Source organism: uncultured Limimaricola sp., from assembly GCF_964022235.1.
GTDB lineage: Bacteria > Pseudomonadota > Alphaproteobacteria > Rhodobacterales > Rhodobacteraceae > Limimaricola.
On sequence record NZ_CAXHZL010000014.1, the window covers coordinates 55,418 to 102,056 of the forward strand.

Consider the following 46,639-nt stretch of genomic DNA (forward strand, 5'->3'; position numbering starts at 1 on the left):
ATTCGGTGACCAGCAGCGCCTTTTCGGGCCTGTTACGGTCGATCCAGTCGATGATGCCGCTGGTCGAGCCGGTGAAGTCGGCCTCGGCGGTCACCTCGGTCGTGCATTCGGGATGCGCGATGATCTTCACTTCCGGGTCGGCGGCGCGGTAAGCGCGCATCTCTTCGGCGGTGTATTGCTCGTGCACGATGCAGCTGCCCTCCCACCAGACGATCCGCTTGGTGGAGTCCTTGGCCACGTTGCGCGCGAGGTGCTGGTCGGGGGTCATGATGACCGTGTCGCTCTCCATCGCCTCGACGATGGCCAGCGCGTTGGCCGAGGTGCAGCAGATGTCGGAGGCGGCCTTCACCTCTGCCGTGGTGTTGACATAGCTGACGACAGGCGCGCCGGGATATTTGGCGCGCATCTCGGCGATGCCCGCAGCGTCGATGCTCTCGGCCAGCGAACAGCCCGCGTTCATGTCCGGCATCAGCACGGTTTTGGCGGGGTTCAGGATCTTCGAGGTCTCGGCCATGAAGTGCACGCCGCACTGCACGATCACCTGCGCTTCGACCTTGGTGGCTTCGATGGCGAGCTGCAGGCTGTCGCCCACCACGTCGGCGATGCCGTGATAGATCTCGGGCGTCATGTAGTTGTGCGCGAGGATCACGGCATCTCGCTCGCGCTTGAGCTTGTTGATCGCCTCGACATAGGGGGCATAGGTCGCCCAGTCGACGGGGCTCAGCACCTTGTCCATGCGCGCATAGAGATCGGCCGTGCGTTCGGCGGCCTCCACCGACGGTGCGAGGTCGTAATGCCGCGCGAGTTCCTCGCGCATGATGCCAGTCTCGAACATGTGCCTCACCTTGCGTCAGCCGGTTGGGGGTGCCTCATACAGGGGTGGGAGAAGAAGTTCCAGATCGCGCGTTCAGGACCAAAGGCCAAAGCCCACGGCCCAGAGCGTCAGCAGGGTGCCGGTGACCAGTGCGTAGGCGCCGTTCCACTTGAGCCCGACGTGCAGCGCGCTCTTGCCCGCGAAGTTGCCGGTGAGCAGCGTTGTGGCCGTAAAGGGCGACGTGATGCCCGACAGCGCCCAGCCCGCGGTGATCGCGATGAACAGCGCCACGGGGCTGACGCCCATCGTCTCGGGCGCGGGCAAGAGCGGGAACAGCAGCGTCACCGCGAGGATCGGGTTCATGCCGAGCTGGCCGGTCACGGGGATGAACCACACCAGCAGCCCGAGAATCAGCGGGCCGGGCAACGCCTCGATCAGCGGCGCGAACTCCGCCACATGAGGCGCGAGCACTCCCGCGCCCGCGGTGCCGATATAGCCCGCCATCATCAGCAAGGTCAGCTCCGGGCGATAGCGCGGCAGCTCGCGCGCCGTGTAGCGCCCCGCGCGCCGGACGGCACCGCGCGCGCCCTCCTGCAACACCACCCAGCCCAGCGCCAGAAGCGGCACCACGAGAAGCACCGCCCCGACCACGCGCACCTCGAAGGCGACGTGCAGGAGCCAGACCGGCACACCCAGAAGCGCCAGCAACAGCACCAGCGGCAGCACGGCGCCCGGCCCGCCTTCGGGGCTGTGGCGGACCGGCGTGCGGGTGAGCTTCGGCTTGAATATCTGGTCCATGGCCCAGCCGGTGCCCGCGACGATCAGCCCGGTGACCAGCGCCGGCAGCACGGTCGCCTTGTAGGGCGCGGCGGGCAGCAAGGCTCCGGTGATCGCCACCGAAAACGACAGGGGCGACCAAGGCAGCACCGACACGAAGCCGCGCTGGATCGCCAGCAGCATCCGCCGGGTGCGGTGAAAGCGGATTTCGGGGTCCTTCTCTCGCGCCGAGCTTGCGACGGACAGGCTGCCTAGGAGCGCGATCGAGCCGTAGTTCAGCAGCACCGAGAACGCCTGACCGCCCAGCGTCAGCGCGAGGTAGCGCCGACCGGGAGGTTGGGCCGCGAGATAGCGGCCACAGGCGCGGATCGCGGGCGAAGTTTCGGCCGCCGAGCGCAGCGTGGCGAGAGCGACGAAGAACCCGCCGATGAAGGCCGCCGAGCCGAGCCCCGCCTGCACCCGTGCGGCCCAGTCGCCGCCCTGCATCCAAAGCGCCGCCGTCACGATGAGCGCCACCACGACGAAACCCAGCCTGCGGCCGCGCAACCGCCAAGCCAAAAGCGCCACCACCAGCGGTACGATCCATGCCGCCCCGAGGCCCGCACCGGTCGAAGGCGCCCAGTCCTTGAGCGTGACGAGCGCCGTCATCACGACCAGCGCCGCGCCAAAAAGCGGCTCGGGGCGTGCGGTGGCCGGGGGCGTGGGGGCACCGTCATCGAGGCTATTGCCCGATGAGGTCGTCTCCGCGAGGCCCACATCCGTGGCATCCCTGTCGGTGGCGATGGGTGCGACGCGGTGAAGGGGCAGTTCAGAAGCCATGATGCAGTGTCCGGGATATGCGGCGCGACCATGCCCGCGCGCGCAGGCAGCCGCAAGGCGAGCCGGACATGCTTCCGCAGCTGCCGACAGGGGCTCCGCGTGCCGCCATGGGGACAAACAACCCCGTTTCCGCCGGGTCAGAGGAACGCAGGGTCTTGCCTGACGCGCCGCGCTGGGACAACCTGCCGTCACAACGCATCGGCCTGCCGTCACTTCGTGTGCCGAGAATGGCCGGGCAGTCAGGGAGAACGACATGAAGATGAAGACATGGCTCGCCGCAGGCGTCGCCACCCTCGCTCTTGCGGGCGCCGCTCAGGCGCAGAACCTCGTCTATTGCTCGGAAGGCAGCCCCGAGGGCTTCGACCCCGCGCTCTACACCTCCGGCACCACCTTCGACGCCTCGTCGCACACGGTCTACAACCACCTCACCGAATTCAAGACCGGCACCACCGAAGTGATCCCCGGCCTCGCCGAGAGCTGGGAGGTCTCCGAGGACGGCACCGAGATCACCTTCAACCTGCGCCAAGGCGTGAAATTCCACTCGAACGATCAGTTCACGCCGACGCGCGACTTCAACGCCGATGACGTGATTTTCTCCTTCGAGCGTCAGGGCGACGAGAACCACCCCTTCAACAAGGCCTCCGGCGGCACTTGGGAATACTATCAGGGCATGTCGATGCCCGACCTCGTCGAGAGCATCGAGAAGGTCGACGACTATACCGTCAAGTTCAAGCTGACCCGCGCCGAGGCGCCCTTCATCGCCAACATGGCGATGGACTTCGCCTCGATCCTTTCGGCCGAATACGCCGAAAGCGTCAAGGACAGCCCCGAGATGCTGAACCAGCAGCCCATCGGCACCGGCCCCTTCTCCTTCGTGGCCTATCAGAAGGACGCGGTGATCCGCTTTGCCCGCTTCGACGACTATTGGGGTGAGCCCGCCAAGGTCGAGAACCTGATCTTCGCGATCACGCCCGACGCCTCCGTGCGCTACCAGAAGCTGCAGGCGGGCGAATGCCACGTCATGCCCTATCCGAACCCCGCCGACATCGCCGCGATGAAGGAGGCCGAGGGCATCGAGGTGATGGAGCAGGAGGGCCTCAACGTCGGCTACCTTGCCTACAACACCCAGCAGGCGCCCTTCGACCAGCCCGAGGTCCGCAAGGCCCTCAACATGGCGATCGACAAGCAGGCGATCCTCGACGTGGTGTTCCAGGGCTCAGGCTCGGTTGCCAAGAACCCGATCCCGCCGACCATGTGGTCCTACAACGACGCGGTCGAGGATGATGCCCATGATCCCGAGGCCGCCAAGGCAATGCTCGAAGAGGCCGGTGTCACCGACCTGTCGATGAAAATCTGGGCGATGCCGGTGCAGCGCCCCTACAACCCGAACGCGCGGCGCATGGCCGAACTGATTCAGGAGGACATGTCCGAGATCGGCGTCGACGTGGAAATCGTCTCCTACGAGTGGGGCGAGTATCTCGAGCGCTCCAAGGAAGTGGACCGCGACGGCGCGGTGCTGCTCGGCTGGACCGGCGACAACGGCGATCCGGACAACTTCCTCGCCGTGCTGCTCGGCTGTGACGGTGTGGGCGGTTCGAACCGCGCGCAGTGGTGCAACGAGGAGTTCGAGGCGCTGATCCAGGAGGCCAAGACCAAGTCCACGCAAGAAGAGCGCGCAGCGCTCTACGAGCAGGCGCAGGTCGTGTTCAAGGAGCAGGCGCCTTGGGCTACCATCGCCCACTCGGTCGTCGCCATGCCAATGCGCGAAGAGGTCGAGGGCTACGTGGTGCACCCGCTAGGCGGCCATATCTTCCACGATGTGAGCATCGCGGAGTAATCCGTTTGCGCTGAACGCCCGGGGGTCCGGGGCCGTCATGGCCCCGGACCCTTCGCATATCAGGGGCTTGCCGCTTGACCGCCCCGTCAGCCGGGGCGCAGGCTGGACCGGACCCCGCGTCAAGGGTCACAAGAACTCGACAGCTTCGTGATCCACGTGCTACGTGGCCCGCTGCAAGAGGGCGTTCCCACATGGGAGGGACGCGCCCCATCGACCACGATCACCAGATCGACGCCTAGATGCACCAGCAACAGGAGACCCGAACCGGCATGGTCATCCTCTCATTCACCAGCTCCGCCGCGCCCGCGCGCCGGGGCCACTGCAAGGCGGGCCGCTAGATGCTGCGCTACATGCTGTCGCGCTTCGCGACCTTTCTGCCGACCTTCATCGGCGTGACCCTCATCTCCTTCGCCTTCATCCGTGTGCTTCCGGGCGATCCGATCATCGTCATGGCGGGCGAACGCGGCATGACGCAGGAGCGTTATGACGAGCTGGTGATCCAGTTCGGCTTCGACCGACCGGTCCTCGCGCAGTACTGGGACTATCTCACTGGCGTGCTGCAGGGCGATCTCGGCACCAGCTATGTCACCAAGCGGCCCGTGTGGGACGAGTTCTTCGCTCTGTTCCCGGCGACGCTGGAGCTGTCGATCTGCGCGATGATCTTCGCAGTGGCGCTGGGCCTGCCGGCGGGCGTCATCGCCGCGATGAACCGAGGCAAGTTCTATGACCGCGCGCTGATGTCCACGGCCCTCGTCGGCTACTCGATGCCGATCTTCTGGTGGGCCTTGCTACTGATCATCGTGTTCTCGGGCAACCTCGGCTGGACCCCGGTCTCGGGCCGGATCGACCTTCTGTATTACTTCCCCGACACCACCGGTTTCATGCTGATCGACAGCGTGATGTCGGGCCAGAGCGGCGCCTTCACCTCCGCCGTGCGCCACCTGATCCTGCCGACCATCGTGCTGGGCACCATCCCGCTCGCGGTGATCGCGCGCCAGACCCGCTCGGCCATGCTCGAGGTGCTGGGAGAGGATTATATCCGCACGGCCCGCGCCAAGGGCCTGCCGCCGGGTCGGATCAACGGCATCCACGCGCTCAGGAACGCGCTGATCCCGGTGATCACCGTGATCGGCCTCTCGGTCGGCACGCTGCTCGCGGGCGCGATCCTCACCGAGACGATCTTTTCATGGCCGGGCATCGGCAAATGGATGGTCGATAGCATCTTCCGCCGCGACTATCCGGTCGTGCAGGGTGGGCTGCTGCTCATCGCCGTGATGGTGATGGTGGTGAACCTGACCGTCGATCTTCTCTACGGCCTCATCAACCCCAAGATCAGGAAGCGCTGATGGACCAGGCACTCTCAAAGGAAGTCGAGACGCAGGTCGAGCAGCGCCCGGGGCGGCTGCGCGAGTTCTGGTTCTATTTCCGCGAAAACCGGGGCGCCGTGTTCGGCTTCTGGATCTTCGTCGTCTTCGTCATCGTCGCGGCCACGGCGCCGTGGATCGCGCCGCATGATCCGACGCACCAGTACCGCGCCTTCACGCTGATCCCCCCCGTCTGGCAGGAGGGCGGCGACTGGCGCTTCGTGCTGGGCACCGATCCTCTGGGCCGCGACATGCTCTCGCGGCTTCTGAACGGCGCGCGCTACTCCTTCTTCGTCGGCATCGTCGTGGTCGTGGTCGCGGCCTCGGGCGGCATCCTGCTGGGCCTGCTGGCGGGCTTTTCGCCCAAATGGCTCGACGCGCTGATCATGCGTCTGATGGACATCATCCTCGCCTTCCCGTCGCTCTTGCTGGCGCTGGTTCTGGTGGCGATTTTGGGCCCGTCCCTCACCAACGCGATGATCGCCATCGCGATCGTGCTGCAGCCGCATTACGTGCGCCTCACCCGCGCCAGCGTGATCGGCGAGCTGGGCAAGGACTATGTCACCTCGGCCCGCGTCGCGGGTGCCGGGCTATGGCGTCTGATGTTCGTCACCGTACTGCCGAACTGCCTCGCGCCAATCATCGTGCAGGCGGCGCTGTCGTTTTCGACCGCGATCCTCGACGCCGCGGCCTTGGGCTTTCTCGGCATGGGCGCACAGCCGCCGACGCCCGAGTGGGGCACCATGCTCGCCGAGGCGCGCGAGTTCATCCTGCGCGCATGGTGGGTGGTCACCCTGCCCGGCCTCGCGATCCTCGTCACCGTGCTTGCCATCAACCTGATGGGCGACGGCCTGCGCGACGCGCTCGACCCGAAACTGAAGCGGAGCTGATCTCATGAGCCTTTTGAGACTGCGCAACCTCTCGGTCGAATTCGCGACCACCGGCGGCCGCTTTCGCGCCGTGGATCAGGTCGACCTCGACGTTGACAAGGGCGACGTCCTTGCCATCGTCGGCGAAAGCGGATCGGGAAAATCGGTGTCGATGCTGGCGCTGATGGGGCTACTGCCCTGGACCGCCAAGGTCACGGCGGACGAGATGATCTTCGATGGGCACGACCTGTCGAAGTTGTCGGCCCGTGCGCGCCGCCGCATAGTCGGCAAGGATCTGGCGATGATCTTTCAGGAACCGATGTCCTCGCTGAACCCCTGCTTCACCGTGGGCTACCAGATCCGCGAGGCGCTGCGCATCCATCTCGGCATGGACCGCAAGGCGGCGCAGGCCCGCGCGGTGGAGCTGTTCGAACTGGTCGGCATTCCTGCCCCCGAGCAGCGGTTGAAAGCCTTTCCGCACCAGATGTCGGGCGGCATGAACCAGCGGGTGATGATCGCCATGGCGATCTCCTGCAACCCCAAGCTGCTGATCGCCGACGAGCCGACCACCGCGCTCGATGTGACGATCCAGGCGCAGATCCTCGACCTGTTGGTCCGGCTGCGCGACGAGACCGGCATGGGCCTCGTGCTGATCACCCACGACATGGGCGTGGTGGCCGAAACGGCGCAAAGGGTGTCGGTGCATTACGCGGGCCAGAAGGTCGAGGAGCAGCCGGTGCGCCCGCTGTTCCGCGCGCCGCATCACCCCTATACCTCGGCGCTTCTGGCCGCCCTGCCAGAGCGCGCCACCGACAAGCGGCTGCCGACCATCCCCGGCGTCGTGCCCGGCCAATTCGACCGGCCAGAGGGGTGCCTCTTCTCGCCGCGCTGCGCCTTTGCCGACGATCGCTGCCGCAAGGTGCCGCCCCTACCGCGCGGGCCCGAGCTTGGCCTCGCGCGCTGCCACTACCCGCTCAACACCGACGAAAGGCTTGCCTCGTGAGTGCCGTGACAACCGACGCCCCGACCCCAGCCGCCCCCGTCGTCACCGCACGCGGGCTGACGCGCCACTACGAAGTCGGCGGCGGCATGTTCTCGAAACCCAAGGTGGTGCGCGCGCTGTCGGATCTCGATTTCGAGCTGACGCCGGGCCGTACCTTGGCAGTGGTGGGCGAGTCTGGCTGCGGCAAGTCGACCCTCGCCCGCGTCGTGACGCTGATCGAGGAGCCGACGCGCGGCGATTTGTCGATCTCGGGCACCAACGCCACGCCCGACGCTTGGAAAAGCCTGCGCTCCAAGGTGCAGATCGTGTTTCAGGACCCCTACGGCTCGCTCAACCCGCGCCAGCGGATCGGCCAGATCCTGGTCGAGCCGCTGCTCATCAATCGCCCCCAGATGCCAAAGGAGGAGCGCGAGGCCAAGGCGCGCGAGATGCTGCGGCTGGTGGGGCTGCGACCTGAGCATTTCGACCGCTACCCGCACATGTTCTCGGGCGGCCAGCGCCAGCGCATCGCCATCGGCCGGGCCTTGATGCTGGAGCCGGAGGTCTTGGTGCTCGACGAGCCGGTTTCGGCGCTCGACGTGTCGATCCAGTCTTCGGTGCTGAACCTGCTCATCGACCTGCAGGAGCGGATGCAGCTGGCCTATCTGTTCATCAGCCACGACCTGTCGGTGGTGCGCCACGTCGCCGACGAGGTGACGGTGATGTATCTGGGCCGGGCGGTCGAGACGGGGCCGAAGGACATGATCTTCGACAACCCGCAGCACCCCTATACCAAGGCGCTGCTGTCGGCGACGCCGCGCGCCGATCCCGAGGCCGCCAAGGAGCGCATCAAGCTCGAGGGCGAGTTGCCTTCGCCCCTTGCCGTCCCGCCCGGCTGCGCCTTCGCGCCGCGCTGCTGGAAGGCGCAGGACAAGTGTCGCAAGGCGCGGCCCCTGCTCGACGGGGCGACGCAGAAATCGGCCTGCTTCTTCCCCGAAGGCGAAGGCAAGCCCTCGGCGGAAGCGCCAGCGAGTTGAGATGTGGATGAGGGGGCCGGGAGGCCCCCTTGTTACATCCGCAGAAGCGCCGGAACGCCTGCCGCGCCGGTGCCCACCGACAACGAGCCGGCGATCGGGTTCGCAGTAGGCCCCAGCCCTGCTCAAGACCGACATCATTGACCCACCCGCATCGCCATGCGACACGTTTTTCGCAGTTCAATCGACCTTTTGTGACCCTTTTCTCCGGGTGCCGCAAAGAAATGGGAGGGATCATGTTCGAACGAATGTCTCGCAAGGGCCGGATCATGAACCGGCGCGCCGCGCCACGACCTCGCAGGTCCGGCGTCATGGGGGGCCTGCGATGAGCGGCGCCGGAGAACGGTCGCTTGATGCGCAGGCGCAGGCGCAGGCCGAGAAGCGCACCGCCGAAATGTGGGCCGAGGATACCGCCAGCAAGGCGATGGGGATGGAACTGCTCGAAGTTGCGCCGGGCCATGCCATCATGACGATGCGGGTGCGCGAGGACATGGTGAACGGCCATGGCACGCTGCACGGCGGCCTGACCTTCGCCTTCGCCGACAGCGTTTTTGCCTTCGCCGCCAACAGCTATGACTATCAGGCCGTCGGCGTGCAGTGCGACATCGTCTACCATGCGCCGGGGCGTTTAGGAGACGTTCTGATCGGCACCGGCGCAGAGGTGACACGCGTCGGGCGCTCGGGGCTTTACGATGTGGCGGTGCGGCGCGAGGACGGGGTGCTGATCGCCAGCTTTCGCGGCACCTCGCGGATCGTGCCGCCCCGTGCCGAATGATGTGAAATCAAAGGTGGCATGGACGTGAAGTATCCCAACCAGCGCCGCCGTATCACCCTCGCATCGCGCCGAACAAGACCGATGCACGGACCGGATCGTGGCGCTGCAGACCACGCCTGTCAGCCGAGGGGGCCTCTGCGCAACCGCGCACGCACGGGCTGAATTGTGCCTATGACGCAAGGGCAGTACACCGCTCCTCGCGCACAACCCGGAGCCGACATGTCGCCTGACCTACTTGCCCGAGCCCTCGCCGCCAACCCGGTCAGCGCGGGAGCCTTCATCGTCACGCTCTATGGCGACGTGGTGGCCCCGCGCGGTGGCGAGATATGGATGGGCAACATCATCACCGCCTGCGCCGCCGTGGGGCTGAGCGAAAGCCGAGTGCGTACCGCAGTGTCGCGGCTGGTGGCATCCGAGCGGATCGAAGGCGTGAAAGACGGGCGCAAGAGTTATTACCGGCTTACCCCTGCTGCCGAAAAGGAATTCCAGCGCGCCGCTCGGCTGATCTACCGCCGTCCGCGCGCAGAGCCGCTGAAGGGCTGGCATCTCGTGGCGCTGCCGCAGGGGCCGGGGCGCGAGGCGCTGGTGGCACGGCTCACGAGGCTGCGCTTTGGCATGGCCGAGCCCTATCTGGCGATCCTTCCCGACCGGGGCGACCCCCTGCCCCCCCTTGGTGCGCCGCACTTTCACGCGACGACCGAGGACGACCTGACCGAGATGGCCCGGGCCGCCTGGCCGCTCGATGCGCTGGCCGAACGGATGCACCACTTCATGGAGGGCTTCGCGCCGCTGGAGGGCATTACCTGCAGCCCCGAGGAGGCACTTGGGCTGCGGCTGCTGCTCGTCCATGTCTACCGCGACATCGCGCTGTCGGACCCCGGCCTGCCTTTGGGGCTTTTGCCAGACGACTGGCAAAGCCCGGCGGTGCGCGCGCTATTCGCACGGCTCTATCTACAGCTCACCCCCGCCGCCGACGCCGCCGTGACGCGCGATTTCGTCGACCGCGACGGCCCGCTCCGGGCCGATCCGACCCGTATCGCGCGGCGCATCGCGGATCTCTCCTACGACTGAAAAACCCCGCGAGGCCTGCCAGTCGCGGCGGCCGCGAAAGCATCACAGCCTAATGCACTCGTGACTTGAGTTGTGCCTAATGTCGTGTCACAAGATGTGCAGGGCCTTGGGATTCCCGTGCGGGATCGGCCCGCGTCAGCCGCAGGAGATCTGGGATGTATGCACAGCTCGTTGAGACCGGGGCCGCCGAGACCTCGGAGAAGGACCGGGAGTTTCAGGCGAAGATCGACCGCGGCGTGCGGATCGAGGCCAACGACTGGATGCCCGAGGGCTACCGCAAGACCCTGATCCGCCAGATCAGCCAGCACGCGCATTCCGAGATCGTGGGTCAGCTGCCCGAGGGCAACTGGATCACCCGCGCGCCGTCGCTGCAAAGAAAGGCGATCCTGCTCGCCAAGGTGCAGGACGAGGCAGGGCACGGGCTTTATCTCTACTGTGCCGCCGAAACGCTGGGCATCAGCCGCGACGAGATGACCGCGCAGCTCTTGTCGGGCAAGGCCAAGTATTCCTCTATCTTCAACTATCCCACCCTGACATGGGCCGATATCGGCGCGGTGGGCTGGCTCGTCGACGGGGCCGCGATCATGAACCAGGTACCGCTGCAGCGCTGCTCCTATGGCCCCTACAGCCGGGCGATGATCCGCGTCTGCAAGGAAGAGAGCTTTCACCAGCGGCAGGGCTTCGACGTGATGCGTCAGCTTTGCCAAGGCACCGAGGACCAGAAAGCGATGGCGCAGGACGCGCTGAACCGTTGGTGGTGGCCCTCGTTGATGATGTTCGGCCCCTCCGACAAGGACTCGGTCCATTCCGAGCAGTCGATGAAATGGGGCATCAAGCAGAACACCAATGACGAGCTTCGCCAGAAGTTCGTCGACCAGACCGTGCCGCAGGCCGAATGGCTGGGCCTCACCGTGCCCGACCCGGACCTCGCGTGGAACGAGCAGAAGGGCGGCTACGATTTCGGCGAGCCGGACTGGTCCGAGTTTTACGAGGTGCTCAAGGGCAACGGCCCGTGCAACCGCGACCGGCTGGCGGCGCGCAATAAGGCTTGGGACGACGGCGCTTGGTATCGCGACGGGCTGACCGCCCATGCCGAGAAACAGCAGACCATCGCGGCGGAGTGAGCGACATGAGCAAGGAATGGCCCCTATGGGAAATCTTCATCCGCGGCCAGCACGGTCTGTCGCACCGGCATGTCGGCTCGCTGCACGCGCCCGACGCCGAGATGGCGCTCAAAAACGCGCGTGACGTCTATACCCGGCGCAACGAGGGCATGAGCATCTGGGTGGTGGAATCCGCCAAGATCACCGCTTTCGACCCCGACACCGCCGAGCAGAACTTCGCCGCGCCGAAGTCCAAGGTCTACCGCCACCCGAGCTTCTTCGAGATCCCCGACGACGTGGGGGCGATGTGATGGATCCGCTCGTCACCTTCTGCCTGCGGATGGGCGACACGACGCTGATCCTCGGCCAGCAGACCGCGGCGTGGTGCGGCCACGCGCCGGTGCTCGAAGAGGACATCGCCTTTGCCAATATGGGTCTCGACCTGATCGGCCAGACCCAGCTTTGGTACGAGATCGCCGCCCAAGCCGAGGGCAAGGGTCGCACCACCGACGACCTCGCCTTCTTCCGCACCGAGCGGCAGTTCCTGAATGCGCAGCTGGTCGAGCGGCCCGACGAGGACTTTGCCCACGCACTGATGCGGCAATACCTGTTCGACGCGTGGCACCTGCCGATGCAGGAGGCGCTGTGCGAGAGCGGCCATCAAGCGATCCGCGAGCTGGCGCAGAAATCGGTCAAGGAGGTGCGCTATCACATCGACCGTTCGCGCGATCTGATCGTGCGGCTGGGCGACGGCTCGGACGAAAGCCGTGCCAAAATGCAGGGCGCGCTCGACGCGCTCTGGCCCTATGCCGCCGACTTGATGGCGACCGATGAGGTCGAGGCGGCGCTCGCCGATCAGGGCGTGCTGCCGGGCCTCGACCGCGTGAAGACGGCCTTCGACGCCGAGACTGCCGCCACGATGGCACGCGCGACGCTCAACCTCCCCGACAACGGCCACGCCCGCACCGGCGGACGGAGCGGCATCCACACCGAGGCGATGGGTTATCTCCTCGCCGAGATGCAATCCATTCCCCGTGCCTTTCCCGACGCCCGCTGGTGACCGCGATGCGCCCCGATCCCGATACGGTGCGCGATTGGCTGGGCGAGGTGCCTGACCCCGAGATCCCGGCGATCTCGGTCGTCGATCTCGGCATCGTCCGCGACGTAGGCTGGGAGAAAGACACGCTCGTCGTCAACGTCACGCCCACCTATGCGGGCTGCCCTGCGACACTGGTGATCGCGCTCGACATCGAGACGGCGCTGCGCGCGCGTGGGCTGGAAAAGGTCGACGTGCGCCGCCGCATGTCGCCCGCATGGTCGACCGACTGGATCAGCGCCGAGGGCCGCCGGAAGCTGCTCGATTACGGCATCGCGCCGCCGCAGCTCAACGCTGCCAACTGCGCGGGCATGCTGTCGGCCCAAAGCGCCGCCTGCCCGCAATGCGGCTCGGAGAACACCGAGATGCTGGCGGGCCGCGGCTCCACCCCCTGCAAGGCGCAGTTCCGCTGCCGCGACTGCCGCGAGCCCTTCGATTACTTTAAGGCGATCTGATGCAAGAGTTTCATCCGCTGACCGTCACCGGCATCGACCACGACACCCGCGACGCGGTGGTCGTGTCGCTTGCCCCGACCAAGGGCGATTGCGAGGCTTTCCACTTTCGCCCGGGCCAATACCTTACCTTTCGCCGCGATTTCGACGGTGAAGAGCTACGCCGCTCCTATTCGATCTGTGCCACTCCCGAGGAGGGGCTGCGCGTGGGCATCAAGAAGGTCGATGGCGGGGCGTTCTCCAGCTTTGCCAAGCACGAGCTAAAGGTCGGCGACACGCTCGACGCGCTGCCGCCGCAGGGCCGGTTTCATGCCCCCGAGGAGGCGGGCGAGAAGCACTATCTTGGTTTCGCCGCTGGCTCCGGCATCACCCCAGTGCTGTCAATCGCCAAGAGTATCCTTTCGGGCTCGGACGGGGCGCGCTTCACGCTGGTCTATGGCAACCGGCAGTTGTCGTCCGTGATGTTCAAATCTGAGTTGGGCGATCTCAAGGACCGCTACCTCGACCGGCTGAATGTCATACATGTCTTCTCGGGCGAGGCGCAGGAGATCGAGCTGTTCTCGGGACGGATCGACGCCGACAAGTGCCGCGCGCTGTTCGGCCCATGGGTCAGCCCCAAGGCCGAGATGGCCTTCATCTGCGGCCCCGAGGCCATGATGAAGGACGTGGCGGTCGCGCTCGAAGAGGCGGGGATGCGGAAGGAAAAGATCAAGTTCGAGCTGTTCGGCGCCGCCCAGCCGGGACGCGCGAAGATGCGCGAGACAGCCCGAGCCGCGCGCGAGAGCGGAGAGATGGTCCGTGCCACCGTGATCCTCGACGGCGTGTCGCGCAGCTTCCAGATGCCGCGCGCCGGCCAGTCGGTCTTGGAGGCCGCGCGCGAGCACGACATCGACGCGCCCTACTCCTGCAAGGCCGGGGTCTGCTCGACCTGCATCGGCCGGGTGAAATCAGGCGAGGTCGAAATGATGCAGAACTACGCGCTCGAAGACAACGAGGTGGCGGACGGCTTGGTGCTGACCTGCCAGTGCCTGCCGCTGTCGGACGAGATCGTCATCGAATACGAAGGACACTGAGACATGCTGGACGCCATCCCCACCGAACCGCGCCGCCTTGAAAGCTTTGTTGCGGGCCGCTGGCAGGCCGGAACCGGTGAGGGCCAGATCGTCACCGACGCCGCGACCGATGACCCGGTCGCGCGCGTCGACGCCACCGGCATTGATATGGGTGAAATGCTGCGGCATGGCCGCGAGGTCGGCGGCCCCGCCCTGCGCGAGATGACCACGCATCAGCGCGCGATGATGATGAAGCGGATCGGGCTGGCGCTGATGGAGCGCAAGGAGGAGCTCTACGCGATCTCCACCGCCACCGGCGCGACCCGATCGGATGGCTGGATCGATATCGAGGGTGGCATCGGCACGATGCTGTCCTATGCCTCGAAGGGCCGGCGCGAGTTGCCCAACGCCCATGTCATTCCCGATGGAAACCCTGAGATCCTGTCCAAGGACGGCAGCTTCATTGGCCAGCACATCCTGATGCCGCTCGAAGGCGTGGCGATCCATATCAACGCCTTCAACTTTCCGGTCTGGGGGATGCTGGAAAAGCTCGCGCCGACATGGCTCGCCGGCATGCCCGCCATCGTGAAGCCCGCGAGCCAGACATCATATCTCACCGAAGCCTGCGTGCGGCTGATGCTGGAAACCGGCGATCTGCCCGAGGGCGCGCTGCAGCTGATCTGCGGTCGCACTGGCGACCTGCTGGACCGCGTCACCTGCCAGGACGTGGTTACCTTCACCGGTTCCGCCGCGACAGCGCGCAAGTTGCGCAATACACCCGCGATCATCGAGAACGCGGTGCGCTTCACCGCCGAAGCCGACAGCCTCAACGCTTGCATCCTCGGTCAAGACGCCACACCGGATAGCCCGGAGTTCGAGCTGTTCGTCAAGGAAGTGCATCGCGAGATGACCGCCAAAGCGGGTCAGAAATGCACTGCGATCCGTCGCGCCATCCTGCCGCGTGCGCTGGTCGAAGCGGCCATCGAGGCGCTTCGGACACGGATCGAGAAGACAGTGATCGGCCATCCCGGTGACGCCGCCACCCGCATGGGCGCTCTGGCCTCGACCGATCAGGTCGAGGAGGTGCGCCGCGCCATCGAGGCGATCGGTGCCGAGGCGCGGGTCGTCATCGAACCGGGCGCGGTGCCGGAGACGGGCGCCTTCATCGCCCCCTGCGTGTTGGTCTGCGACGCGCCGCTGACCGCCAGCGCCCCGCACGAGATCGAGGCCTTCGGCCCGGTCTGCACATTGATGCCCTATGACACGCTCGACGAAGCTGTCCTGATCGCCAACCGGGGCGCGGGATCTCTCGTGGCCTCGATCTTCACCGACGACGCAGGCGTCGCGCGCCACCTTGGCCTCGGCATCGCCAAGTTGCATGGCCGGGTGCTCTTCGGCAATCGCCGCTCCGCCAAGACCTCTACCGGTCACGGCTCCCCCCTGCCCCAGATGGTGCATGGTGGGCCCGGCCGCGCCGGCGGCGGCGAGGAGTTGGGCGGGATGCGGGCCGTAAAACACTTCATGCAGCGCACCGCGTTGCAGGGCACGCCGGATCAGCTCACGGCCGTCATCGGCCAATGGATGCCGGGTACGGCGCGGCGCGAGACCGAAACGCACCCGTTTCGTAAATCGCTGGCGGAGCTGGAGATCGGCGACACGATCGTAACGCAGGCCCGCCAAGTGACGCTTCAAGACATCGAGCACTTCGCAAACTTCACTGGCGACACCTTCTATGCCCACATGGACGAGGCCGCCGCCGCGCGGAACCCGTTCTTCGAGGGCCGCGTCGCGCATGGCTACCTGATCGTCTCCTTCGCCGCAGGCCTCTTCGTGCAGCCCGACGAGGGCCCGGTGCTGGCGAACTACGGCGTCGACAACCTGCGTTTCATGACGCCGGTGAACGCGGGCGACAGCTTGCGCGTCCAACTCACCGCCAAGCAGATCAACCCGCGCGAGACGGATGACTACGGCGAGGTCCGCTGGGACTGCACCGTGCTGCGCGACGACGCCGAAGTGGTGGCGCAATACGACGTGCTGACGCTGGTGGCCAAGGAGCAAAGGACATGGTGATGGTCCGCGACATTGCGCAGGACGAGGCAGTCGCGCAGCCCGCGCAACCGACCCGGACGCTGGCCACTTACGCGCTCGCCGACCGCTACAAGCGCACCCAAGGCCGCGTGTTCCTTACCGGTACGCAGGCGCTGGTGCGGGTCATGCTCGATCAGGCGCGGCGCGACAAGGCGGCGGGGCTCGACACCGCAGGTTTCGTCTCGGGCTATCGCGGTTCGCCCTTGGGCGCGCTCGACATGGAGATGTGGCGCGGCAAGGCACAGCTCGCCGAGCACCGGATCGAGTTCCTGCCTGCCGTGAACGAGGAGCTCGGTGCCACCGCCGTGCTCGGCGCCCAGCAGGTCGCGCTCGATCCGCGCGCGGAAGTCGAGGGCGTGTTTTCGATGTGGTACGGCAAAGGGCCGGGGGTGGACCGCTCGGGCGACGCGCTCAAGCATGGCAACGCCTATGGCTCATCGCCCAAGGGCGGGGTGCTGGTGGTGGCGGGCGACGACCACGGCTGCGTGTCTTCGTCGATGTCGCACCAGTCCGACGTGGCCTTCATGGCGTGGTTCATGCCGGTGCTGAACCCGGCCTCCGTGGCCGAATACCTCCCCTACGGCGAATGGGGCTTTGCGCTATCGCGTTTTTCCGGCACATGGGTCGGCTTCAAGGCGGTGTCAGAGACGGTCGAAAGCGGCTGCTCGGTCGAGCTTTTACCCCCCCGCGAGTTTGTCCAGCCCGACCACACAGGCCCCGCGGGCGGGCTGCACGTGCGGCTGTCGGACCTCCCCTCGCCCGAGATCGAAGCGCGGATGCAGCACAAGCTGGCGGCGGTTCAGGCCTTTGCCGAGGCCAACCCGATCGACCATGCGCTCTACGGGATCGCCGACGCGCGCTTTGGCATCGTCAGCACGGGCAAAGGCCATCTCGATCTGATGGAGGCGCTGCGGCTCTTGGGCTTGAACGAGGCCGAATGCCGCCGTCTGGGCATCGACATCTACAAGGTCGGCATGGTCTGGCCACTGGCGCGGCGCGGCGCGCTCGACTTCGTGCAGGAAAAGGAAGAGGTCCTCGTCGTCGAGGAAAAGCGCGGCATCATCGAAAGCCAGCTCAAGGAGTATTTCTACGACTGGCCCGGCCACAAGCCCGCGCGCATGGTCGGCAAGTTCGACGGGCCGGGCAACCCGCTGCTGCCCTGGACCGGGGAGCTGTCGGCCAAGGTGCTGCTGCCGGTGCTGGCCCGCCGCCTCGACAAGCTGTTCCCCGATGAGGGTTTTCCGGCCCGCGCCAAGGCGCTGACCGAAACGCCGCCGCCCGTCCTGTCGATCCCCGGCGCGACCCGCACGCCGTATTTCTGCTCGGGCTGCCCGCACAACACCTCGACCAAGCTGCCCGAAGGCAGTCAGGCGAACTCCGGCATCGGCTGTCACGTCATGGCGTCGTGGATGGACCGCGAGACGCTGGGCTATGCGCAGATGGGCGGCGAAGGCGTCCCATGGGTCGCGGCGTCGAAGTTCAACGGCAATCGGCACATCTTCCAGAATCTCGGCGAGGGTACCTGGTATCACTCGGGGAGCCTTGCGATCCGACAGGCCGTCGCCGCAAAGGCCAACATCACCTACAAGATCCTCTACAACGACGCCGTCGCCATGACCGGCGGCCAGCCGGTGGACGGCCCCGTCAGCGTGCAGGGCATCGCCCAGTCCTGCCGCGCCGAAGGGGTCGAGCGGATCGCGCTGGTCTCGGACGACCCGCTCAAGTTCGAGCACGCCGATTTTCCGACGGGTACGACCATCGACCATCGCCGCGACCTCGACCGGATCCAGCGCGAACTGCGCGAGATCCCCGGCGTCACGGTTCTCATCTACGAGCAGACCTGCGCCACCGAGAAGCGCCGTCGCCGCAAGCGCGGCACGATGGAGGACCCCAAGCGCTTTGCCTATATCAACGAGCTGGTCTGCGAGGGCTGCGGCGACTGCTCGGTCGCGTCGAACTGTCTTTCGGTCGAGCCGAAGGAGACGGAGTTCGGCCGCAAGCGGAAGATCAACCTGTCGAGCTGCAACAAGGACTTCTCCTGTCTCGAAGGTTTCTGCCCCAGTTTCGTCACCGTCGAAGGGGCGACGCGCCGCAAGCGCGAGGGGGCGGGGATCGATGCGCTGGCGCTGGCTGCCGACCTGCCCCTGCCCGATCTGCCCGAGTTGTCGAAGCCCTACGAGCTTCTGGTCTCGGGGGTCGGCGGCACCGGCGTGGTCACAGTGGGCGCGCTGATCACCATGGCGGCGCATCTCGAAGGCAAGGGATCGAGCGTGCTCGACTTCACTGGCTTCGCGCAGAAGTTCGGCACGGTGCTCAGCTACATCCGCCTCGCTCGCAATCCCGAGGAGATCCATCAGGTCCGCATCGAAGCAGGCGCGGCGGATGCGGTGATCGCCTGCGACATCGTCGCCTCGTCGTCGCCCAAGGCGAGCGTCTGCTACCGGCGCGGCACCCACGTGGTGCTCAACCGCGCAGAGATGCCCACGGGCGATCTGGTGCTGCATCGCGATGCAGACCTGAGAGTTGACGCGCGCGAGGCGGCGATCGCCGCCGCCGTGGGCGCGGACCGGCTCGACGCCTTCGATGCCAACGCCGCCGCCGAGGCCCTCTTGGGCGATGCGGTGTTTTCGAACGTGATGATGCTGGGCCACGCGTGGCAGAGCGGCATGGTGCCGGTCTGCCTCACCGCACTCGAACAGGCATTGGAGCTCAACGGCGTCGCGGTCGAAAAGAACCGCATGGCGCTGGCCTACGGTCGCCTGATGGCGGCGCGGCCTGATCTGCTGGCGCAGGCCTTGGGCCAAGCGCCCGCCGCGGAAGAGACGTTGGAGCGGCTGATCTCGCGGCGCGCAGACTTCCTGACCGAGTATCAGGACGCCGCTTGGGCGCAGCGCTACCGCGACAGGCTTTCGCGTTTTCATGCCGCCCTCGATCTACCGCAAACCGACGCCGAGGCTCTGACGCGGCTGGCCGCGACGTCGCTGTTCAAGCTGATGTCCTACAAGGACGAATACGAGGTGGCACGGTTGCACGGCGACACCGGGTTCCACGCGCGGCTCGCGGCCGAGTTCGAGGATGGCTTCACGCTCAAGCACCATCTCGCGCCGCCGCTGCTGCCCTTGGGCCGGGATTCACGCGGGCGGCCCCGCAAGCGTGGCTTCGGGCCGTGGATCGGCCCGGTGTTCCGTGGCCTGGCACGGATGAAGCGGCTACGCGGCACCGCGCTTGACCCCTTTGGTCACACCCATGAGCGGCGCATGGAGCGCGAGTTGATCGGCTGGTTCGAGGGGGTGATGTCGGACTGCGCCGCGGCCGCGGGCCATAGCGAGCCCGGTCTTTGCGAGGCGCTGTTGTCCGCGCCGATGGACATCCGCGGCTTTGGCCCGGTCAAGGCAGAGGCCGTGGCCAAGGTCCGACCCCGCGTAGAGGAGCAGCGCGCGGCGCTGGTCCGGCAGCAGAGCGGCGCAGCGCCGCTCCGCTGATCCGCGATCAGGCGGCGGCGGTGGCCTTGCCGCCTGCGAAGAGGCCGCGCAGCTTGAGGCGCAGGCTGGTCATCATCGCCGCAACCAGCTCGGAGCGCATCTGGCGGGCTTCGGCCATCACGGCGTCGATTTCGGCCTGAGTTGGGTGGGTGTAACGGACGATCTGGGTCATCTTCGGCTCTCTTGGGTTCATCGGCGGGCGCTGTCGCCCGCACCGTCGAAATGGCCCCGAAACCCGCCAAATGCCAGTCATTGCCGCCATGCAGTTCCTGCATGGCCTTTTGGGCAATGCGGCCGCTGGCCGCCCCGGCCCTGTACCTCAACAGACCGGCTTCACCTTACCGCTCAGCCGCGCGCCGAGTGTCAGCGTCGCGGGCACCGCCGCAATCACCCGGCCCAGCCCGGCAAAGCGCTCGGGCCGCATCGCGAGGTTGGCAAAAGCGTTGGCGGCGCGAATGCGGGTCGAGAACTGGCGTCGCCACGCGGCATGATAGCTGGCCCCTGCCGCATCGCGCGCCCGCGCATCGGTTGGATCAAGCCCAGTCAGCGCACGCGACAGGAGCCAGCCCGACTGAATCGCCATCGAGATGCCTTCGGCGATCACCGGATGCGCCTCGCCCGCGAGGTTGCCGACGCGGTAGATGCCATCCGCATAGCAGGGCCGCAACGCCGGACGGATCGGCCCCGCCGCCAGCCACGGCCCGTCGCGCGTGGCCGGGCCAAGTGCCTCACGAACGCCGCGGCAGGAGCGCATCAGATGCGCCTGCAACGCCTCACCCGCCGTGTCGCCCGGCTGCCGTAGCCGCATCAGAACGTCGCGCCGGACGCAGCACGACAAGGAAAGCCGCCCGCCATCGACCTGCACCATGCCGCCATAGCCGCCCGGAAAGGACAACAGCGGCATCAGATCCGCATCGAGCGCGCCACCGTGAAAATGCGCCTTGAAGCCGAGAAGATCGCCCGGCCCCTGCAGCTTGGGCGCTTGCGTCGGCAATGGCCCCCGCTCCCACGACCCATGCGCTGCGACGAGGATGGGCGCGGCCAGCGTGACGGTGCCCTGCGGCGCGACCAGCGTCACCCGGTGCCAGGAGGCTTCTCGCACCATCCCGGTCGCGCGGCAAGGTTGCAGGATCTCGACGCCGCAGCGTCGGGCCTGTGTCACGAGCAACCCGTCGAGCACATCGCGCCCGAGCCCGCGCCCGTGGCCGCCGGAGACAGGCATCGGCGCCGTCACCACCCGTTCGCCCATGAACAGCGCCACGCGCTTGATTTCGGGCCCCGCCGCCGCATCCCATTTCGCAGCCACGCCCAGGGCATCGAGCGCCGGGCGGCTGGCTGCGGACATGAACTCGCCGCAAACCTTGCGGCGCGGAAATTCGGAGCGCTCGACCAGCGCCACGCGAAGGCCCGCCCGCGCCAGCCCGATCGCCGCCGACGCGCCGCCCGGCCCGGCGCCGATGACGATGGCATCATGCGTCATGACCGGCTCCCCATGCCGCGAAGCCATGGCTGAATGGCCCCTTGCGCCCCTCGAACACCACCCGACCCGGCCACAATTGCGACAGCTCTTCGCCTCGGAACCCGGCACGGACGCTGGCGGGTGCGTCGTGCCGCGTCACCTCATTGGCCCCGATGGCTCCCACCGCGCGCGAAGCGATGTAGGACAGCCGCGTGCGAAGTGGCTCGGTCGCGACGAGGTGACGCGCATGCGCCGCGATCTCAGCCAGCAACGCCTCGAGCGAGGGCCCCTCGAAGTGGTGCAGAAACAGGTTGGCGATCACCAGATCGACCGGAGCCGTCCGGGCTGCGATCCAACCCTGAGCATCCGAGGCCACGACCGCGACGCGCCAACCGAGCGCGCCGAGCGCCGCTATTGTTGCCGGTGCCACGACCGGCTGCATGTCGAGCAGGACGAGACGCGGTGCGCCTTGAATGGGGCCAAGCCTGCGCGCGAGCCGCAGCGCCCCCGTGCCATCGCCGCAGCCCATGTCGACCACCACCCGCATCGGTCCCACCACGTGATCCCGGATCAGCGCGGCGGCAATATGGGCGTTGAACATCAACCTGTTGATGCGCCGCAGATCGGCACGAGAGGCGCGCGCGCGCGGATCGTCCGGCGGCAGGTCGTCGAGCATTTCGGGCACCAGAACGCGCCGCATGGCCCCTGCCCTCACGCAGCCATCTCGAAGCTCATCGTCTCGGCGGTGAGGCCGGGGCCAAAGGCCATGCCGATGCCCTTTTGGCCCGGCTTGCCTCGCGCCAGCAGTTTTTCGAGCACGAACATCACAGTGGCCGACGACATGTTGCCATTGTCGCGCAGCACCTCGCGCGAAGCCGCCAGTGCCTCGTCGCCCAAGCCCAGCGTCTTCTGGATCGCGTCGAGCACCGAGCGGCCGCCCGGATGCACGGCCCAGAGGTCGATCTGATCGACCGTTCGATTGCCGAGGATGTCGCCTTGGTGCGCACTCAGGACCGCTTGGATCGTCGCGGGCACCTGCCCCGACAGCACCATGTCGAAACCATCGTCGCGCACGTTCCAGGTCATCAACTCGTCGGCGTCGCCCGCGAGAAGCGCCTTGAACCCATCGAGCCGGATGCCGGTCGGTTCCGCGGTGACGAGCGCCGCCGAAGCGCCGTCGCCCCAGATCGAGAAGGTTAGCAATCGTTCGAGATCGGTCGTCTCCTTGAGATGCAGCGTGCAGAGCTCGCAATTGACGACCAAAACCTTGGCGTCCGGCTCGGACCGCACGATGTGCCGCGCCGTCTTGAGCGCGCTGATGGCGGCGTAACAGCCCATGAAGCCGATCAGCGTCCGTTCGACCGAAGGGTCGAGCCCAAGGCGACGCAGGATCTGAAGATCGAGGCCAGGGGCCGACATGCCAGTACAGCTGGCAACGACGAGGTGGGTGATCTCGCGCGGATCTTCGAGCTTCAGCCCCTCCACGGCGCGCATGGCGAGGTCGGCGGCATGGGTTTCGAAAAAATCCATCCTTTCGCCCGTCCCCGGGAATTCACCGCGTCGGAACATACCCGCGCGGTCCACCACCGGCCCGGCGGCATCATCGGCGGTCTCGATGCAGGAATACCGCCGCTCGATCCCGGACTTCTCGCTCATCTTCATGAACAACCGTTGTTCACGGGGCTTGTCACACAGGCTGGCAGCGGCGAACTGCCGAAAGTAATCATGGATCTGGTTCGCCGGAACGGCAGATGAGATCCGATTCACATGTGCTTGGGACAAAGCGTTCTCCGCAAGAGCCGCCTATAGTATGGCGGCAACTGAGATTGAAACAGATCCATGGGTCTCCAGTTCCCTAGGCTCTGGACCCATCGATCCTGATGAGGCTGCGTGATTCAGGCTCCCTAGCGGCCTTGTTGCGTGATTCCTGCCCGGGATTCACATTGCGAGTCCTGCGGCGCAGCTGGGCGGCATGTCCAAGTCTGCTCCCACCCGCTACCGCACATTGAACTGGTCCGCCGGCAACGCGGCGTTGCGTGAACGTGGATCGCTGACCGTCTGGTTCGACGTCGACCGCAGAAGACGCTGGCTGTGCCATTACCCTGCCGTAGCAGCAGCCGTCCGCTGCATCTGCTCATCGAGAGCACGGGCCTCAAAGTCCGCGGCGCAGGCGAATGGCCTGCGCGCAAGCACGGTGGTTCGCGCAGGCGGGTTTGGCGCATGGTCTATCTGGCCATGGAGGAGGCGACCTAGGAGGTGCGTGCTGTCGAGATCACCGGCCGCGGCGTGGGCGATGTGCCTGTGTTGCCTGATCTACTCGCCCAGATCCCCAAGGGCAAAGCGATCGCCTCGGTCACGGCTGACGGCGCCTACGCCACGCGCGGCTGCGGCGACGCCATCGCGGACCGGGGCGCGGACGCGGACGCGGTCATACCGCCCAGGCACAATGCCAAACCGTGAAAGAAGAATGGCCCCAAAGCGGCAGACGGGAACGAGGCCGTGCGCGCCATCAAGCATCTCGGCAGGGCTATCTGGTGGCACTGGACCGGTTATCGCCGCCGAAGCCGCGCCGAGACCAAGATGAACGGTATGAAGCTGCTCGGCCAGAAACTGATGGCTTGAGATGTCGATCGCCAGACCGCCGAGCTCCAGCGCCGCATCGCGATCTTGAACCGCTTCACCGCCCTTGGCATTCCCGTCACAGAACCCATCGTCCAAGCCGCTCGGGGTAAGGGGACGCTCAGCCTTCAGGCGGTCCGTGCAACAGAGCCAAATGGCGGAGACGAAGGGATTCGAACCCTCGAGACGGTTTCCCGCCTGCACCCTTAGCAGGGGTGTGCCTTCGACCACTCGGCCACGTCTCCGTCGGTGTGTCTATGCAAGCGCTCGGGGGGAAACAAGGGGAAATCTGCGAGTTGAGGTATTGAATTGCGAGTGCCGTTCCGGAACCGCCAAGTCGGTGTAGGGAGCACCCCATCCGGGGCGGCTCATACGACAAAGCAACACTCCGCACAGAACAGGATGCCATCTGCTTTGGGCAGGGCCATGTCTTCGCCCAATGACTGATTTGCGCAACAGGGCCGCTCGAAACCGTCTCCGACTGAGCACAAACTGCGGCGATCCCGACCACGGGGACAACCTGTCGCAACCCGTACGCCTTGCCGGATGGGGGTGTGAACATTACCTGAACGCCATGACAACGCACAGCCTCGAGCGCAAGCTCGCCATTCTCTCGGACGCCGCACGATACGACGCCTCCTGTGCGTCGTCGGGGACGTCGAAGCGCAACTCGAAAGACGGTAAGGGTCTGGGCTCGACCGAAGGCTCGGGCATCTGTCACGCCTATGCGCCCGACGGGCGCTGCATCAGCCTGCTGAAGATCCTGATGACGAACTTCTGCATCTTCGACTGCGCCTACTGCGTGAACCGCGTGTCGTCCAACGTCGAACGGGCCCGCTTTTCCGTGGACGAGGTCGTAAAGCTGACGCTCGAGTTCTACCGGCGCAACTACATCGAAGGGCTATTCCTGTCCTCGGGCATCATCCAGAGCCCGGACAAGACCATGGAAGACATGGTTCGCATCGCCCGCAAGCTGCGCGAGGAGGAGAATTTCCGGGGCTACATTCACCTCAAGACCATCCCAGAGGCGTCGCCCGATCTGATCGCACAGGCCGGGCTTTACGCCGACCGGGTGTCGATCAATGTCGAGATGCCGACCGATGCAAGCGTCACGACCTATGCGCCCGAGAAGAAGCCCGACACGATCCGCAAGGCGATGGCCGATGTGCGGCTGCGCAAGGAGGCGGCGAAGGACAAGAGCCATACTGGCAAGCGTCCGCCCCGCTTTGCGCCTGCGGGCCAATCGACGCAGATGATCATCGGGGCCGATGGGTCCAACGACGCGACGATCCTGGGACAATCGACGCGGCTCTACTCCTCCTACGGGCTCAAGCGCGTCTACTACTCGGCCTTTTCGCCGATCCCGGACGCCACCGCCAAGCTGCCGCTAATCAAGCCGCCGCTCATGCGCGAGCACCGGCTTTATCAGGCCGATTGGCTGATGCGGTTCTATGGCTTCGACGTGAACGAGATCACGGCGGGCACCGGGGGCAATCTCGATCTCACCATCGACCCCAAGCTTGCCTGGGCACTGCGCAACCGCCACGCCTTTCCGGTTGATCCGATGCGGGCGGACCGCGAGACGCTGCTGCGGGTGCCGGGGTTCGGCGCCAAGACGGTCAGCCGCATCCTCGCGGCGCGTCGGCATCGGCGGCTGCGCTGGGACGATCTGGCGCGGATGGGGGCCAACATGAAGAACGCGCGGCCTTTCGTCAGCCTCATCGATTGGACCCCCGGTGCGCTGCTCGATGCGCCCGACCTCGCCGCGCGCTTTGCGCCTGCGCCGGAACAGCTTTCGCTGTTCTGACGTTTCGCGCTCATGCCCCATGTCGCCCTGCCCCGTATCGAAACCGACAAGGCCTGGCGCGACGCCGCGCGGGGGCTGATCGCGCGGCGTGTGCCGCCAGAAGAGGTGACATGGAGCCGAGGCGCGGCCGATGACGACCTTTTCGCGCAAGCTCCCGAGGGAATCGCCCCCAGCCGCGCAACACTAAAGGTGCCGCGCGAGTTCGTGTCTCTTGCAGGCTCCGTGACATGGCACCGCGACCCCGAGCGGTTCGCGCGGCTCTATGCGCTGTTGTGGCGGTTGCGGTCGGAAAAGGGGCTGATGGAGGATCGCGGCGACACGGCCTTGGCCAAGCTGCGCTCCATGGAAAAGGCGGTGCACCGCGACCGGCACAAGATGACGGCCTTCGTGCGGTTTCGCGAGATCGGCGCGCGCGACGCGGCCCGCCGCCGGTTTGCCGCATGGTTCGAGCCCACGCATTACACGCTGGAACCCACGGCCCCGTTTTTCGCGCGCCGCTTCGCCGACATGGACTGGATGATCGCCACGCCGGACCTCACGGCGGCCTTCGAGGACGGGCGCCTGAGCTTTCATGATGGCCAGCCCAAGCCCGACATTCCCGACGATGCGACCGAGGAGCTTTGGGGCACCTATTTCCGCAACATCTTCAACCCCGCCCGGCTCAAGATCGGTGCGATGACCTCGGAGATGCCCAAGAAATACTGGAAGAACCTGCCAGAGGCGCGCCATATTCCCGAGATGATCGCCACCGCCCATGCCCGCGCCGAGGCGATGCAGGCCGCCGCCCCCACCCTGCCCCCGATCCGTGCGGCCAAGATCACCGAGCGGCTTGCCGCACCCGACCTTCTGCGTGCCGCTCCGGAAGGTCTCGACCAGCTTCGGGCCGAGGAAAACGCCTGCACCCGCTGCCCGCTCTATGAAACCGCGACGCAGGCCGTGCCCGGCGAAGGCCCGCGCGACGCCGATCTCATGGTGGTGGGCGAGCAACCAGGCGATCACGAGGATCTGGCGGGCCGCCCCTTTGTCGGCCCCGCCGGCCAGCTCTTTGATCGGCTGGCCCGCGAGGCCGGGATCGACCGCTCCCGCGCCTTCGTCACCAATGCCGTGAAGCACTTCAAGTTCACGCCAAAGGGCAAGCGGCGTATCCACCAGAACCCCAACACCTCGGAGATCAAGGCCTGCCGCTTCTGGGTGCAGTCCGAAATCGAGATCGTGAAGCCGAAGCTGATCCTCGCGATGGGCGGCACGGCAGCCGAAAGCCTCACCGGATCGCGCAAGGGGATCCTCGCGCGGCGCGGTACCGTCGAGGCGACGGAAGGCGGCGTGCCGGTGTTCCTGACGGTGCACCCGTCCTATCTGCTGCGCCTGCCCGACCCGGCGCTGCGCGATGACGAAATCGACAAGTTCCGTGCCGATCTGGTCTCGGCGCAGGCGCACCTCGAAGAGCTGCGCGCGAGCTAGTCGAGATCGCGCCGCATCGTCGCCATGCCGTTGCGCGCGCCCAGTTCCTCGTAGCCCGCCGAGAGGTAGAGATTGCGCGCCGGCGCGTTGTCGAGCTCGACCTTGAGCGTGATCGACAGCGCGCCGAGGCCGCGCGCCGCCGTTTCGGTCAACCGTGCCACTTCGGCGCCCGCGCCGCCGCGCATGGCCTCGTCGACGAAGACATAGGTGAGGTGGCGCACCTCGGGGCCGATGCCTACGCGTAGCGCGAAGAAGCCGACCTCATGGCCCTGCGCGTCGAGTAGGTAGAAGGATTCATCGTCGAGGTCGCCGAGCCACTTTTCCTGCCATTCCAGCGGATCGAAGGGGTGGCTGGCCGAGGGGTTGACCAAAACAAGGTCGGCCTCTTCGGTCAGCAGTCCGGCCAACGGCGCGAGATCACGCTCGATATTGTGGCGGAGGGTCAGGTCGGGCATCGCGCATTTCCCTTTCTCGGCGACGAAAAGGGTCGGGATGCCAGATTCGGGCGGCGCGGTGCAACCGGTGCACCGCGCCGCGCCTGCATCAGGTGTTGAACAGGAAGTGCATCACGTCGCCGTCCTTGACGAGGTAGGACTTGCCCTCGGCGCGCATCTTCCCCGCTTCCTTGGCCGGGCCTTCGCCGCCCAGAGTGACAAAGTCGTCATAGGCGATGGTCTCGGCGCGAATGAAGCCACGCTCAAAATCGCCGTGGATCACGCCCGCCGCCTGCGGTGCCAGAGTGCCCTGACGGATCGTCCAGGCGCGCGCTTCCTTGGGACCGACGGTAAAGTAGGTCTCGAGGTGCAAAAGCTCGTAGCCCGCGCGGATCAACCGGTCGAGACCGGCCTCTTCGAGGCCCATCTCCTCGAGGAACATCGCCTGCTCTTCGGCGTCGAGCTGGCTGATTTCCTCTTCGATGCGTGCGGAGATCACCACGTGCGAATTGCCCTGCGCCGCGGCCATTTCGGCGACGCGGGCCGACTGGCTGTTGCCGGTCGCGGCCGAGCTTTCCTCGACGTTGCAGACGTAGAGCACCGGCTTGGCGGTCAGAAGCTGCAGCATCTTCCACGCCTTGCGGTCGTCATCGGCGACTTCGACGGTGCGGGCGGGTTGGCCGTCCGAGAGAGCCGCCTGCGCGGCCTTCAAGAGCCGCTCCTGATCGGCGGCTTCCTTGTCACCGCCGCGCACCTTGCGGCCCAAACCCTGAAGGCGCTTTTCGACCGACTCGAAATCGGCGAGCATCAGCTCGGTCTCGATCACCTCGGCGTCGGCCACCGGATCGACGCGGCCGTCGACATGCACCACGTTGCCATCCTCGAAACAGCGCAGTACGTGGGCGATCGCATCCGTCTCGCGGATGTTGGCCAGAAACTGGTTGCCAAGCCCCTCGCCCTTGCTGGCGCCCTTCACGAGGCCCGCGATGTCCACGAAGGTCATCCGAGTTGGGATTACCTGCTTGGACTTGGCGATCTCGGCCAGCTTGTCAAGCCGCGGGTCCGGCACGGCGACGTCGCCGACGTTCGGCTCGATCGTGCAGAACGGAAAGTTGGCGGCCTGGGCCGCAGCGGTGCGCGTCAGCGCGTTGAACAGGGTGGACTTGCCGACGTTCGGCAGCCCCACGATCCCCATGCGAAAGCCCATGTCACGCCTCCTATCAGCACATCGCGGCGGTCCTATCCCCGCGCGGCCTCCCGCGCAAGGCAAGGCTTGGTGACGTGACGGCCCCATGCCATGCTTTCGAGGCAAGCTGGAGGAGCCGCACGATGATCCCGATTCCCTATCTCACCTTTCATGGCAACTGCGCCGAGGCGCTGGCCGAGTATGCGCGGATCTTCGGCACCGAACCCGCCAATGTGATGTCGGTCGCCGATGCGCCCGAAGAAGTGCGCGCCTCCCTCCCCGAAGCGAGCCCGCAGGCGGTGATGCACGCCGCGCTCAAGGTCGGCGATGGCTGGATCTACGCCAGCGACGACATCATGGGGGGCAGCCCGGAGATGGCGGGCTGTTCGATCATCGTGGCTCTGCCCGACGCTGCACAAGCACGGGCAGCGTTCGACGAGCTGGCGACGGGCGGGCAGATCCACATGGACTTCTCGGAGACCTTCTGGTCGGCGGGCTTCGGCACGCTGACCGACCGTTTCGGCACGCGCTGGATGATCGACGTCGAAGCACCCGAGCAGGAAGGCTGATCCATGCCATTGATGCCCTACCTGCATTTTCAGGGAAACTGCGCCGAAGCGCTCGAGTTTTACCGCGACATCTTCGACGGCACAGGCCTGCAACTCATGCGCTATGCCGATCAGCCCGAGGCCAAGCCTGAGTGGAAGGGTGCCATGGAGGTTATGCATGGGCAGGTCGTGCTGGGCGACGGGGTGCTGATGGCCTCTGATTTCCCGCCTGGGATGGAAGGCGACGCCCAAGCGGGTGTGTCGATCATGCAGTCGGCCCCCGACATCGAGACCGGGCGCGGCTGGTTCGACAGCTTGGCCCAGGAGGGTGCCGTGGTGCAGGACTATGGGCCGACCTTCTTCTCGCCGGGCTTTGGCATGGTGAAGGACCGCTTTGGCACGCATTGGATGATTGCCGCCGCCGGTTAGGCCCCATTGATTTTCCGCCCCTCATGCCCCAAACCGCAAGGCGACGGGCCAGAGGGGACGGGCATGACACGGATCGATGACACTTTCGCGCGGCTGAAATCCGAAGGGCGCAAGGCCTTCGTGGCCTATGTGATGGCGGGCGATCCCGACTTCGAGACCTCCAAGGAGATCGTGCGCGGCCTGCCCGGCGCGGGCGTCGACATCATCGAGCTGGGCCTGCCCTTCACCGATCCGATGGCCGATGGCGCGACGATCCAGCTCGCCGGTCAGCGGGCGCTGGCGCAGGGCATGACGCTGGACCGCACGCTCGAGATCGCGGCGCATCTGCGCGAGACCGACACCATGACCCCGATCGTGATGATGGGCTACTACAACCCGATCCATTCGCGCGGCGTGCCCAAGTTTCTCGAACAGGCCAAGGCCGCCGGGATCGACGGGCTGATCGTCGTCGACCTGCCGCCAGAAGAGGACGCCGAATTGTGTCTACCCGCGCAGGCAGCGGGCCTCAACTTCATCCGCCTCGCCACCCCCACCACCGACGACGCGCGCCTGCCACGCGTCCTGCAGAACACCTCGGGTTTCGTCTACTATGTCTCGATCACCGGCATCACCGGTGCGGCCGAGGCGCAGGCCGATGCGGTGGCCCCCGAGGTCGTGCGGATCAAGTCGAAGACCGACCTGCCGATCATCGTGGGCTTTGGCGTGAGGACGCCGGAAACCGCGAAATCCATTGCCGGCATCGCCGACGGCACGGTGGTCGGCTCGGCCATCGTGAACCAGATCGCCGAGGGCAAACCGGTGACCGAGATCCTCGCCTTTGTGAAGGCGCTTGCCGACGGGGCCCATTCCGCCTGAGGCCGCCTTTACTCTTCAAATACTCAGATGCAGCGGCGCCCCCATAGGGCGCCGTTTCCGTTGCGGCGCCTGGCTGTGGCTGGTAAATCATCCTTACCAATCGGGGGAAGAGAGCCATGCCAGTCATCACCTGCATCGAGGATCTGAAACGTCTTCACAAACGCCGCGCGCCGAAGATGTTCTTCGACTACGCCGAGTCCGGTAGCTGGACCGAGCAGACCTTCCGCGAGAACACTACCGATTTCGAACAGATCCGTCTGCGCCAGAAGGTGGCGGTGGACATGTCTGACCGCTCGACCGTGGGCCACATGCTGGGCCAGAAGGTCGCAATGCCTGTGGCCCTCGCCCCCGTGGGCATGACCGGCATGCAAAACGCCGACGGCGAGATCAAGGCCGCGCGCGCGGCAGAGAAGTTCGGCGTGCCCTTCACCCTCTCGACCATGTCGATCTGCTCGATCGAGGATGTGGCCGAGCACACCTCGGCCCCCTTCTGGTTCCAGCTCTACGTGATGCGCGACGAGGATTTCGTGGACCGGATCATCGAGCGGGCCAAGCGCGCCGGCTGCTCGGCGCTAGTGCTGACGCTGGATCTGCAGCTTCTGGGCCAGCGGCACAAGGATCTCAAGAACGGCCTCTCGGCCCCGCCGAAGCTTACCCCCGCGACGCTTCTGGACCTTTCGACCAAATGGACATGGGGTCTCGAGATGCTGCGCACCAAGCGGCGGTTCTTCGGCAACATCGTGGGTCATGCTTCGGACGTCGAAGACACCGGATCGCTGATGAAATGGACGGCAGAGCAGTTCGACCTGCGTCTCGATTGGGAAAAGGTCCGCAAGATCGCCGAGAAGTGGGACGGCAAGCTGATCCTGAAGGGTATTCTCGACGCGGATGACGCCCGCAAGGCCGTCGAATGCGGTGCCGACGCCATCGTCGTGTCGAACCATGGTGGGCGGCAGCTAGACGGGGCGCTTAGCTCGATCCGCATCCTGCCGTCGATCGTGCGCGAGGTGAAGGGTGAGACGGAGATCTGGCTCGACAGCGGCATCCGCTCCGGTCAGGACGTGCTGAAGGCGCTGGCCATGGGTGCCGACGCCACGATGATCGGTCGCGCTTGGCTCTACGGCCTTGGCGCGATGGGCGAGAAAGGTGTGACGACGGCCCTCGAGGTGATCCGCAAGGAGCTCGATCTCACAATGGCGCTGTGCGGTGAGCGCGACGTGGCGAACCTCGGACGGCACAACCTGCTGGTGCCCGAGGATTTCGAAGGGCGCTGGCAGCAGGACGAGCCGAACCACAACGGAGCCGAGATCCACACCCTGCCCGCCTGAATATGCTGGGGGCGGCGCGGCTGCCCCCTTCGTCTTAGCGATCTGGAGAGAGGCTGGAGCGGGCGGCGGGAATCGAACCCGCACGTTCAGCTTGGAAGGCTGACAGGCTACCACTACATCACGCCCGCTTCGGCCCCCGTGATAGCGGCTCGCGCGGGGGGCTTCAAGACGCCCCGAACGTCATTCCACCTCGATCGGCTCGATCAACTCCGGCCCATGCGCGCGGTTCGAGTTCACCGCCGGGTCAACCCGGTGAAAGGCCAGAACCTCCGGGTTGGGCTGCATCAGCACCGCCGCCCCGTGCCCCGCCTCACCCAACCAAAGCGGCCAGTCGGCGGGCTCGAGGATCACCGGCATGCGGGTGTGGATGTCGCGCATCACCCCCGCCGCCCCGGTGGTGACGACGGCGCAGGTGGTGAACCCCTCGCCGTCCCGCTCCCAATCCTGCCAAAGCCCCGCAAAGGCCAGCGGGTCGCCGTCCTCGCGGTGGATGAACCACGGCAGCTTGTTGCCCGCGTCATCGACCGTCCATTCGTAGAAGCCCGACGCTGGGATCAGGCAGCGCCGCTCGCGCACCGCCGCGCGAAAGGCGGGCTTTTCGGCCACCGTCTCGGCGCGAGCATTGATCAGAAGCGGGCCGTCGTTCGGTTTCTTGTACCAATGCGGGATAAAGCCCCATCGCATCGGACGCAGACGGCGGCTGCCTTCATGGGCGGTGACAGTGTGCACCTGCACCGTCGGGCAGACGTTGTAGTTGGGCACCTCGGGCAGATCGTTGGAAGGCTGCGCCTCGAACATCTGGGCAATCGCCTCGTGGGGCAGCGTGATCGCCATGCGTCCGCACATCGTGGGTCTCCTTTGATCCCAATCTGGCACATGGGGCGGGAAAGGAAAGTGGCCGATAAAATGGGTGGAGGTCTGCTATGAGCCCCCTTTACTGATTTTCTCTAATGCAGCTAATGTCCGCAACCACGTGAAGGCCAAAAACCTTCGACAATTTCTTAGATTAGATATCTGGACCGCAAACAGTGTGCGGACCTTCGTCACCATGTATCATTGCTGAGGAGCAAGTAGCTATGTCCGACAATCTATGCCACATATCTAACTTTCAAGAACGCGACATCGACCTCCTCCTCGCGGAAGAGCTACGAATGAATAATGCCTTCGCAACCTGGTTCACGAACCAAGTTGCGCCTGACGTCCAGGTTGAGGTTCCTGCCTTTCGAACCCGCGTCTCTGTAGTCGAGGACGGATCTGAATCTGACGTGATCGCTTGTTTCCACCGTGAAGATGGCGGCATCCACAGAGTCTTCATCGAGGACAAGATTACGGCCTCAATGATGCCTGAACAACTTGAGCGTTACCAACGGAGAGCCACTGCCGAGTATGCCCGAAGCGAAAACCAGAGCTTCTCCGTGGTGCTTTTCGCCCCTGAAAGTTACCGTGCATCGCTGCCTGATGGCGTCGCTCATGTGACGTTTGGGGAGGCCGCAACAGCACTGGATCAGTCAACCGACGACCCCCGGGCAGCATACAAAGCATCCTTCTTGCGCGCTGCACGTCCATACCATTCGCCAGCGTCGAGAGATCTGCACGTTGCTGAAGTTGAGCCGTACGTAGTTGAATGGTGGGATGCCGTTTACGAAATGCTCGACCGCGAGTTTCCCAGCTTCTTTTTGCCACCAAGAACCAGGTATCCGCGAAGTGTCTACTTCGCACCGCGCACGAGCGGAATGGCCGAGTATATCCGAGTTGATTTCAAGGGGCATGCGGGAGAGGTCGACCTCGCCATCAAGAACGTAGGGTATTTAGAACTTGCAGAAGCACTCGCAGGGCTCGACCTGCCTGGGCGGTTGGTCGAAAATGGCAAATCGTCCGCGATCCGGGTCGACGGACTTTCAAAATTCGTAATTTCAGACGGATTTTCCGTAATTGAAACCGATGTTAGGGCCGCCTATGCAGCGACTGTAACCCTTCTTGAATTTTGGAAGGCCAATAGAGGCCAGTTCGACAGCCTTGTGCGATAAGTACTGTCTTTACTCATCCACGCCAAAGACCAACGTTTGCTGAACGGTTAGAATTTTTGGGAGGTTGTGTCTGTTTCTGGGAAGCAGCCCTTGATGCCATCAAGGGCAAGGTCCGCTTCGTCCGCATTGCAGACCCATCTCCGCTTCGCCGGTCCATAAGAAAACGCGCGCCGGTTTCCCGACGCGCGCTCTTCTTCCCCCAATGGGGCTTTACTTCATCGTGATACGGCCATCGGTGTAGGGCTTATAATCGCCCTGCGCCGCCATGTACTCGGCCGTTACGTCGGCAAGGTCGGGGCCGAAGTCGTAGGCCTTGTCGGCCTCGACGAGCATCTTGTAGCCGTCGCCGCCGTTGCGGACATAGTTGTTCGACACGGCGCCATAGGTGGCCTCCGGATCGAGCGGCTCACCACCGATCATCACGTCGGACACGCGCGCGCCCGGCTCGGCGGCCTTGTCGACCGCGAAGGTCATGCCCGCGACCTGCGGGAAGCGACCGCCGCCTTCCTCGATCTGGCTCACGCCGTTCTCCAGCGCCTCAAGGAGCGTCGCACCCGAGATCTCGAAGGTCGAGAGCGTGTTCTGGAACGGCAGCACGGTCAGCACCTCGCCCATCGTCACCTCACCACCGTCGATCGAGGCGCGAAGACCGCCCGAGTTGGCGATGGCGATCTGGATGCCCTGATCCTTGACGCGCGCCAGCATGGCGTCGGCCACGAGGTTGCCCATCTCGCATTCCTGCGCGCGGCAGACGTCGCGATTGCCTTCGATCGGCGCGGTGGTGCTGGCGACGACGCGGTTGCGGATCTCGTCGAGAGGCTTGGCAAGCTCGGCCACGCGGTCGAGGGCCGCCTGATCTTCGACCACCTTGCCGTCGATCAGGATCGGCTCGCCGGAGGCTTCGGTGATGACACCGTCGTCGTCGAAGGTCACGTTCAGCTCACCTAGGAACTTGCCGTAGGCATAGGCCTGCACGATGGCGGTGTCGCCGACCATCACCGGGTAGACGTCGGCCGCCCCCTCCTGCTCGTTCGACAAGAGCGTGTTGGAATGGCCGCCCACGATCACGTCGACGCCGGTGGTGGCCTCGGCCACGCGCTTGTCGGTCTCAAAGCCCGAATGGCTCAGCACGACGATCTTGTTGACGCCTTCCTCGGTGAGGCGGTCGACCTCGGCCTGCACCGCTTCAGAGGGGTCGGTGAAGATCACGTTGGGGCCGGGGCTCGCCAGCTCGTCGGTGTCCTGCGGGGTGAGGCCGATCAGGCCGATCTTCTCGCCGCCGCGTTCGATCACGGTGCTCTTCTGGATCGCATCAGCGAGCTTTTCCTCGCCCGAGACGTCGGCGTTCGACATCAGCACTGGGAACTCGACCTTGTCGATGAAGGCGCGCAGCACTTCGGGGCCGTCGTCGAACTCGTGGTTGCCCACGGTCATCGCGTCATAGCCAAGCTGGTTCATGAACTCGGCCGTCATCTCACCCTTGTAGTAGGTGTAGAACAACGTGCCCTGAAACTGGTCGCCGCCGTCGACGAGCAGCAGGTTGTCACCGCCACGCGCGCGGGCCTCCTGCACGGTGGTGATCAGACGCGCGACGCCGCCAAAGCAATCGCCCGCTTCGTTGTCTTCGGCCGAGCAGGTCGAATCGTAGGCCGAGATCGGCTCGTAACGGTCGTGGAAGTCGTTGGTGTGCAGGATGGTCAGGCTGTACTCCGCCTGAGCGGCACCGGCGGCAAGCGCGATGGCGGCGGTGGTGCCGAAGAGTCCGAGTTTCATTGTTGCGTCCCTGTCGGTTTCGTTATGGTTGCGAGCCTGCGCCAAGCGCGCCGCGTCTGTCAAAGCTGCCGTTGTCCTGCCCTAGCGGCATGACGCGGGCATGACGGGCCTGCTTGACGTGACGGCGAGGCGCGGCCATGAGGCGGCATGCTGATCTACAAGATATTTCGCGCGCCTGAATGGGCCGAGCTGGAGCACGCGGGCGAGACCCGCGGCGCCCCCGTCGATCTCGCCGATGGCTACATCCATTTTTCCACCGCCGAACAGGCGCGCGAGACGGCGGCAAAGCATTTCGCCAATGCCGACGGGCTGGTGCTCGCGGCCATCGAGACGGGAGCCTTGGGCGACGCGCTGCGCTGGGAGCCTTCGCGCGGCGGGCAACTGTTCCCGCATCTTTACCGGGCGCTCGCGCTCTCAGAGGTGGTCTGGATGAAACCGCTGCCGCTCAAGGACGGGCACCACGCATTCCCTCAGGAGATGACATGAGCACGCTGGAGAAGATCGGCCTCAAGGCGCTGCACCGGATCGACCCCGAGACCGGGCACGGGCTGGCGCTCAAGGCGCTGCGTGCGGGCCTCGGCCCCAAGGGTGGTCCGGTGACGAGCGCGCGGCTGCGCACGGTGGTGGCGGGGCTGGATCTGCCCAACCCCGTGGGCCTGGCGGCAGGGTTCGACAAGAACGCCGTGGCGCTCGACGCGCTGTCGCGCACGGGCTTTGGTTTTGTCGAGGTTGGGGCCGCAACGCCGCGCCCGCAGGAGGGCAACCCGCGTCCGCGCCTGTGGCGGCTGAGCGCCGACCGCGCCGCGATCAACCGCTTTGGCTTCAACAACGAGGGCATGGAGGCGATTGCAGGCCGGCTGGAGCGCCGCCCACACGGAATCATCGGTCTGAACCTTGGCGCCAACAAGGACAGCGGGGACCGTGCCGCCGACTTTGCCACGGTGCTGACCCGCTGTGCGCCGCACCTCGATTTCGCTACCGTCAACGTCTCCTCGCCCAACACCGAACGCCTGCGCGACCTGCAAGGCCGAGCTGCACTTTCGGCGCTGCTTTCTGGCGTGATGGCAGCCAATGCCGCCCTGCCCAGCCCCCTCCCGGTCTTTCTCAAGATCGCCCCGGACCTGTCCGAGACCGAGATCGAGGACGTGGCGCGGGTGGCCGAGGAGGCCCGCGTTTCGGCCATCGTCGCGACCAACACCACGCTGTCTCGCGATGGGCTGACCGACAGCCAGAAGGACAACATGGGCGGCCTTTCGGGCCAGCCCCTGTTCGAGAGATCGACGCGGGTACTGGCGCGGCTGTCTTCGCTGACCCACCTGCCGCTGATTGGCGTCGGAGGTATCGGCTCGGCCGAACAGGCTTATGCGAAGATCCGCGCGGGCGCGAGCGCCGTGCAGCTCTATACCGCTCTGGTCTATGGCGGCGTGTCGCTCGCGGGCGAGATCGCGCGGGGGCTCGACGCGCTCTTGGAGCGTGACGGCTTTGCGTCGGTCGCCGATGCCGTTGGCACTGGCCGCACCGACTGGCTTTAGGCGGCGGCGCGTTCCAGCGCCGGGTAGCGCGCGCCCAGCGTCGCGCCGCGCGCCACGTAGCTCACCAGCATCGCCACCCAGAGGCCGTGGTTGCCGAACAAGGTGGTGAGCGGGATCGCGGCGATAAAGTAGATCGCCGCAGAGAGCGCCATCATGTTGCGCATGTCACGGCTGCGGGTCGCGCCGATGAAGATGCCGTCGAGCATCCATGGGATCAGCCCGAATAGCGGCGTCGCCACCATCCACGGCAGATAGGCGCGTGCCGCCTCTCGGACTTCGGGCGCGGTGGTCATGGTGTCGATGATCGCAGGTCCGAAGATCCAGAAGCCCAGCGCCAGAGCGAGGCTCACCACCCCGCCGTGGATCGAGGGCAGGATCGCCGCGCGCCGCAGGCGCAGGGCCGCGCGCGCCCCCATCGCCTGCCCCACCAGCGCCTCGGCGGCAAAGGCGAAGCCGTCGAGCGCGAAGGCGGTGATGTTGAGAAATTGCAGCAGCACCTGGTTCGCGGCGAGCGGCACGTCGCCAAAGCTCGCGCCCCAGAACAGAAAGCTGATGATGATGGATTGCAGCAGCACCGAGCGGATCAGGATGTCGGTGTTCACCGCCGCCATGTGCCGCAGGCTTGCGGCATCGAAAATACGCGCCCGGTCGCGCCACGCAGGCGTGGCAAAGGCGTCGCGGCACAGCCAGAGCCCGAGTGCCAGCCCCGACCATTCGGCGAGGAAGGTGGCCACGGCGACACCTGGCACGCCCCAGCCGAGGCCGAGGACGAACCACAGGTCGAGCAGGATGTTGACGCCATTCATCCAGAACTGAAGCACCAGAACAGCCCCGGTGCGCTCCTGTGCGATGAGCCAGCCGGTCAGTCCATAGATCGCGATGGCGGCGGGGGCCGACCAGACGCGGATCGCCAAATAGTCGCGCGCCAATGCCTCGACCTCATCGCTCGCGGGCGCGAGCGCGAAGGCCGCGGCGAAGATCGGCCATTGCAGCACGATGAGCGCGGCACCGGCAGCCAGCGCGATCATCAAGGCCCGCGTGAGCAGCGCCGAGACCTCGGCTCGGTCGCCGCGGCCCAGTGCCTGCGCGGCAAGGCCGGTGGTCCCCATGCGCAGAAAACCAAAGATCCAGTAGATGCCCGATATGATCACCGCGCCGATACCAACGGCCCCGATCGGGGCCGCGGCCCCAAGCTGGCCCACAACGCCGGTGTCGACCGCACCCAAGATCGGCACGGTGGCGTTCGACAGCACGATGGGCAGCGCGATCTTCAGAACACGCCGATGGGTCAGCGGCGCGGTCGTCTCAGCCATCGAGCCCCGGCATCAGGAAATGCCCCGTCGCCTGCGCGAAAAGCCGCGAGCGGTTGTCCTGCCACGCCTCGACATGGACGCTCGCGTAGCGCCGCCCCGAGCGGTTGATGCGGGCGCGCGCATAGGCGTCGCGCGGCAGGCCGGTGCGCAGGTAGTCGACCGTGAAATCGATGGTGCGCGGCCAGTTGGGGCGGGCCTCGGCCTCGGCCTGCGCTTCGGGCGTGCCCGCCTCGATAAGGCCCCACATCCGCGCCCAGGCCAGCTCGACGATGGCGGTGGTTTCCAAAAACGCCGCCGTGGCCCCGCCGTGCAGCGCGGGCAGCATCGGGTTGCCGATCAGCTGGTCGGCATAGGGCAACACGGCGGTCAGCTCGTCTCCATGCCGCTCGAAGCGAATACCGAGGAAGGCGATGTAGGGCACACCGCTCACCAGTCGCTCGAGCGCGCCGTCGCGGCGGGTCTTGATGACCTGGACGGGTTCGGGACGCGGGCGGCTCATTTCGGCGCTCCCAGTTTTTCGACGGTGAAGGCTCCGGTGGCGGTCGCCACGGGGCGGCTGTCGTCCTCGTCGCAGGCGACGGCGCGCACGAAGGCTACCGTACGGGTGACGTGCCAGCATTCGGCCTTGGCGGTGATCGTCTGCCCCGGCGTCGCGGGGCGCATATAGTCGATCCTGAGATCGAGCGTCGCGGTGCTCATCGGGGAGGATGGGTGCGACATCACGGCCGCTCCCGAACAGGTGTCCATCAAGGCGGACACGGCACCGCCGTGGATCACGCCGGTTTCGGGGTCGCCGACCAGTTCTTTGGCCCATGGCATGTTGATCGCGGCATGGCCGTCGCCAAGCGCCGTGACCCGCATCCCGAGCGCCTGCGCATGCGGCAGGGCGTCGATGAATTGTTGGGCACGTTCGAGGTCGGGGATGGGATTGGATGTCATGTGTTCAACTTGGCGATCCCGATGGCTCCGGCAAGCGTTATCTTTCAACCTAGAGGCCCGAACCCGTGTTGTCGTCACGGCACGACCTCCCTAATGTTCGCTCGAAGGAGCGCCGAAGATGTCCGATACCCCCATGACTTTCAAAGAAATGTGCGAACGTTTCGAGGTGACGCCTCGGACGTTGCGCTATTACGAATACATAGAGCTGCTGGCGCCGCAAAAGCAGGGCCGCGCGCGGTTCTATGGACGGCGCGAGATCGCGCGCATGATCCTGATCCTGCGGGGCCGCCGGTTTGGCTTCAGCCTCGAAGACATCCGCCAGTTTCTCATCATCTACGAAACCGAAGGTAATCGGGCACAGATGGAAACCTGGATCGGGATGGCGGATCGCCAGCTCGAGATCCTCGAGGCGCAGCGTAGCGAGCTCGAGCAGACGATCGCCGATCTGCGCAAACTCAGGGACGAATCTCAATCCTCCCTAACGTGAGTCATGGCAATATCAACAACTTGGACGGGTATCATGAAATTTGACCAAGAGAACAAAGTTTCTCTGTAACGGGCGAATTTTTCTTGACCTTTCGTCATCCGCACCCTGACGCTGCGTCATGTTTACGTTCGCGTCACCTTTGCTTGTAAGGTCTTTTCGGAACCCGCAGGTGACTCGTCTGACCGGACACCAAGGGTTAAGAAAAAAATGACCGACCAGACCATGACCATCCGCCAAATGTGCGACAGCTTCGACGTGACGCCCCGCACATTGCGCTTCTACGAGGCAAAGGAGCTTCTGTTTCCCATTCGTGAAGGCACGAAACGGCTCTTCACCCGGCGCGACCGGGCCCGGCTCAAGCTGATCCTGCGCGGCAAGCGCTTCGGCTTCAGCCTCGAAGAGATCCGCCAGCTTCTCGATCTCTATGAGACCGACGACCAGCAGGAGGTGCAGCTTGCGCGCACCCTCGAAGTGGCCGAGCGGCATCTCAGAGAGATGCAGGAGCAACGCGCCGCTCTCGATGAAGCGATCCGGGAGCTTGAGACGCAGATGAACTGGGGCGCAGACCGGCTGAACCAGCTGCGCGCACGGGCGACGGCGGCCTGACCGCCCTCTCCTCGTTCTGGTCGAGATGAATTTGCGCGGTCCGGGAGGAGGAGCCCGGATCGCGTGCATCGGACCAGACCGGGCCACGCGGCCCGCCGGAGGAGAGACAGGCAATGCCAAGCTACACTGCACCGATCCGCGACATCCAATTCGTGTTGCACGAGTTCCTGCACGTCTCCGAGCAGGACACCCCCGGCTATGCCGATCTCGACGCCGACTTCACGGCCGCAATCCTCGAGGAAGCGGGCAAGCTTTCCTCTGCCGTGCTGGCGCCGCTGAACCTTTCGGGTGACCGCGAGGGCTGTCATCTCGAGAACGGGGTGGTCCGCACGCCCAAGGGCTTCAAGGCCGCCTTCGACCAGATCCGCGACGGTGGCTGGACCGCCATCGACGTCGCCGAGGAATTCGGCGGACAGGGCCTGCCCTATCTCATGCACACCGCCGCCAACGAGCCGATGGTTTCGGCCAACATGGCGCTCAACATGTATCAGGGCCTGACCCACGGCGCCTATACCGCGATCAAGATCCACGGCACCGACGCGCAGAAGACGCGCTGGCTGCCCAAGCTTGGCTCGTGCGAATGGACCGGCACGATGAACCTGACCGAGCCGCATTGCGGCACGGATCTCGGCCTGATGCGCACCAAGGCGGTGCCTCAGGACAACGGCACCTACCGGATCTCGGGCCAGAAGATCTTCATCTCGGCCGGTGAGCACGACATGGCCGAGAACATCGTCCACCTCGTGCTGGCCAAGATCCCCGGCGGCCCCGAGGGCATCAAGGGCGTGTCGCTCTTCGTCGTGCCGAAGTTCCTCGTGAACGAGGACGGCTCGCTCGGCGCGCGCAACGGCGTGACCTGCGGCGCGCTCGAAGAAAAGATGGGCATCCACGGCAACGCCACCTGCGTGATGAACTACGACGAGGCCGAAGGCTATCTCCTTGGCGAGGCGCACAAGGGCATGCGCGCCATGTTCACCATGATGAACGAGGCGCGTCTCGGCGTCGGCCTGCAGGGCTGGGCGCAGTCCGAGGCCGCCTATCAGAACGCCCTCGCCTATGCCAAGGACCGGCTGCAGGGCCGCGCCGTGACCGGTGCCAAGAACCCCGACGGCCCGGCCGATCCGTTGATCGTGCATCCCGACATCCGCCGCTCGCTGATGGATCAGAAGAGCTTTAACGAGGCGGCGCGGGCCTTCACCTACTGGGGCGCGATGCTGATCGACCGCAGCCACAAGGCGGGCGACGCGGAGGCCGAGGCGATGATCTCGCTGCTCACGCCGATCATCAAGGGCTTCCTGACTGACAAGGGCTTCGAGATGTGCGTGCAGGCACAGCAGATCTTTGGCGGGCATGGCTACATCGAGGAATGGGGTATGTCGCAGTTCGTGCGCGATGCCCGGATCGCGATGATCTACGAAGGTGCCAACGGCGTGCAGGCGCTCGACCTCGTGGGCCGCAAGCTCGCCGCGCAGGGTGGCAAGCCGATGATGACGCTGATCGAGGAGATCAAGGTCTTCTGCAAGGAGAACGCCGAGGATGCCGACTTCGCGCGCGACTTCATCGATCCGCTGAAGGCGGCGTCGAAGGACATGCAGGCAGCGGCGATGTTCTTCATGCAAAGCGGCATGAAGGATCCCAACGCGGCGCTCTCGGGCAGCACCGATTTCATGCATCTGATGGGGCATGTCTGCTTGGGCTGGACTTGGGCGCGCATGGCCCGCGCGGCGCAGGCGGGGCTCGATGCGGGCACCGGCGACCGGGGCTTTTACGAGACCAAGCTTGCCACGGGGCGCTATTACATGGCGCGCCAGCTTCCGGCGACGAAGATGCATCTGGCGCGGATCGAGAGCGGCGCCGCCCCGGTGATGGCGCTGGCCGACGACGCTTTCTGATGGACGAAGGCTTGGTCCGGGGCGAGGCTCGCACCGGACCGAACCGGAGGACGAGATGCCCAAACGCCTGAAACTGACCCGCCGCTTTCCCGTCGCGATGAGCGAGGACGGCTACCGCCGCCTCAAGCGCTTCGCGCGCGAGGCCGGGCTCGACGAGGGCGAGGCCCTGTCCTTTCTGTTCGAGAATTTCGACAGCGTCATTTCCGAGGACACCTTCAACCACAGGCTGAGGCTGTTCAACGCGGAGCTGGAAGCGCGCAAGCGGTAGAGACCTGCACGGGAGGGCAGATGAAAAAGCTGCGTATTGTTAGAATGGCGAACGGGCCGGCAGTCCACTCGGGCCACACAGCGGTCGTGTTGAACGACGCGTGGTCCGGGCTTCACCAATCGCGGTCATCGGCTCGCCAGCCTGTACCGCAAGACCGAGGATCGGTCGCAAAGGTTTATGAGGCGTTAATTGCGACCGCGTCTCATCGCCATTCCGCACAGACCCCGGCGTACGGCTTCGGCCCGGCGCCACGACCGAGGGAGGGGACATGATCCGACTGCATTGCTTTGGCGAGAGCGGCAACGCCTACAAGGCGGCCTTGCCGATGACGCTCGCCGGGCTCGACTGGGAGCCGGTGAAGGTGGATTTCTTTGCCGGGGCGGCGCGCAGTGACGCGTTTCGCACGCTCAATGAGATGGGCGAGGTACCGGTACTGGAAGCGGACGGCCTCCGGCTGAGTCAATCGGGCGCGATTCAGGACTGGATCACCGAACGGACCGGCCTTTACGGCGGCGAGAGCCGCGAGGAAAAGCGCGAGGTGTTGCGCTGGGTGCTGTGGGACAACCACAAGCTCTCGGGTCAGGCGGGGGCGCTGCGCTTCTTGATGAACTTCCTGCCGCCCGAAAAGCGCCCCGAGCAGGTGATCCACTGGCTGCAGGGCCGGCTCGCGCCGACCTATGCCACGCTCGACCGCGCGCTTGCCTCGCGCGATTGGCTGGTGGGCTCCGGCCCGACCAACGCCGACTTCTCCTGCTGCGGCTATCTCTACTACCCCGAACCCTTCGGCTTCGAGCGCGCCGCCCACCCCAACATCGACCGCTGGCTCGACCGCATCGCGGCCCTGCCCGGCTGGAAACATCCCTACGAGCTGATGCCCGGATCGCCCGCCGACCGGCAAGGAGAGACCGCATGACCGACGCTTTCATCTACGACGCGATCCGCACGCCCCGCGGCAAGGGCCGCAAGGACGGCGCGCTGCACGAAGTCACCAGCCTCAAGCTTTCGTCGGGCGTGCTCGACGCGCTGGCCCAGCGCAACGGCATCGAGGGCCACGTGATCGAGGATGTGATCTGGGGCAACGCCACGCAGGTCGCCGAACAGGGCGGCTGCCTCGCCCGCTCCGCCGTGTTGGCCTCGACCCTCGACGAGCGCATTCCGGGCCTCTCGATCAACCGTTTCTGCGCGAGCGGAATGGAGGCGGTGAACCTTGCCGCCAACCAGGTGCGCGCGGGCGCGGGCCGGGCCTATATCGCGGGCGGCGTCGAGGCGATGAGCCGCGTGCCCATGGGGTCCGACGGGGCGGCGATCGCGGTCGATCCTTCGGTGGCGATGAAGACCTATTTCGTACCGCAAGGCATCTCGGCCGACATCATCGCCACCCAATACGGGTTTTCGCGCGACGAGGTCGACGCCTTTGCCGTCGAGAGCCAACGCCGGGCCAAAGCGGCTTGGGACGACGGGCGCTTTGCGAACTCGGTGGTGCCGGTGCGCGACATCAACGGTCTCACTCTGCTCGACCGCGACGAATACATGCGTCCGCAGACCGACATGCAGGCGCTGGGATCGCTTGAGCCGTCGTTCAAGGCGATGGGCGAGGTGATGCCCGGCTTCGACAAGGTCGCGCTGATGAAATACCCGCATCTGGAGCGCATCAACCACGTGCACCACGCGGGCAATTCCTCGGGCATCGTCGACGGCGCCGCGGGCCTCTTGATCGGCGACGCCGAGTTCGGAAAGGCGCATGGGCTCAAGCCCCGCGCCCGGATCCGCGCCACCGCCAAGATCGGCACCGATCCGACGATCATGCTCACCGGTCCGGTGCCTGTGACCGAAAAGATCCTCGCCGACAGCGGCATGTCGATCTCGGACATCGATCTGTTCGAGGTGAACGAGGCCTTTTCCGCCGTCGCACTGCGGTTCCAGCAGGCCTTCGACATCGATCCCGCCAAGCTGAACCCCAACGGCGGTGCCATCGCCATGGGCCATCCGCTGGGGGCCACGGGCGCGATCATCATCGGCATATTGCTCGACGAGCTGGAGCGCACGGGCCAATCCACCGGCCTCGCCACGCTCTGCGTCGCCTCCGGCATGGGTGCGGCCACGATCATCGAGCGGGTTTGAAGTATGGACAAGCACGCGCCACGGGTTAAGTGGTTGGGAACCTTGCCCTCCAAGCTTCACGAAGGCCGTCGGCATGTCGCCTCTCATGTCACAATTCATCGAACGTCACGGTCGGCTGTTCCGAGAGGACCGGATCGAGGAGATGCTCGACGATTGCGACTATCCGCTGGCCGTACAGGGAACGGACGGGCTGAAGGTGCTGATATCTCGCGAGGACTATCGCGAATGGCTGCTGGGTTGGAAACGCGATCTCGCACATCGCGAGATGCACGAGGACAACCTGCGTATCCATACCTTGGAACTGCCGCGCGCTGGCAAGTTCCGGGTCTGGATCGAGCGCAGCTTCAAAAACGAAAGCCGCGAGCGGGTGGAGCTCAACGTGATCTATTACTGCCGTTTCGACACGCCACGCCCGGTGATCGAGATGATCGAGTTCGGCGCACCGCCGGACCCTGCCCCCTGACGCGGCACCAGCGCCGCCTTTCCCCCACAGTTCCTGCGATAGGGAGGTCGTCATGACCGATTTCACGCTTGCGCGCGATGCCGATGGCGTTGCCGTCATCACCTGGGACGTACCCGATCGTTCCATGAACGTCATGTCGATGCAGGGCTTCGAAGAGCTCGACGCGCTGATCGACGAGGCCTTGGCCGACGAAGCCGTAAGAGGCATCGTACTGACCTCCGGCAAGAAGGATTTTGCCGGCGGCATGGATCTCGGCGTGATCGCCGGGATGAAGCGGGCGGGCGGCAACGAGCCTGCCAAAGCGGTGTTCGAGGGCGTAATGCGCATGCACGGCGTGCTGCGCAAGATCGAGCGCGCCGGCATGGACCCCAAGACCAACAAGGGCGGCAAGCCCATTGCCGCCGCCCTGCCCGGCACCGCGCTGGGCATCGGGCTGGAGATTCCGCTGGCCTGCCACCGGATCTTTGCCGCCGACAACCCCAAGGCCAAGATCGGTCTGCCTGAGATCATGGTCGGCATCTTTCCGGGCGCTGGCGGCACCACCCGCCTCGTGCGCAAGCTCGGTGCCATGGGCGCCTCGCCCTTGCTGCTCGAAGGCAAGATGAACGACCCCAAGAAGGCCAAGGCGCTAGGCGTGATCGACGAGGTGGTCGAAGACCCGCTCGCAGCCGCCAAGGAATGGGTGCTCGGGGCCAAGGACGCGGATCTGGTGAAGCCGTGGGACGCCAAGGGCTACAAGATGCCCGGCGGCGCGCCTTATCACCCGGCGGGCTTCATGACCTTCGTCGGCGCGTCCGCGATGGTGCATGGCAAGACCCAAGGCGTGTACCCGGCCGCCAAGGCGCTTCTCTCGGCGGTTTACGAAGGCGCTCTGGTGCCCTTCGACACCGCGCTCAAGATCGAAGCGCGCTGGTTCACGCATGTGCTGATGGACCCCTCGTCCACCGCGATGATTCGCTCGCTTTTCCTCAACAAGGAAGCGCTGGAGAAAGGCGCGAACCGCCCCGAGGCTCCGGACCAGTCGGTCAAGAAGGTCGGTGTCATCGGTGCGGGCATGATGGGGGCCGGTATCGCCTATGTCTCAGCCAACGCCGGGATCGAGGTGGTGCTGATCGACGCGGCCCAAGAGGCCGCCGACCGGGGCAAGGCCTATAGCGAGGCGCTGCTCGACAAGGGCATCTCGCGCCGCAAGGTGACGCCCGAGAAGAAGGAGCAGGTGCTGTCGCGCATCACCGCCACCATGGACTACGCGGCTCTCTCGGGCTGCGACCTGATCGTCGAGGCGGTGTTCGAGGAGGTGGGCGTCAAGGCCGAAGTTACCAAGAACGTGTTGGCCCACGTCGGCCCCGACTGCATCTTTGCCACCAACACTTCGACCCTGCCAATCACCGAACTGGCCAAGGCCACCGATGCGCCCGATCGCTTCATCGGCATCCACTTCTTCTCGCCGGTCGACAAGATGATGCTGGTCGAGATC

44 protein-coding genes, 2 tRNA genes and 1 pseudogene (1 of these 47 only partly in view) are annotated in these 46,639 nt (G+C 65.8%); 32 read left to right on the top strand and 15 right to left on the bottom strand.

Features of this window, described 5'->3' with window-relative positions:
* Both nadA and AADJ02_RS15880 read right to left on the bottom strand, forming a co-directional pair.
* Positions 1-835, bottom strand: partial view of a quinolinate synthase NadA gene (gene nadA / locus AADJ02_RS15875; RefSeq protein ID WP_341213984.1) — the 5' portion only. Its footprint begins 218 nt before the window's first position; only the first 835 of its 1,053 coding nucleotides appear in the window; its start codon is at positions 833-835; its stop codon lies beyond the left edge, outside the window.
* Positions 836-907: 72 nt separating this feature from the next.
* The gene (locus tag AADJ02_RS15880) at positions 908-2,410 is read right to left on the bottom strand and encodes a hypothetical protein (RefSeq protein WP_341213985.1); all 1,503 of its coding nucleotides are present in this window, start codon (positions 2,408-2,410) and stop codon (positions 908-910) included.
* 253 nt (positions 2,411-2,663) lie between these two features.
* Here AADJ02_RS15880 and AADJ02_RS15885 point away from each other — a divergent pair, with 253 nt between their 5' ends.
* The 14 genes from AADJ02_RS15885 to AADJ02_RS15950 all read left to right on the top strand — a co-directional run bounded on the left by AADJ02_RS15885 (position 2,664) and on the right by AADJ02_RS15950 (position 19,615).
* Positions 2,664-4,247, top strand: a complete 1,584-nt coding sequence (locus AADJ02_RS15885; protein ID WP_341213986.1) for an ABC transporter substrate-binding protein — start codon at positions 2,664-2,666, stop codon at positions 4,245-4,247.
* A 338-nt stretch (positions 4,248-4,585) separates the two neighbouring features.
* Entirely contained in the window at positions 4,586-5,593 is a 1,008-nt protein-coding gene (locus tag AADJ02_RS15890) for an ABC transporter permease subunit (protein WP_341213987.1), read from the top strand.
* On the top strand, positions 5,593-6,501 hold the full coding sequence (locus AADJ02_RS15895; RefSeq protein ID WP_341213988.1) for an ABC transporter permease subunit: 909 nt from the start codon (positions 5,593-5,595) through the stop codon (positions 6,499-6,501). The genes AADJ02_RS15890 and AADJ02_RS15895 overlap by 1 nt, the downstream gene beginning before the upstream one ends.
* A 4-nt stretch (positions 6,502-6,505) precedes the next feature.
* Positions 6,506-7,483 carry an ABC transporter ATP-binding protein gene (locus AADJ02_RS15900; RefSeq protein ID WP_341213989.1) on the top strand — a complete coding sequence of 326 codons (978 nt, stop codon included), beginning with the start codon at positions 6,506-6,508 and terminating at the stop codon, positions 7,481-7,483.
* Positions 7,480-8,499 (top strand): dipeptide ABC transporter ATP-binding protein, encoded by a 1,020-nt coding sequence (locus tag AADJ02_RS15905; RefSeq protein WP_341213990.1) that lies wholly within the window; start codon positions 7,480-7,482, stop codon positions 8,497-8,499. The genes AADJ02_RS15900 and AADJ02_RS15905 overlap by 4 nt, the downstream gene beginning before the upstream one ends.
* Before the next feature lie 322 nt (positions 8,500-8,821).
* Positions 8,822-9,271, top strand: coding sequence for a hydroxyphenylacetyl-CoA thioesterase PaaI (paaI, locus tag AADJ02_RS15910; RefSeq protein ID WP_341213991.1), 450 nt, complete (start codon positions 8,822-8,824; stop codon positions 9,269-9,271).
* 219 nt (positions 9,272-9,490) lie between these two features.
* Positions 9,491-10,342: a PaaX family transcriptional regulator C-terminal domain-containing protein gene (locus AADJ02_RS15915; protein ID WP_341213992.1), complete on the top strand. Its 852-nt coding sequence runs from the start codon at positions 9,491-9,493 to the stop codon at positions 10,340-10,342.
* A 155-nt stretch (positions 10,343-10,497) separates the two neighbouring features.
* Positions 10,498-11,466 (top strand): 1,2-phenylacetyl-CoA epoxidase subunit PaaA, encoded by a 969-nt coding sequence (paaA, locus tag AADJ02_RS15920; protein ID WP_341213993.1) that lies wholly within the window; start codon positions 10,498-10,500, stop codon positions 11,464-11,466.
* Positions 11,467-11,471: 5 nt separating this feature from the next.
* A complete protein-coding gene (paaB, locus tag AADJ02_RS15925) occupies positions 11,472-11,756 on the top strand; it encodes a 1,2-phenylacetyl-CoA epoxidase subunit PaaB (protein ID WP_269396053.1) in 285 nt (94 codons plus the stop codon).
* Positions 11,756-12,505, top strand: coding sequence for a 1,2-phenylacetyl-CoA epoxidase subunit PaaC (gene paaC / locus AADJ02_RS15930; protein WP_341213994.1), 750 nt, complete (start codon positions 11,756-11,758; stop codon positions 12,503-12,505). The genes paaB and paaC overlap by 1 nt, the downstream gene beginning before the upstream one ends.
* Before the next feature lie 5 nt (positions 12,506-12,510).
* Positions 12,511-12,996 (top strand): 1,2-phenylacetyl-CoA epoxidase subunit PaaD, encoded by a 486-nt coding sequence (gene paaD, locus AADJ02_RS15935; protein WP_341214026.1) that lies wholly within the window; start codon positions 12,511-12,513, stop codon positions 12,994-12,996.
* Positions 12,996-14,066, top strand: a complete 1,071-nt coding sequence (locus tag AADJ02_RS15940; protein WP_341213995.1) for a 2Fe-2S iron-sulfur cluster-binding protein — start codon at positions 12,996-12,998, stop codon at positions 14,064-14,066. The genes paaD and AADJ02_RS15940 overlap by 1 nt, the downstream gene beginning before the upstream one ends.
* Before the next feature lie 3 nt (positions 14,067-14,069).
* Positions 14,070-16,115, top strand: coding sequence for a phenylacetic acid degradation bifunctional protein PaaZ (gene paaZ, locus AADJ02_RS15945; protein WP_341213996.1), 2,046 nt, complete (start codon positions 14,070-14,072; stop codon positions 16,113-16,115).
* On the top strand, positions 16,115-19,615 hold the full coding sequence (locus AADJ02_RS15950) for an indolepyruvate ferredoxin oxidoreductase family protein (protein ID WP_341213997.1): 3,501 nt from the start codon (positions 16,115-16,117) through the stop codon (positions 19,613-19,615). Before paaZ ends, AADJ02_RS15950 begins: the two co-directional genes overlap by 1 nt.
* 7 nt (positions 19,616-19,622) lie before the next feature.
* On the opposite strand, the gene AADJ02_RS15955 is transcribed toward AADJ02_RS15950, so the two are convergent.
* From AADJ02_RS15955 to AADJ02_RS15970, 4 genes are all read right to left on the bottom strand, one after another.
* On the bottom strand, positions 19,623-19,787 hold the full coding sequence (locus AADJ02_RS15955) for a hypothetical protein (protein ID WP_341213998.1): 165 nt from the start codon (positions 19,785-19,787) through the stop codon (positions 19,623-19,625).
* Between the two features lie 147 nt (positions 19,788-19,934).
* Positions 19,935-21,095: an FAD-dependent monooxygenase gene (locus AADJ02_RS15960; protein WP_341213999.1), complete on the bottom strand. Its 1,161-nt coding sequence runs from the start codon at positions 21,093-21,095 to the stop codon at positions 19,935-19,937.
* The gene (locus AADJ02_RS15965) at positions 21,085-21,774 is read right to left on the bottom strand and encodes a methyltransferase domain-containing protein (RefSeq protein ID WP_341214000.1); all 690 of its coding nucleotides are present in this window, start codon (positions 21,772-21,774) and stop codon (positions 21,085-21,087) included. The genes AADJ02_RS15960 and AADJ02_RS15965 overlap by 11 nt, the downstream gene beginning before the upstream one ends.
* A gap of 11 nt (positions 21,775-21,785) precedes the next feature.
* A complete protein-coding gene (locus AADJ02_RS15970) occupies positions 21,786-22,841 on the bottom strand; it encodes a type III polyketide synthase (RefSeq protein WP_341214027.1) in 1,056 nt (351 codons plus the stop codon).
* Between the two features lie 205 nt (positions 22,842-23,046).
* Here AADJ02_RS15970 and AADJ02_RS15975 point away from each other — a divergent pair.
* Positions 23,047-23,786: pseudogene (locus tag AADJ02_RS15975) on the top strand (IS5 family transposase); the annotation flags it as partial.
* A 62-nt stretch (positions 23,787-23,848) separates the two neighbouring features.
* On the opposite strand, the gene AADJ02_RS15980 reads toward AADJ02_RS15975, so the two are convergent.
* Positions 23,849-23,938: transfer RNA gene (locus AADJ02_RS15980), tRNA-Ser, on the bottom strand.
* Positions 23,939-24,267: 329 nt separating this feature from the next.
* Here AADJ02_RS15980 and AADJ02_RS15985 point away from each other — a divergent pair.
* On the top strand, positions 24,268-25,500 hold the full coding sequence (locus AADJ02_RS15985) for a putative DNA modification/repair radical SAM protein (RefSeq protein ID WP_341214001.1): 1,233 nt from the start codon (positions 24,268-24,270) through the stop codon (positions 25,498-25,500).
* Positions 25,501-25,512: 12 nt separating this feature from the next.
* Positions 25,513-26,961 (top strand): UdgX family uracil-DNA binding protein, encoded by a 1,449-nt coding sequence (locus tag AADJ02_RS15990; protein WP_341214002.1) that lies wholly within the window; start codon positions 25,513-25,515, stop codon positions 26,959-26,961.
* On the opposite strand, the gene AADJ02_RS15995 is transcribed toward AADJ02_RS15990, so the two are convergent.
* Together AADJ02_RS15995 and ychF are read right to left on the bottom strand one after the other, a co-directional pair.
* Positions 26,958-27,416: a GNAT family N-acetyltransferase gene (locus tag AADJ02_RS15995; RefSeq protein ID WP_341214003.1), complete on the bottom strand. Its 459-nt coding sequence runs from the start codon at positions 27,414-27,416 to the stop codon at positions 26,958-26,960. The two genes, AADJ02_RS15990 and AADJ02_RS15995, sit on opposite strands and share 4 nt — an antisense overlap.
* A gap of 88 nt (positions 27,417-27,504) precedes the next feature.
* The gene (ychF, locus tag AADJ02_RS16000; protein ID WP_341214004.1) at positions 27,505-28,602 is read right to left on the bottom strand and encodes a redox-regulated ATPase YchF; all 1,098 of its coding nucleotides are present in this window, start codon (positions 28,600-28,602) and stop codon (positions 27,505-27,507) included.
* A gap of 122 nt (positions 28,603-28,724) precedes the next feature.
* Between ychF and AADJ02_RS16005 the strand changes: the two genes are divergently transcribed.
* The 4 genes from AADJ02_RS16005 to AADJ02_RS16020 all read left to right on the top strand — a co-directional run bounded on the left by AADJ02_RS16005 (position 28,725) and on the right by AADJ02_RS16020 (position 31,741).
* Positions 28,725-29,150, top strand: a complete 426-nt coding sequence (locus tag AADJ02_RS16005) for a VOC family protein (RefSeq protein ID WP_341214005.1) — start codon at positions 28,725-28,727, stop codon at positions 29,148-29,150.
* A 3-nt stretch (positions 29,151-29,153) separates the two neighbouring features.
* Positions 29,154-29,558, top strand: coding sequence for a VOC family protein (locus AADJ02_RS16010; RefSeq protein ID WP_341214006.1), 405 nt, complete (start codon positions 29,154-29,156; stop codon positions 29,556-29,558).
* A 63-nt stretch (positions 29,559-29,621) separates the two neighbouring features.
* Positions 29,622-30,413 (top strand): tryptophan synthase subunit alpha, encoded by a 792-nt coding sequence (gene trpA, locus AADJ02_RS16015; protein WP_341214007.1) that lies wholly within the window; start codon positions 29,622-29,624, stop codon positions 30,411-30,413.
* A 116-nt stretch (positions 30,414-30,529) separates the two neighbouring features.
* On the top strand, positions 30,530-31,741 hold the full coding sequence (locus AADJ02_RS16020; protein ID WP_341214008.1) for an alpha-hydroxy acid oxidase: 1,212 nt from the start codon (positions 30,530-30,532) through the stop codon (positions 31,739-31,741).
* A 54-nt stretch (positions 31,742-31,795) separates the two neighbouring features.
* On the opposite strand, the gene AADJ02_RS16025 is transcribed toward AADJ02_RS16020, so the two are convergent.
* Positions 31,796-31,869: transfer RNA gene (locus AADJ02_RS16025), tRNA-Gly, on the bottom strand.
* Positions 31,870-31,921: 52 nt separating this feature from the next.
* Positions 31,922-32,587 (bottom strand): SOS response-associated peptidase, encoded by a 666-nt coding sequence (locus AADJ02_RS16030; protein WP_341214009.1) that lies wholly within the window; start codon positions 32,585-32,587, stop codon positions 31,922-31,924.
* Positions 32,588-32,817: 230 nt separating this feature from the next.
* Between AADJ02_RS16030 and AADJ02_RS16035 the strand changes: the two genes are divergently transcribed.
* On the top strand, positions 32,818-33,768 hold the full coding sequence (locus AADJ02_RS16035) for a hypothetical protein (RefSeq protein WP_341214010.1): 951 nt from the start codon (positions 32,818-32,820) through the stop codon (positions 33,766-33,768).
* A 210-nt stretch (positions 33,769-33,978) separates the two neighbouring features.
* Here the strand turns inward: AADJ02_RS16035 and AADJ02_RS16040 are convergent, their stop codons facing one another.
* Positions 33,979-35,541 (bottom strand): bifunctional metallophosphatase/5'-nucleotidase, encoded by a 1,563-nt coding sequence (locus AADJ02_RS16040; RefSeq protein ID WP_341214011.1) that lies wholly within the window; start codon positions 35,539-35,541, stop codon positions 33,979-33,981.
* 147 nt (positions 35,542-35,688) lie between these two features.
* Here AADJ02_RS16040 and AADJ02_RS16045 point away from each other — a divergent pair, with 147 nt between their 5' ends.
* Together AADJ02_RS16045 and AADJ02_RS16050 are read left to right on the top strand one after the other, a co-directional pair.
* Entirely contained in the window at positions 35,689-36,027 is a 339-nt protein-coding gene (locus AADJ02_RS16045; RefSeq protein ID WP_341214012.1) for a DUF952 domain-containing protein, read from the top strand.
* Positions 36,024-37,073 carry a quinone-dependent dihydroorotate dehydrogenase gene (locus tag AADJ02_RS16050; protein ID WP_341214013.1) on the top strand — a complete coding sequence of 350 codons (1,050 nt, stop codon included), beginning with the start codon at positions 36,024-36,026 and terminating at the stop codon, positions 37,071-37,073. Before AADJ02_RS16045 ends, AADJ02_RS16050 begins: the two co-directional genes overlap by 4 nt.
* Here AADJ02_RS16050 and AADJ02_RS16055 read toward each other — a convergent pair.
* The 3 genes from AADJ02_RS16055 to AADJ02_RS16065 are packed head-to-tail and all read right to left on the bottom strand — an operon-like array spanning position 37,070 to position 39,325.
* A complete protein-coding gene (locus AADJ02_RS16055; protein WP_341214014.1) occupies positions 37,070-38,386 on the bottom strand; it encodes an MATE family efflux transporter in 1,317 nt (438 codons plus the stop codon). The genes AADJ02_RS16050 and AADJ02_RS16055 overlap by 4 nt on opposite strands.
* On the bottom strand, positions 38,379-38,885 hold the full coding sequence (locus AADJ02_RS16060) for a PaaI family thioesterase (protein ID WP_341214015.1): 507 nt from the start codon (positions 38,883-38,885) through the stop codon (positions 38,379-38,381). Before AADJ02_RS16060 ends, AADJ02_RS16055 begins: the two co-directional genes overlap by 8 nt.
* Positions 38,882-39,325, bottom strand: coding sequence for a PaaI family thioesterase (locus tag AADJ02_RS16065; protein ID WP_341214016.1), 444 nt, complete (start codon positions 39,323-39,325; stop codon positions 38,882-38,884). Before AADJ02_RS16065 ends, AADJ02_RS16060 begins: the two co-directional genes overlap by 4 nt.
* Before the next feature lie 118 nt (positions 39,326-39,443).
* On the opposite strand from AADJ02_RS16065, the gene AADJ02_RS16070 reads away from it, so the two are divergent.
* From AADJ02_RS16070 to AADJ02_RS16105, 8 genes are all read left to right on the top strand, one after another.
* Positions 39,444-39,812, top strand: a complete 369-nt coding sequence (locus AADJ02_RS16070) for a MerR family DNA-binding transcriptional regulator (protein ID WP_341214017.1) — start codon at positions 39,444-39,446, stop codon at positions 39,810-39,812.
* A gap of 207 nt (positions 39,813-40,019) precedes the next feature.
* Positions 40,020-40,418, top strand: coding sequence for a MerR family DNA-binding transcriptional regulator (locus AADJ02_RS16075; RefSeq protein WP_341214018.1), 399 nt, complete (start codon positions 40,020-40,022; stop codon positions 40,416-40,418).
* 113 nt (positions 40,419-40,531) lie between these two features.
* The gene (locus tag AADJ02_RS16080; RefSeq protein WP_341214019.1) at positions 40,532-42,310 is read left to right on the top strand and encodes an acyl-CoA dehydrogenase C-terminal domain-containing protein; all 1,779 of its coding nucleotides are present in this window, start codon (positions 40,532-40,534) and stop codon (positions 42,308-42,310) included.
* A gap of 55 nt (positions 42,311-42,365) precedes the next feature.
* Complete coding sequence (locus AADJ02_RS16085) at positions 42,366-42,578, top strand: hypothetical protein (RefSeq protein WP_341214020.1); 213 nt, start codon at positions 42,366-42,368, stop codon at positions 42,576-42,578.
* Positions 42,579-42,846: 268 nt separating this feature from the next.
* On the top strand, positions 42,847-43,491 hold the full coding sequence (locus AADJ02_RS16090) for a glutathione S-transferase (RefSeq protein WP_341214021.1): 645 nt from the start codon (positions 42,847-42,849) through the stop codon (positions 43,489-43,491).
* Positions 43,488-44,699, top strand: coding sequence for an acetyl-CoA C-acetyltransferase (locus tag AADJ02_RS16095; protein ID WP_341214022.1), 1,212 nt, complete (start codon positions 43,488-43,490; stop codon positions 44,697-44,699). Before AADJ02_RS16090 ends, AADJ02_RS16095 begins: the two co-directional genes overlap by 4 nt.
* An 85-nt stretch (positions 44,700-44,784) precedes the next feature.
* A complete protein-coding gene (locus AADJ02_RS16100) occupies positions 44,785-45,162 on the top strand; it encodes a hypothetical protein (protein ID WP_341214023.1) in 378 nt (125 codons plus the stop codon).
* A gap of 52 nt (positions 45,163-45,214) precedes the next feature.
* Positions 45,215-46,639: 3-hydroxyacyl-CoA dehydrogenase NAD-binding domain-containing protein (locus AADJ02_RS16105; RefSeq protein ID WP_341214024.1), on the top strand; the 1,425-nt coding region annotated here is incomplete at its 3' end.

Excerpts from the sequence above, each read along its gene's own strand:
- AADJ02_RS15880 (WP_341213985.1), bottom strand. The coding sequence starts at position 2,410 with ATGGCTTCTGAACTGCCCCTTCACCGCGTCGCACCCATCGCCACCGAC.
- AADJ02_RS15885 (WP_341213986.1), top strand. The coding sequence starts at position 2,664 with ATGAAGATGAAGACATGGCTCGCCGCAGGCGTCGCCACCCTCGCTCTT.
- AADJ02_RS15890 (WP_341213987.1), top strand. The coding sequence starts at position 4,586 with ATGCTGCGCTACATGCTGTCGCGCTTCGCGACCTTTCTGCCGACCTTC.
- AADJ02_RS15895 (WP_341213988.1), top strand. The coding sequence starts at position 5,593 with ATGGACCAGGCACTCTCAAAGGAAGTCGAGACGCAGGTCGAGCAGCGC.
- AADJ02_RS15900 (WP_341213989.1), top strand. The coding sequence starts at position 6,506 with ATGAGCCTTTTGAGACTGCGCAACCTCTCGGTCGAATTCGCGACCACC.
- paaI (WP_341213991.1), top strand. The coding sequence starts at position 8,822 with ATGAGCGGCGCCGGAGAACGGTCGCTTGATGCGCAGGCGCAGGCGCAG.
- AADJ02_RS15915 (WP_341213992.1), top strand. The coding sequence starts at position 9,491 with ATGTCGCCTGACCTACTTGCCCGAGCCCTCGCCGCCAACCCGGTCAGC.
- paaA (WP_341213993.1), top strand. The coding sequence starts at position 10,498 with ATGTATGCACAGCTCGTTGAGACCGGGGCCGCCGAGACCTCGGAGAAG.
- paaB (WP_269396053.1), top strand. The coding sequence starts at position 11,472 with ATGAGCAAGGAATGGCCCCTATGGGAAATCTTCATCCGCGGCCAGCAC.
- paaC (WP_341213994.1), top strand. The coding sequence starts at position 11,756 with ATGGATCCGCTCGTCACCTTCTGCCTGCGGATGGGCGACACGACGCTG.
- paaD (WP_341214026.1), top strand. The coding sequence starts at position 12,511 with ATGCGCCCCGATCCCGATACGGTGCGCGATTGGCTGGGCGAGGTGCCT.
- AADJ02_RS15940 (WP_341213995.1), top strand. The coding sequence starts at position 12,996 with ATGCAAGAGTTTCATCCGCTGACCGTCACCGGCATCGACCACGACACC.
- paaZ (WP_341213996.1), top strand. The coding sequence starts at position 14,070 with ATGCTGGACGCCATCCCCACCGAACCGCGCCGCCTTGAAAGCTTTGTT.
- AADJ02_RS15950 (WP_341213997.1), top strand. The coding sequence starts at position 16,115 with ATGGTCCGCGACATTGCGCAGGACGAGGCAGTCGCGCAGCCCGCGCAA.
- AADJ02_RS15955 (WP_341213998.1), bottom strand. The coding sequence starts at position 19,787 with ATGACCCAGATCGTCCGTTACACCCACCCAACTCAGGCCGAAATCGAC.
- AADJ02_RS15960 (WP_341213999.1), bottom strand. The coding sequence starts at position 21,095 with ATGACGCATGATGCCATCGTCATCGGCGCCGGGCCGGGCGGCGCGTCG.
- AADJ02_RS15965 (WP_341214000.1), bottom strand. The coding sequence starts at position 21,774 with ATGCGGCGCGTTCTGGTGCCCGAAATGCTCGACGACCTGCCGCCGGAC.
- AADJ02_RS15985 (WP_341214001.1), top strand. The coding sequence starts at position 24,268 with ATGACAACGCACAGCCTCGAGCGCAAGCTCGCCATTCTCTCGGACGCC.
- AADJ02_RS15990 (WP_341214002.1), top strand. The coding sequence starts at position 25,513 with ATGCCCCATGTCGCCCTGCCCCGTATCGAAACCGACAAGGCCTGGCGC.
- AADJ02_RS15995 (WP_341214003.1), bottom strand. The coding sequence starts at position 27,416 with ATGCCCGACCTGACCCTCCGCCACAATATCGAGCGTGATCTCGCGCCG.
- ychF (WP_341214004.1), bottom strand. The coding sequence starts at position 28,602 with ATGGGCTTTCGCATGGGGATCGTGGGGCTGCCGAACGTCGGCAAGTCC.
- AADJ02_RS16005 (WP_341214005.1), top strand. The coding sequence starts at position 28,725 with ATGATCCCGATTCCCTATCTCACCTTTCATGGCAACTGCGCCGAGGCG.
- AADJ02_RS16010 (WP_341214006.1), top strand. The coding sequence starts at position 29,154 with ATGCCATTGATGCCCTACCTGCATTTTCAGGGAAACTGCGCCGAAGCG.
- trpA (WP_341214007.1), top strand. The coding sequence starts at position 29,622 with ATGACACGGATCGATGACACTTTCGCGCGGCTGAAATCCGAAGGGCGC.
- AADJ02_RS16020 (WP_341214008.1), top strand. The coding sequence starts at position 30,530 with ATGCCAGTCATCACCTGCATCGAGGATCTGAAACGTCTTCACAAACGC.
- AADJ02_RS16030 (WP_341214009.1), bottom strand. The coding sequence starts at position 32,587 with ATGTGCGGACGCATGGCGATCACGCTGCCCCACGAGGCGATTGCCCAG.
- AADJ02_RS16035 (WP_341214010.1), top strand. The coding sequence starts at position 32,818 with ATGTCCGACAATCTATGCCACATATCTAACTTTCAAGAACGCGACATC.
- AADJ02_RS16040 (WP_341214011.1), bottom strand. The coding sequence starts at position 35,541 with ATGAAACTCGGACTCTTCGGCACCACCGCCGCCATCGCGCTTGCCGCC.
- AADJ02_RS16045 (WP_341214012.1), top strand. The coding sequence starts at position 35,689 with ATGCTGATCTACAAGATATTTCGCGCGCCTGAATGGGCCGAGCTGGAG.
- AADJ02_RS16050 (WP_341214013.1), top strand. The coding sequence starts at position 36,024 with ATGAGCACGCTGGAGAAGATCGGCCTCAAGGCGCTGCACCGGATCGAC.
- AADJ02_RS16055 (WP_341214014.1), bottom strand. The coding sequence starts at position 38,386 with ATGGCTGAGACGACCGCGCCGCTGACCCATCGGCGTGTTCTGAAGATC.
- AADJ02_RS16060 (WP_341214015.1), bottom strand. The coding sequence starts at position 38,885 with ATGAGCCGCCCGCGTCCCGAACCCGTCCAGGTCATCAAGACCCGCCGC.
- AADJ02_RS16065 (WP_341214016.1), bottom strand. The coding sequence starts at position 39,325 with ATGACATCCAATCCCATCCCCGACCTCGAACGTGCCCAACAATTCATC.
- AADJ02_RS16070 (WP_341214017.1), top strand. The coding sequence starts at position 39,444 with ATGTCCGATACCCCCATGACTTTCAAAGAAATGTGCGAACGTTTCGAG.
- AADJ02_RS16075 (WP_341214018.1), top strand. The coding sequence starts at position 40,020 with ATGACCGACCAGACCATGACCATCCGCCAAATGTGCGACAGCTTCGAC.
- AADJ02_RS16080 (WP_341214019.1), top strand. The coding sequence starts at position 40,532 with ATGCCAAGCTACACTGCACCGATCCGCGACATCCAATTCGTGTTGCAC.
- AADJ02_RS16085 (WP_341214020.1), top strand. The coding sequence starts at position 42,366 with ATGCCCAAACGCCTGAAACTGACCCGCCGCTTTCCCGTCGCGATGAGC.
- AADJ02_RS16090 (WP_341214021.1), top strand. The coding sequence starts at position 42,847 with ATGATCCGACTGCATTGCTTTGGCGAGAGCGGCAACGCCTACAAGGCG.
- AADJ02_RS16095 (WP_341214022.1), top strand. The coding sequence starts at position 43,488 with ATGACCGACGCTTTCATCTACGACGCGATCCGCACGCCCCGCGGCAAG.
- AADJ02_RS16100 (WP_341214023.1), top strand. The coding sequence starts at position 44,785 with ATGTCACAATTCATCGAACGTCACGGTCGGCTGTTCCGAGAGGACCGG.